This window comes from Megasphaera vaginalis (ex Srinivasan et al. 2021), assembly GCF_000478965.1.
Classification (GTDB): domain Bacteria; phylum Bacillota; class Negativicutes; order Veillonellales; family Megasphaeraceae; genus Megasphaera; species Megasphaera vaginalis.
In genome coordinates this window covers 115,344-158,042 of sequence record NZ_AWXA01000007.1, presented here as the reverse complement: position 1 = coordinate 158,042, position 42,699 = coordinate 115,344, and the positions used below count along the sequence as shown (strand labels likewise).

At 52.2% G+C, this 42,699-nt stretch carries 36 protein-coding genes, 1 pseudogene and 1 riboswitch; of the genes and pseudogenes, 2 read left to right on the top strand and 35 right to left on the bottom strand.

The genetic code is table 11. The features are described 5' to 3' along the window. The 16 genes and pseudogenes from HMPREF1250_RS01955 to trkA all read right to left on the bottom strand — a co-directional run. Positions 1-460, bottom strand: a 460-nt coding sequence (locus HMPREF1250_RS01955; RefSeq protein ID WP_023052908.1) for a 3-hydroxyacyl-CoA dehydrogenase NAD-binding domain-containing protein, incomplete at its 3' end; no start/stop codon positions are given. Positions 461-792: 332 nt separating this feature from the next. After that, positions 793-2,316: an FGGY-family carbohydrate kinase gene (locus HMPREF1250_RS01950; protein WP_231391264.1), complete on the bottom strand. Its 1,524-nt coding sequence runs from the start codon at positions 2,314-2,316 to the stop codon at positions 793-795. Positions 2,317-2,403: 87 nt separating this feature from the next. Then, positions 2,404-2,538, bottom strand: a riboswitch (FMN riboswitch). Between the two features lie 63 nt (positions 2,539-2,601). Further along, positions 2,602-3,159 carry a hypothetical protein gene (locus HMPREF1250_RS01945; protein WP_023052773.1) on the bottom strand — a complete coding sequence of 186 codons (558 nt, stop codon included), beginning with the start codon at positions 3,157-3,159 and terminating at the stop codon, positions 2,602-2,604. A gap of 14 nt (positions 3,160-3,173) precedes the next feature. Then, positions 3,174-3,611: a large conductance mechanosensitive channel protein MscL gene (gene mscL, locus HMPREF1250_RS01940; RefSeq protein WP_023052852.1), complete on the bottom strand. Its 438-nt coding sequence runs from the start codon at positions 3,609-3,611 to the stop codon at positions 3,174-3,176. 90 nt (positions 3,612-3,701) lie between these two features. Then, positions 3,702-4,013, bottom strand: a complete 312-nt coding sequence (locus HMPREF1250_RS01935) for a YerC/YecD family TrpR-related protein (protein WP_023052890.1) — start codon at positions 4,011-4,013, stop codon at positions 3,702-3,704. A gap of 98 nt (positions 4,014-4,111) precedes the next feature. Next, on the bottom strand, positions 4,112-7,717 hold the full coding sequence (locus HMPREF1250_RS01930; RefSeq protein ID WP_023052808.1) for a PolC-type DNA polymerase III: 3,606 nt from the start codon (positions 7,715-7,717) through the stop codon (positions 4,112-4,114). 28 nt (positions 7,718-7,745) lie between these two features. Continuing rightward, positions 7,746-9,230 (bottom strand): VanW family protein, encoded by a 1,485-nt coding sequence (locus tag HMPREF1250_RS01925; protein ID WP_023052913.1) that lies wholly within the window; start codon positions 9,228-9,230, stop codon positions 7,746-7,748. Next, the gene (holA, locus tag HMPREF1250_RS01920) at positions 9,230-10,255 is read right to left on the bottom strand and encodes a DNA polymerase III subunit delta (RefSeq protein ID WP_023052819.1); all 1,026 of its coding nucleotides are present in this window, start codon (positions 10,253-10,255) and stop codon (positions 9,230-9,232) included. The genes HMPREF1250_RS01925 and holA overlap by 1 nt, the downstream gene beginning before the upstream one ends. Continuing rightward, a pseudogene (locus HMPREF1250_RS11975) lies at positions 10,252-12,356 on the bottom strand (ComEC/Rec2 family competence protein). Before HMPREF1250_RS11975 ends, holA begins: the two are co-directional and overlap by 4 nt. Next, positions 12,353-12,757 (bottom strand): helix-hairpin-helix domain-containing protein, encoded by a 405-nt coding sequence (locus tag HMPREF1250_RS01905; protein WP_023052895.1) that lies wholly within the window; start codon positions 12,755-12,757, stop codon positions 12,353-12,355. The pseudogene HMPREF1250_RS11975 and the gene HMPREF1250_RS01905 overlap by 4 nt, the downstream one beginning before the upstream one ends. After that, entirely contained in the window at positions 12,699-12,893 is a 195-nt protein-coding gene (locus tag HMPREF1250_RS11510; protein WP_036242313.1) for a hypothetical protein, read from the bottom strand. The genes HMPREF1250_RS01905 and HMPREF1250_RS11510 overlap by 59 nt, the downstream gene beginning before the upstream one ends. A 115-nt stretch (positions 12,894-13,008) precedes the next feature. Next, positions 13,009-14,460, bottom strand: coding sequence for a TrkH family potassium uptake protein (locus HMPREF1250_RS01895; RefSeq protein WP_023052812.1), 1,452 nt, complete (start codon positions 14,458-14,460; stop codon positions 13,009-13,011). Between the two features lie 15 nt (positions 14,461-14,475). Beyond that, complete coding sequence (locus tag HMPREF1250_RS01890; protein ID WP_023052794.1) at positions 14,476-15,930, bottom strand: TrkH family potassium uptake protein; 1,455 nt, start codon at positions 15,928-15,930, stop codon at positions 14,476-14,478. Positions 15,931-15,942: 12 nt separating this feature from the next. Continuing rightward, a complete protein-coding gene (locus tag HMPREF1250_RS11970) occupies positions 15,943-16,176 on the bottom strand; it encodes a hypothetical protein (protein ID WP_023052868.1) in 234 nt (77 codons plus the stop codon). Then, positions 16,149-17,390 (bottom strand): TrkH family potassium uptake protein, encoded by a 1,242-nt coding sequence (locus HMPREF1250_RS01885; protein WP_023052911.1) that lies wholly within the window; start codon positions 17,388-17,390, stop codon positions 16,149-16,151. Before HMPREF1250_RS01885 ends, HMPREF1250_RS11970 begins: the two co-directional genes overlap by 28 nt. Continuing rightward, a complete protein-coding gene (trkA, locus tag HMPREF1250_RS01880; RefSeq protein WP_023052878.1) occupies positions 17,387-18,739 on the bottom strand; it encodes a Trk system potassium transporter TrkA in 1,353 nt (450 codons plus the stop codon). The genes HMPREF1250_RS01885 and trkA overlap by 4 nt, the downstream gene beginning before the upstream one ends. Positions 18,740-18,961: 222 nt before the next feature. Here trkA and HMPREF1250_RS01875 point away from each other — a divergent pair, with 222 nt between their 5' ends. Next, positions 18,962-20,512: a putative polysaccharide biosynthesis protein gene (locus tag HMPREF1250_RS01875; RefSeq protein ID WP_023052897.1), complete on the top strand. Its 1,551-nt coding sequence runs from the start codon at positions 18,962-18,964 to the stop codon at positions 20,510-20,512. 144 nt (positions 20,513-20,656) lie between these two features. On the opposite strand, the gene HMPREF1250_RS01870 is transcribed toward HMPREF1250_RS01875, so the two are convergent. From HMPREF1250_RS01870 to HMPREF1250_RS01830, 9 genes are all read right to left on the bottom strand, one after another. After that, a complete protein-coding gene (locus HMPREF1250_RS01870) occupies positions 20,657-21,505 on the bottom strand; it encodes a polysaccharide deacetylase family protein (RefSeq protein ID WP_023052804.1) in 849 nt (282 codons plus the stop codon). A 160-nt stretch (positions 21,506-21,665) separates the two neighbouring features. After that, entirely contained in the window at positions 21,666-22,067 is a 402-nt protein-coding gene (locus tag HMPREF1250_RS01865; protein WP_023052920.1) for a hypothetical protein, read from the bottom strand. 131 nt (positions 22,068-22,198) lie between these two features. Next, positions 22,199-23,869, bottom strand: a complete 1,671-nt coding sequence (locus HMPREF1250_RS01860) for a recombinase family protein (RefSeq protein WP_036242309.1) — start codon at positions 23,867-23,869, stop codon at positions 22,199-22,201. Between the two features lie 45 nt (positions 23,870-23,914). Continuing rightward, positions 23,915-24,118, bottom strand: coding sequence for a transposon-encoded TnpW family protein (locus tag HMPREF1250_RS01855; RefSeq protein WP_036242308.1), 204 nt, complete (start codon positions 24,116-24,118; stop codon positions 23,915-23,917). 75 nt (positions 24,119-24,193) lie between these two features. Next, positions 24,194-25,132 carry a phage major capsid protein gene (locus tag HMPREF1250_RS01850; RefSeq protein ID WP_023052827.1) on the bottom strand — a complete coding sequence of 313 codons (939 nt, stop codon included), beginning with the start codon at positions 25,130-25,132 and terminating at the stop codon, positions 24,194-24,196. Between the two features lie 14 nt (positions 25,133-25,146). Continuing rightward, positions 25,147-25,455 (bottom strand): hypothetical protein, encoded by a 309-nt coding sequence (locus HMPREF1250_RS01845; RefSeq protein ID WP_023052914.1) that lies wholly within the window; start codon positions 25,453-25,455, stop codon positions 25,147-25,149. 133 nt (positions 25,456-25,588) lie between these two features. Further along, positions 25,589-25,834 (bottom strand): hypothetical protein, encoded by a 246-nt coding sequence (locus tag HMPREF1250_RS01840; protein WP_036242307.1) that lies wholly within the window; start codon positions 25,832-25,834, stop codon positions 25,589-25,591. 333 nt (positions 25,835-26,167) lie between these two features. Further along, positions 26,168-28,462, bottom strand: coding sequence for a phage/plasmid primase, P4 family (locus tag HMPREF1250_RS01835; RefSeq protein WP_023052841.1), 2,295 nt, complete (start codon positions 28,460-28,462; stop codon positions 26,168-26,170). 39 nt (positions 28,463-28,501) lie between these two features. Next, the gene (locus tag HMPREF1250_RS01830; RefSeq protein WP_023052775.1) at positions 28,502-28,714 is read right to left on the bottom strand and encodes a DNA-binding domain protein, excisionase family; all 213 of its coding nucleotides are present in this window, start codon (positions 28,712-28,714) and stop codon (positions 28,502-28,504) included. Positions 28,715-28,939: 225 nt separating this feature from the next. Here HMPREF1250_RS01830 and HMPREF1250_RS10840 point away from each other — a divergent pair, with 225 nt between their 5' ends. Continuing rightward, positions 28,940-29,404, top strand: a complete 465-nt coding sequence (locus HMPREF1250_RS10840; RefSeq protein ID WP_023052876.1) for a helix-turn-helix domain-containing protein — start codon at positions 28,940-28,942, stop codon at positions 29,402-29,404. A gap of 261 nt (positions 29,405-29,665) precedes the next feature. On the opposite strand, the gene HMPREF1250_RS01820 is transcribed toward HMPREF1250_RS10840, so the two are convergent. The 10 genes from HMPREF1250_RS01820 to HMPREF1250_RS01775 form a co-directional block, all read right to left on the bottom strand. Further along, on the bottom strand, positions 29,666-32,914 hold the full coding sequence (locus HMPREF1250_RS01820) for a type I restriction endonuclease subunit R (RefSeq protein WP_023052888.1): 3,249 nt from the start codon (positions 32,912-32,914) through the stop codon (positions 29,666-29,668). Between the two features lie 16 nt (positions 32,915-32,930). Beyond that, a complete protein-coding gene (locus HMPREF1250_RS01815; RefSeq protein WP_023052856.1) occupies positions 32,931-33,494 on the bottom strand; it encodes a restriction endonuclease subunit S in 564 nt (187 codons plus the stop codon). Next, positions 33,491-35,059: a type I restriction-modification system subunit M gene (locus tag HMPREF1250_RS01810; RefSeq protein ID WP_023052770.1), complete on the bottom strand. Its 1,569-nt coding sequence runs from the start codon at positions 35,057-35,059 to the stop codon at positions 33,491-33,493. The genes HMPREF1250_RS01815 and HMPREF1250_RS01810 overlap by 4 nt, the downstream gene beginning before the upstream one ends. After that, positions 35,052-35,279, bottom strand: coding sequence for a helix-turn-helix domain-containing protein (locus HMPREF1250_RS01805; protein ID WP_023052829.1), 228 nt, complete (start codon positions 35,277-35,279; stop codon positions 35,052-35,054). Before HMPREF1250_RS01805 ends, HMPREF1250_RS01810 begins: the two co-directional genes overlap by 8 nt. A 239-nt stretch (positions 35,280-35,518) precedes the next feature. Continuing rightward, positions 35,519-36,025, bottom strand: a complete 507-nt coding sequence (locus tag HMPREF1250_RS01800) for a hypothetical protein (RefSeq protein WP_023052861.1) — start codon at positions 36,023-36,025, stop codon at positions 35,519-35,521. Further along, positions 36,022-36,276: a hypothetical protein gene (locus tag HMPREF1250_RS01795; protein WP_023052795.1), complete on the bottom strand. Its 255-nt coding sequence runs from the start codon at positions 36,274-36,276 to the stop codon at positions 36,022-36,024. The genes HMPREF1250_RS01800 and HMPREF1250_RS01795 overlap by 4 nt, the downstream gene beginning before the upstream one ends. Before the next feature lie 101 nt (positions 36,277-36,377). Continuing rightward, positions 36,378-37,619 (bottom strand): S-layer homology domain-containing protein, encoded by a 1,242-nt coding sequence (locus HMPREF1250_RS01790; protein ID WP_023052879.1) that lies wholly within the window; start codon positions 37,617-37,619, stop codon positions 36,378-36,380. A gap of 352 nt (positions 37,620-37,971) precedes the next feature. Further along, complete coding sequence (locus HMPREF1250_RS01785) at positions 37,972-39,282, bottom strand: S-layer homology domain-containing protein (RefSeq protein WP_036242306.1); 1,311 nt, start codon at positions 39,280-39,282, stop codon at positions 37,972-37,974. A 332-nt stretch (positions 39,283-39,614) separates the two neighbouring features. Beyond that, complete coding sequence (locus HMPREF1250_RS01780; protein ID WP_036242305.1) at positions 39,615-40,880, bottom strand: S-layer homology domain-containing protein; 1,266 nt, start codon at positions 40,878-40,880, stop codon at positions 39,615-39,617. 331 nt (positions 40,881-41,211) lie between these two features. Beyond that, positions 41,212-42,672, bottom strand: a complete 1,461-nt coding sequence (locus HMPREF1250_RS01775; RefSeq protein WP_023052822.1) for a [FeFe] hydrogenase, group A — start codon at positions 42,670-42,672, stop codon at positions 41,212-41,214. Positions 42,673-42,699: the final 27 nt, after the last annotated feature.

The following is a 42,699-nucleotide window of genomic DNA, read 5'->3' as shown; positions in this document are numbered from 1 at the left end:
CGATCAATTTCATTACCGGAGCGGGATTGAAGAAATGCATGCCGATAACTTTATCCGGACGGTTGGTAGCTGCGGCGATTTCCGTAATCGGCAAGGAAGACGTGTTGGAAGCCAGGATCGTATGCGCCGGGCATTTTTCGCCCAAGTTCCGGAAAATTTCCGCTTTGATCTTCATGTTTTCGATAGCCGCTTCAACAACGAGATCAACATCTTTCATGTTTTCTTCCGTAATTTCAACGATGCCCGTCAATTTGCCCATGCATGCGTCTTTATCGGCTTGCGTCATTTTTTCTTTGGAAACCAGTTTCGTTAAGCTTTTGTCGATTTTCTTAACGCCGCCGTCAATAAATTCCTGTTTGATATCGTTCAAGATAACGTCGCAGCCTTTTGTCAGGAAGACTTGAGCAATACCGGAACCCATTGTACCTGCACCAATTACCATTACTTTTTTACAAAACATGTCTAACTCCTCCTTTAAATTGTCGCGTGATTTTTTTCACTTAGCAGTTCCAAAAAAAAGCACGCAAATTAAAAATCAGATGCATTGCTTATACTCCTAGTATATCACTTCCTGTGAAAAAATCCACTACATATGGGGTGTATATTTCATTAAAACCCATATCCGCATATATATTTTTCGCTGCCCTGTATGAATTCCTATGACTTTCAATTATACGTTTCTGGAATTATTACTAACGCAAAGTCTTTTTTGAGACACTAAGAGCGAAAACATTACACCCTTTTTCACAATATGACAAATAAAAAAGGCCGGATAATCCGGCCTTTCCGCGCTTATATGCCGCTTTCCTGCAGCGCTTCCAACAGCTTTTTCCTCCGTCCATACTGTTGCTGATAATAGTCCGTTACAGACTGCTGAGGAGAGAAAGTATCTTTGACGATAAAATTCGTTTGCAAGGCTTCTTTCAAATCGGTCACATCGCCTTGGCTGTACGCCGCTACCAGGCAATTGGTCGGCACGGCGCCGCCGGCCACTTCCAGCGTAACGACTTCCGTCGCCAACATATCGGCCTTGATCTGATTCCAAAGCGCGTCACGGCTGCCGCCTTCCGTGACCGTAAGCTGCGACAAGTCGATGCCGGCGTTGCGGTAACGTTCGGTAATTTCCAGATAATTGTAGCCGATCCCTTCGAGGACACACCGCCACATGGCGCCTTGATCGGAATCGAGCGTCAAACCGGAAAAGACGCCGCGCACATCCGGGTAATCGCCGTTGCCGCCGGTCAAATAGGGGATAAAAAACGCGCCGTCGCAGCCGGCGGGATGACGGCGTGCCAATTCGTCGAGCGTACCGTAATACTCATCGCTCTGCTTTCGACAAACGCTGTCCTTGAACCAGCGAAGCGCCAGACCGCCGGTCCGGACGAAGCCCCAATAGAAATACGTGTTTTCCAGCGTTCCGGAATTGAAGATCAGTCCGCTGCCGGGAACGGAAAGAGCGGGAATGATGCCGTCTGTCGACACGCAGAACATGGCGCACGTGCCGGCTACGTCAACGCCGCGCCCGGCTTCGAGAATACCGCTGCCCATCATGGATTCCATCGTATCGCCGGCGCCGGCGCAGATGGGAATGCCGGCGGGAAAGCCCGTTTCTTCGGCATCCTTTTCGCACAAAGAGCCGATAATATCCCACGGTTTTACAATGCGCGGCAAATAGGCCGCGTCAATGCCGAGAATTTCCAACTGCCGCGGCGACCATTCCTTTTGCATTACATGATAGCCCAATCCCCAGCCCGAAAGCGTGCCCCAGTCGATAAAGGCGTCGTTCCCGCCGAGTCCGGCGAGGTGCAGCAGAACATACGGGCAATTATGAACGAATTTAACGCCTTTGGCGGCAAAAGCCGGCACATGTTTCAGAAACCAGCGCGCAAACATGGCCGGAAACATGACGCTCGGTTCGGCATTGCCCGTCTCTTCAGCCCAGATCCGCAGTCCCTGCGCCTTTAGCCGTTCGACATCATCTGCCGTACGGCTGTCAAGATAATTGACATACGGCGTAACGGGATTTCCGGCGGCGTCAATGCCGGCGATGCCGCAAATGATCCCGTCGCCCATGATGGCCCGTACCGACTTGACGGATAAATGCTTCTGCCGCATCTGATAACTGCACGAACGCATGCACTGCTTGATCAGCCGATAGTACTCGTCAATATCCATCTCCACCCAGCCGGGCTGCGGATAAGACAGCGTCGTCTTCGCCGTGTCCATGGCTACGCAATTCATCTGCCCGTCATAGACGGCAACTTTCACGCTTTGCGTGCCGGCATCAAAACCGAGATAATAATTTTTCTCCATCATTGCCTCCTTACGCCTTCGGCACAAAGAAAAAAAGACCGGAAAAACCAGTCTTTGCATGGGAAACAAGGCAAGGCAAACAGGCCCTGCAGCCGTCTTTTCCCATCCAGACTGTAACTGTCGGTATCGAAATTGCATCGATTCAACTCTTTTCAGAGCTTGCGGACTGTACCGCCGGTCAGGAATATGAAGGAAGCCCCTTCTCACCTTGCCCCAAAGACGATTTTATATTCGATTTGTTTTCTTCCCTTCATGATACAGGGAGAGCTAAAAAAATGCAAGAAGGATTTACTTGACACGATGGAAAAAAAAGCTGCTCAATTTGGAAACGAGCGTATCCGTCGACGCCTCACAAGCAGGAAAACGCTGCAAGCCGCTTTTTTGCTCGATACAAGACAGAAAAGCATCCATCGACTGCGCAATATCGAGGAGCGTCTCGCCCGTCAGCGCATCCAGCCAAGCGCCGTTATGCAGATCGTATCGCTCCAGGATCGCCCACAGATGCGCAAACTCCTGATCCTTACCGGCGTCGGGAAACACTTGCAGCAGGACGATTCGCGATTTTTCCGCCAACGGCTTGTCAATGAAAGCCTGCACGTCTACTTGTTCGGCAAAGTGCGGCAGCCAGCGGTGCAGCACCGTTTCATAAAAGGCGAAGAGAGACAAAGAAGCAACACGTTCATAACGGCGTGCTGCCTTCTCTGCATGGAATCGGTTCTTCTCTCTTCGTTTTGCCGCCAAGCGCGCGAAGGCCTGATAATCGGCCCAAAGCTCGCCTGTCAGCGAAGCCTTCATGATCGCCGCCTCGCCGTTATCGAATACGGTGATATCAATTTTAGACTTCATCAGCGCGGACCTGCTTATAATTGACTCGTGCAATGCGGACAGCGTGTCGCGTCATCGGCTACGGGCTGTTTGCAATAAGGGCAGAGACGCGGTTCCGGAGCATCTTCTTCTTCTTTCTTCGAGAGTCGGTTGATCTGGGAAATAACCACGAAAATCGCAAAGGCGATAATTAAAAATTCAACGACCGTATTGATGAATAACCCGTAAGCGATGACGGGAACGCCTTGTGCCTGCGCTTCCGCCAGCGTTTCGACATGTTTGCTGCCGAGAGAAATGAATAAGTTCGAAAAATCGACGCCGCCGAGAATCAGCCCCAAAGGCGGCATGATGATATTGGCAATCAGCGAAGCGACGATCTTGCCGAATGCCGCGCCGATGACGACGCCGACAGCCATGTCGATAACATTGCCGCGCAAAACAAACGCTTTGAATTCTTCCATAAGTTGTTTCATAAGTACCTCCTGTTGTTCAGCAAAATCAACTACGTGTATATACTATCGCCTGTCAGAGACAAGACGGAATTGTAAGCCCCAGGATCAGTTTCAGACGATCTTTGCCTCTTTCTCCGCCAACCTGTCGAGGATCTTGCCGTAACCGCCGCTGCCGTACATCAGGCAGCGTTTGATGCGGCTGATCGTCGCCGTACTGGCGCCGGTCTTCTTGACGATATCTTCATAAATTTCTCCGCCTTTCAACATGCGGGCCACTTCCAGTCGCGCCGAAATGGCTTTCATTTCCTGAATCGTGCAGATATCTTCAAAAAATTCGTAGCACTCCTCCAAATCCCGCAATTCGAGAATCGCTTCAAAAAGCTGGTCATGGAGATGATCTTTCAACCGTTCGTTACTGCTCATGGCGCATCACTGTTCCTCTTCATCAAATTAAAGTTTTTTTACATTATAAGACAAATCTCAGAGATTGTCGACAAAAAACAGCTATCCATACAAAAACATTACATGGCAAAAAGATCATACTGTTCATCTTCCGCCATATCGCCGAGGCAGCCGTATTCCGTCATCGTTTCGATCAGCGACTGCGAGACCTTGCCGCGCAGCTTCAGATCGGCCTTGGACGTGAACGGCGCTTCCCGGCGGGCCGTGACAATCTGTTCGGCGACATTTTCTCCCAACCCGTCTATTGCCGTAAACGGCGGCAATATTTTACCGTCGCAAATCGTAAATTTCGTCGCCGCCGATTTGCTGATATCGACGTTCAAAAAGGCGTAGCCGCGCAGACTCATTTCAACGGCAAGTTCCAACGCCGAATAGAGATCCTGATCAATCTTGGACGCGTCCTTCCCCTGCTGGGCAATGGTCTTCATCTTATGGCGCTGCGTTTCCAGGCCGCCGGTCATAACCGGCAAATTGAACGCCTTGGCGCGAATCGTGAAATACGCCGCGTAATACGCTAAGGGATAGTTGATCTTGTACCAGGCGATACGGAAGGCCATCATGACGTAAGCGACGGCATGGGCGCGGGGAAACAGATAGCCGATCTTCTGACACGACTCGATGAACCACTGCGGTATGCCGCCGGCTTTCAGTTCGCCTTCGTAGTCCGTATTCTTTTTGCCCAGCTTATCGAGTTTATCGATGCCCTTCCCTTTTCGGACATTTTCCATGACTTTGAAACTCGTCTTCGGCTTGATGCCGTGCTCGATCAGATAGTTCATGATATCGTCGCGCGTCGATACGGCTTCTTTCAATTCCACCGTTTTCGAGCGGATCAAATCCTGCGCGTTGTTCAACCAGACGTCGGTGCCGTGGGAAAAACCGGAGATTCGCACCAGGCCTGAAAAGGTCTGCGGTTTCGTGTCAACCAGCATTTGCCGTACGAAGGGCGTGCCGAATTCGGGAATGCCGAAGCTGCCGACTTCGGAACCCAACTCTTCCGGCGTCAGGCCCAGGGCCTTCGTCGAACTGAAAAGACTCATCGTCGCCGGATCATCAAAGGGAATCGTCGTCGCGTCGACTCCCGTCAGATCCTCGAGCATGCGGATAACGGTCGGATCATCGTGTCCGAGAATATCCAGCTTGACCAGACGTCCTTCGATGGAATGATAATCGAAATGCGTCGTAATGATGCCGCTGTCCTTTTTGTTGGCCGGATATTGAACCGGCGTAAAATGATGTATATCCATATCGCGCGGAATAACCATGACGCCGCCGGGATGCTGCCCCGTCGTATTCTTGATGCCCGTGCAGCCGTTGACCAGGCTGTTGACATAGGCCTCATTGACCTTGATGCCGCGCGCCTCAGCCCACTTCATGACATAGCCGTAAGCCGTCTTATCCTTAATGGCGCCAATCGTGCCGGCGCGGAAAACATTGTCCTTGCCGAACAGTTCTTCCGTATACTTATGCGCTTTCGGATGATATTCACCGGAGAAATTCAAATCGATATCGGGAACCTTGTCGCCGTCAAACCCGAGGAAAATGGCGAAAGGAATATTGTGGCCGTCTTTGTGCAGCGCTTCGCCGCAGACCGGGCACGCTTTATCAGGCAGGTCGAAACCGCCGCCGACGGACCCGTCGGTAAAAAATTCGCTGTACCGGCAATGGGGGCAAACATAGTGCGGCGGCAGCGGATTGACTTCCGTAATATCCGACATCGTCGCCACGAAAGAAGACCCGACGGATCCCCGCGAACCGACGAGATAGCCGTCGTCATTGGAATGCTTGACCAGCTTGTGGGCGATATAGTACAAAACGCCGAACCCGTGCCCCAAAATGGAGGTGAACTCTTCCGTCAGGCGATCGGCGACGATCTGCGGCAGCGGCTCACCGTAAATCTGATGGGCTTTGGCATAGCACATCGTCTTCAACGCTTCCGAAGATCCCGTAATTTGCGGAAAATACAACGTTTCCTTCGGCACCGGCTTGACATCGTCGATCATCTCGTTGATCCGGTTCGGATTCGTAATGACGACCTCCCGCGCCCGTTCCGCGCCCAAATAGGAAAATTCCGCCAACATTTCGTCTGTCGTCCGCAAGTACAGATCGGGCTGAAACTGCGCGTCCTTGAAGCCCTTGCCGGTCATCATGATCTCCCTGTAAATCTTATCTTCCGGGTTCAGGAAGTGAGCGTCGCACGTCGCGACCGTCAGCTTGCCGAGATCGTCGCCGAGACGAATAATGGTCCGGTTAATGTCGCGCAGCTCTTCATCGGTATCGACGAAGCCTTCACGAATCAGGAACTGGTTGTTCGTCAGCGGCTGGATCTCGAGATAATCATAATAGGCGGCGATCCGTTTCAGTTCCTCGTAGGGCAGCTTCTTCTGCACCAGTGAGCGAACCAGCTCACCGGCCTCACAGGCCGAACCGAAGATCAATCCTTCGCGGTATTCGTTGAGGACGGCCCGCGGAAGGCGCGGCCGGCCGCGATAGATGTATTTCAAGTGCGATATGCTTACCAATTTGTACAGATTGCGAATACCGATCTGGTTCTTCGCCAAAATGATGATATGGTAGGATTCATCAATTTTTTCATCAAAAAGATATCCTTCCATACCGTAAATGACCTTGACACCGTTCGTCTTGTCCCGTGAGATCTCCTGCAGCAGCGGAAAAGACTGCACGACGCCGTGATCGGTAACGGCAACAGCCGGATGACCCCATTTCTTTACGGTCTTGATCAGCTGCTTGACCGTAATCAGGGCATCCATGTCGCTCATGACCGTATGCAGGTGCAGCTCGACGCGCGGCGTCGGATTCTTGTCCTCCCGTTCCACGGCGCCGCCTTCGGCAGGCATGATGTCTTCCACATTGAGGACGTAATCGCTTTGATACGTATCATATTGGACATTGCCTCTGACCCGGACCTGAGAGCCCTTGCGGAAACGCTGCTGCAACAGCTCCATCTCCTCTGCCGTCAGACTCCCTTTACGGCGAAATTTACCGCCGCTGCCGACGTCAAGGAACTTTTTCGCCGAAATACCGTTCGTCTTATCGGCCATCTGGAAGGTCAATAAAATCCGCTTCGATTTCAATTCGCGAAACTCGACTTTAACGACCTGTCCTTCAAAGATGACGTTGTTCTGTTCCTCGCCGAGGACGTCGTTGATCTTCTGCACGGCGCCGTGGAAAGCTTTTCCCAACCAGACATTGCTCTCCGCCGGACTTGCGGCGCCGGTTTTCTTCTTTTTGCCGCCGTCGGAATGCTGCGCGGCGCGGCAGACTTTTTGATATTCTTCGTCTCGCAACAACTCGCCGGCGTCATCATACAGATCTTCATAGCAATCTTCGTGCGGAATGGCGTAACTTTCGAGAACGTCGTCGGAAGCTCCGCCGTTGCAGTTCAGCGCCGATTCGTTATCGAGTTCTTTAACCGTATCGAAATCGGGACGCCGCACATGTTCGACGGCGACCGTCCCGGGCAGGGAAAAATAATCGCCAAGATGCCGGGCCAGCCGCTCCGCGTCAGCATCGAAGGCGGCTGTCGTACGAACCTGCCAGGCCCGTTCCGCCGGCGAACCCTTGATTTCCGAAACGAATACGCTGCGGCCGTCGGGAATCTTTATCTTGACCTCTTGTTTGGGGATAATACGATAAACTTTCATTTTTCAGCCTTTCTCCGCTACGAGGAACTCACGCTCCCGGTATGACAGGATCGTGAGGGAAATTCATCATGGCATCCTGCAGCTGCTCGCCGCCGAGATTCGTCGTCTGCACCGTTTTTTCCGAAGCGGCGCCGGGCGTCAGAATGATTTCCGCATTGGCCTCGTACCGGGACGAGATCACATTGGAATAGGTCACGCCGTCGCTGTATTGCACGTACCGCGCAATACTGATTTCATGACCGTCGTAGCCTTCCTGCTGCCGCTGCTCCGCCGTTATGCCGTCTTGGTGCTTATAAATAACCTGATGCGGCAGCGTCTTCTGCGACAACGTCCGGAAGGAAACGCTGCACGTGTCGGCGTGATTGCCGAGAATATAGACGGTGATCGTGTCCGTTCCCATAACGGTATAGCAATAGATAGGATGATCAAAGGGATTGGAAAAAACGAGATCCGGCCCGTTGTCGGCGACTGTCGCGTCAAGGCCGACAGGCACGTAGCCGGCCGGCGCAAAATGGGGCGAACGGCCGTAAATCATCAAGCCTGCCCGCAACGCCGCGTTGAAAAGGGTCGTGCTGACCTGGCAGACCCCGCCGCCGGCATCCATGACCACTTGATTGTCCATATAGACGGGCGCGTCCTTATAGCCCTTCTCCTTCGTCCGCGTGCCGATGAAGTCGTTGAAAGAAAACTGGCTCTGCGGGCTGATGAGAGCGTGGTTCAGCAAGTTCTGCGCCAAGGCGATATTTGCCGTACGATTGGTATCGGCAGGATCGAAATGCGTCGTATAATACGTCAGGACCGTATCGATTTGCTGCAAATCGGCGGCCTTGACCCCGGCCTGGCTGCGTTCGGCGACGGGAACGGCGAGCGGTTTGAGATGACCTTGCGCCAACATGTCCGCAAGCTGCGCCTTCGTCTCCGACGTATCGATGACCACCCCTTCTTTTTCCGGATGGATCGCGACGCCCTCCGCAGTCGGTTCGGCAAAAGCGTTTTCCGGCTGCCGGTCATAACGCCGGTGAACATCGTCCAGATAGGCGTCGAGCTTATCGCCGTCAACAGTGAGCGACAAGGGCACGTCTTTGCCGTTTACCAGCACCGACGCGATGTCGCTTACCCGTTCGGCAAAAGACCCGCGGCGTCCGACCAGAAGCGCCTCGTCCAGAATCTTCTCCCTGTCGAGATGAACATCGAGATCGGCGAGCCCTTTCGTTTCGCCGCCGTCATTGATCTGCAAAGTCAGTTCCTCTCCCGCCGCGGACGCTTCCTGTTGATCGAGGAAACCGTTCAGCCCCTCTTCGTCGTGGCCGAAGCCGACACCGCCGACGGTAACGGCCGAAGCGGCAGCGTATTGGCCGCCAAAAAAAGCGCCGCAGCCGGCAAGCCCCAGAACGGCGACGGCAAGGAGGCCTTTTTTCCACGACCGTCCCTTCGTCTCTCTGCCGTGCATCTCGCGATAGCGGCGGCGGTATTCTTTCAATCGTTCTTTTCGTTCCCGTTCTTCATCAGTCACTATGATACCCTGCCTTTATTACTGCAATACAAACAAACCAGCGCCGCCACATCGTCGGCGGAAGCCGTACCGCGGCGCATGTGAAGCTGCAGGGTAAACAGCCGCTGCAGCAATTCTTTCAGTTCTTCCATTTTCCAATACTTTGCCACTTTCTTCAAGTGAAAAATGAGATATTTGCCGTTTCTGCCGTGATTTATCTGCGTCATGGCCGCCTCGCACTGCCTTGCGCTCAGCCCGGCAGCCGTCAGTTCCTTATACGCCAGAAGAAGGCGCAGGCGCGAAGCCATGTATCCGACAGTCTTGAGAAAAACGTCGCTTTTGGTAAACAGCGGCGGCAAAAAAGGCGTCGTCTTCACGCCGTCGCGGCGCAAAAAACAATCCGTAAAGGTAAACATGTTTTTTTCCAGCGAACCGGCAAAAAGACCGGTCAGGCAGGCGACGTCGATCTCTCTTTCCGCGGCCAGGGAAATGCAGAGCTTGTCCAGTTCCGTAAAGACATACAGCAACGGTATTTCTTCCCACGTCTGAAATATTTCCTGCAAATACGCGCGGCTGTTCCCGGTCAAGACCTTGCCTCTTTTTTTCAAGTATGCGTCGACATAGGGCATGACCGTTTTGTCCGTAACGCTTTCATAATAAGACGACGCCGTCAGCGCGCTGATCAGACGAAAAAAAGGCGCCTTTTCATTGACCTTGCCGGCCGTATAAAAAAGGAGCGCCTTCCTGCTCGGCAACTTGCCGAGGAAGTCGGCAAATTCACGTTCCTCCGCCGTCGCCTTAGTCCGCGTCCTGCCGCCGCGCTGCAACGGCAAAAAAGGACAATCCGTCCAGATGACGACAGCAGCGCCGCCGAACAGCGAGTCTTCCGCTAACGCGGCGATCACGTCGCCGACAGAGGCCGTACGGGAAAAGAGGCGCACGTCCGCAGCCGCGCCGAAGTCGCGGTTGCAGGCGTCCAGAAAACGGCGCCGTTCCCGTTCCATCAGATAGGATTCCGTCCCGTTGATCAATCGGATATAGTTCAAAATGTTTCACCGCCATATGTTCTGATCTTCCATATACCTGCCTTCTCTTCGGCGATAATCTCGCCGTCAACGGCAGGAGAAAAAAAAGGAATGCCCGCGCGCGCCGCTGCACGACGCCACGCCGCGCAGCGCCTTTCTTCTCCCGGCGCCGCCGAAACGATGAGCGCCGCAGCCGCCGGCAGTCCATCACCGCCGCCGCAGGAACGTATCTCCAGCAACGCCGCCGTCTCGGGCACGGCCGCCGCACTGGCGCAAAGATAGTACGGCGTTTTGCTCTCCGTCAGGCGCAACGGCGCCGTCAGTTCGGTCCGGATGTGAATCCGCTCCGCCTGACAGGCGAATGCACGGCCCAGCTGCGCCGCCGTCCGCTCCGCTTCAAAGCCGCCGACATGCAGCTCCCGAAGCTGAAAAACGCCGGCATGCCGAAGGGCCGGCACCAAAACGGCCTGGCTTCGAACGGGACTGCTCCACCGCCTTCTATTATACCACAGCGCGGCGTTTCCTTCAGCATCAACCCGACATGTGGCCCGATCACTGCCGACGTCAAAAACATATATCGTGCGCTCCCCTTGCGCCGCCCAGGCTGCCAGCGAAAAAGAGAACAACAGCACGCCGCCTGCCAGCAGCAGCCGTTTCCGATACGGCGCCGCAAGAAGAGCGGCAACGAAGAGGTAGTATGCAACGACGGCAAACCAGGGCAACGCGCCGTGCCACAGACGGCTGCCCGGCAGAGAAGCGATAACGTAATTCGCGCCGACAGCCGCGTTCAACAGGATCTTGATCAGCCATAAAAGCGGCGTCGCCGCGACAGGCAGGACATAGGCCGCTGCCGCCGCCAACAAACCGAGAACGATGACGGCGTCAAGCACGGTACCGACGGTTACGTTAGCCAAAAACGAATAGACCGGCAGTGACGAAAACTCGGCCAGCAGCAGCGGCACCAGCAGTATTTGCGCGCTCAGGCAGACGGCCAGCGCGGCTGCGGCGGCAGACGGCAGAAAACGACAGAACGGCAGAAGACGCGGCCGAAAAAGGATGATTCCCGCCGCCGCGCCGCAAGAAAGGCGGAAGGACAGGTCAAAAAGCAGGTACGGATCAGCCAGCGTCATGACGAAAACGGCCAGACTCAGGGAATGAAGCCCCCATACTCGCGCTTGACGACAGTACTCAAGGCGCAGAGACTCCCCATCAGCGCGGCCCGTACGACAGGTCCCGTAAATTCCGCCAGGGCGTTGTACACGAAAACGGCCAGCGCCGCCGCCGCAAATTGCGGCAGCGGCCTGAGCCCCGCGGCGCCGCCCAGAATCCGAATGACGGCGAAGAGCAAAACGACGTGAGAACCGGAAACGGAGAGAATATGAATCAGTCCCGTGACGGCAAAACTTTCGACCAGTTCCGGCGCCAATTCCTCATAATGGCCGCCGAACAGCAGACTGGCGAGGACGCAGGCCTCCTGCGCCGTCAAGAAGGCGGCGAACCGTTCCGTCAGCCCGTCGCGGATCCGGCGCAGCTGCGCCTGCCATCCCGCCGTCGCGGCAACGGCCGACACGTCCTTCCCTTCGCCGTAAGCGCTGCCGATAACGGCCAAACGCCGATCGCGATGGCGGCTGTCATAAAGCCCGAAATTCTTGTAATATTCCAAGGCCTTAACCTTCGTCTGCACGGTCAACGCCGTGCCGGCGGCGTAATCCGTCTCGCCGTGCAGCGTCAGCCACAGCGCTCCGTCAGCGTTCTCTTCCGCGCCGCCGGGCCTTCGGACGGTGTGAAGGCGGAAGAGATAACGCGTATTTTTGCCCCGGTCCGTGACGTACGACGCCTTCTTCTCTTCAACTACGCCTGTCGCCGCGATGCGCTCGCCGACCAGTCCGTGAGACAGCGCCGCATACTGCCCGTCACTATAATCCAGACGGACACTGCCGCAGACAAAGAGCAGCGCGCCCAAAAAGACCAATGCCGTCCGACGACGCCGCCTGCAGCCGATGGCGGCGAAAAGGAACAAGACGGCCGCAAAGGCGGCGGCTGTCCGGGACAAGAGAACATGGTCTCCGAAAAAGATGCCGCCGCACCAGGCAAGGACCAGGAAAACGGAAGGACCGGTCATAACTCGACCAGATCCTTCAACTGTTCCCACTTCGCCGCGCCGATCCCCTTGATCTCCTTCAACTCTTCCGTACTGGTAAAGGCGCCGCGGCGTCTGCGGTATTCCAGGATTTGCCCGGCCATGACCGGCCCAATGCCGGGCAGCGTCGCCAACTGCCGCTCGTCGGCCTGATTGAGATGAACCTTGCCGTCGTCGGGAGCCGCGCCGCCGGGAGCGCCGTCCAGATCATAAGGAATGTGAATGTGCGTGCCGTCGGCGGCGGGAGCCGCATAATTAACGGCGCCGTTATCGGCATACGGCAGTACGTCACCGGCGGCATGGACGACATCGCCGACGCGTACGTCACCGGGAAAAGAATAGACGCCGGGCCGCCTGACGGCGCCGCTGATATAGATAAACATCGCGATGCTGCGGCTCCTTCGGCTGCGCCACATCCGCCGTCAGCGCCGCCGGCGCGAAATCCTTATCCCATATGTCCCGGCCGGCAAGGAAAAAAAGAAAAATAAAAAGAAGAATGACAAGCAGTACTTTTTTCATCAGGGATCCTCCTCTCCTCTATGGAAGAGAACCTTTTCCGTTTCCCTGCGGCGTCCTGCCGGACATCTTCTTTCTCATCAAACGTTAATCTTCATTTCATTTGCTTTTAATAAACTTACCAGTTCCCCTTTTTCCGCCAAAAACCGGGCCGAAGCATGACGAGAACGGTGAAGATCTCCAACCTGCCGACGAGCATGGAAAGGCAGAGAATCATCTTGGAAAAAGAGGACAATTCCGCATACGTACACGTCGCGCCCGTAACGCCGAAAGCCGGGCCGATGCAGCCCATCGTCGTAATGCTGATGCCGATGGCGTCGAAACCGGCAATGCCGTCAAAAGTCAGAAGCGCGGCCCAAAAAGCGATAAAGACCATATACAGGAAAAAAAACTGCCCGACGCGGATAACGGTGCTGCCGTCTATTTCACAGCCATTCATCGTAACCGCCGCCAACCGCTTCGGAAAGGCGGCATGAACGGCCGCCGCCCACGCCGTGCGAACGAGGATGACGAGACGCGAAACCTTCAGCCCCGCCGCCGTCGAACCGGCGCAGCCGCCGCACAGCATGAGCAGCAGCAGGACACCCTTGGAAAAAGGCGGCCACAAGTCGTAGTCGGCGGAAACGAACCCCGTCGTGGCGATCGACGCGACCTGAAACGAAGCGAAACGCAGCGCCTCCGGCAAGGAAATCGCCAGCGACATCATCAAGTTGATGACGACCAGGCACGTACTGACTCCCAATATCGTCAAATACGCCTTGAACTCCGTATTGCGGCGCAGCACGGCAAAGCCCTTCTGGTAGACTCGGTAGTACAGGCCGAAATTGCCGCCTGCCAAGATCATAAAAAAGGTCATCCACCCTTCGATGGCCGGGCTTTCAAAATGGGCGGCGCTTTCGTTGTACGTCGAAAAGCCGCCGGCCGAAATCGTCGACAAGGCATGGTTGACGGCGCTGATAAGATCCATGCCGTAGCCGATAAATACGGCCAGCGCAATGACCGTAAACGCCATATACAGCTGAAAAAGGACCTGCGTCATCTCGCGCAGCCGCGGCAGCACCCGCTCCTTCGTCGGCCCCGCCGCTTCGGCGTTGTAGATATACGAAGAATCCTGCCCCGACTCGGGCAGTAAGGCGATGAAGATGACGACAATGCCGAGACCGCCGAGCCAGTGCGTCATGCTGCGCCAGAGGAGCAGACTCTGCGGCAGGACTTCCAAATCGTCGATAACCGTCGCCCCCGTACCGGTAAAGCCGGAAATGCTTTCAAAAACGCCGTCGAGCAGGACCAGATGCCCGCTCAGCACATAAGGCAGCATCCCCAGTCCCGTCGCCAGCAGCCAGCCCAGTCCGGTGATCGCAATGCCTTCGCGCATCGTCAGCAGCCGCTTTCGGACCTGCCCCCGGCGCAGCAGCACCAGAGCGGTGCCGAAACAACCGGCGGCGGCGCCGAAAAAGGCTACGGCCGCGTCTTCTCCCAATACCAGGGCCAAGGCCAACGGCAAGAGCATGACGGCAGACTCGGCCAGAGAAATTTTTCCCAAAAATTGACAGACAATACGAAAATTCACGGTTTCGACTCCTTCTTACCAACCCTTGCGGCGCCGCCAGAACGACGGCAGCAAAACCACCAGGACGGTAAAAGATTCCAACCGTCCCATAAGCATCGAAACGGCGACGACGACCTTGCTGAACGGATGCAGAGCGCTGTAGGTGCAGGTCGCGCCGAAGAGACCGAAGGCGGGGCCGCAGCTGCCCATCGTCGAAACGCTGACGCCGATGGCGTCAAAGGTGGGAACGCCGTCGCAGACGAGCAGCATCGTCCAAAGAACGTCGAGCAGAAAATAGACAAAGAAAAAGCGGCCGATACCGTACAAAACTTCATCAGAATAAGCTTCGCCGTTGGAACGGACGGAAAAAACCTGCCGCCGCCGCAGGACATGGCGCAGCAAGATCCCCGTCATTTTCAACAACAAGATCAGCCGCGTCACCTTCAGACCGCCTGCCGTCGAACCGGCGCAGCCGCCGACGAACATGAGCAGCAGCAGGATATATTTGCTGAACGCCGGCCACGTGTCAAAATCGGCGGAAACGAAGCCCGTCGATGAGGAAATCGAAGCGGCCTGAAAAAAAGACTGCCGCAACGCCGGCAGCAGCTCCGCCTGCCCGGCCGCCGCCAAATTGAGGGCCAACAGCAACGTCGCCGCCGCGACGATGGCCACGTACGCGCGAAACTCCGTATCGCGCCAGATCAGCGACGGGCCGCGGTGATAAGCCGCCACGTACATGCCGAAATTGGCGCTGGAAATAATCATGAAAAAGGCGATGGCCCCTTCGATGACAGGACTGTGGAAGTGCGCGACGCTGTCGTTAAAAGGCGAAAAACCGCCCGTCGCAATCGTCGACATGGCATGATCGACGGCAATCAGCGGCGTCATGCCGCAAAGCCAGAAAACGGCCGCCGCCGTCGCCGTAAACAGGACGTAGACCGCGAAAAGCTCCTTGGCCATTTCCTTGATACGCGGCACGATCCGTTCCGCCATCGGGCCGGTGCTTTCGGCGTTGAACATATGGACGGCGCCGCGGCCGAATTGAGGAAAGATGGCGATAAAAATGACGATGATCCCCAGCCCGCCGAACCAGTGGGTCATGCTGCGCCAAAGGAGCAGGCTCGGCGGCAGGCTTTCGACATCGTCGATAACCGTCGCCCCCGTCCCGGACAGCCCCGAAATCGTCTCGACCATGCCGTCGAGAACAGAAAGATGCCCGCCGGCGACGTACGGCACGAGCCCCAGAAAAGTGATCAGTATCCAGGCAAAGGCCGTGATGGCGATGCCTTCGCGAACGGTCAGAGAATCTTCAATTCGCCTGCCGGCGAGACGCAGCGCCAGTCCCGTCGCCGCCGCCACGCAGACGGCCGCCGCGAAGGCCGCCGCGCCGCCGTCTTGAAAGCCCAGAGCCAGCAGCAGCGGCAGTGCCAGACAGGCGGCGCAGGTACAGGCCACATTGCCCAGAACCCGGGCTACAATCCGACTATTCATCGACTCGCCCCCTCACCAGCGGTGACGTAGCTGATGCAAGCCCGTCTGTACCATGATAAAGAAGGAGAAGATCTCGATCCGCCCCAGAATCATCAAAAAGCTGCAATATATCTTCGTCCATACGGGCAGCGCCGAAAAATCGGCGACGCCGTACAAGTCGGCAGTCGAACCGACACTGGAAAGACAACCGGCGGCGATGCCCATCGCCTGCAGCGGCGTCAGTCCGGAAACGGAAATGACGAGCATCGAGACGAAGAAAACGACGATAAAAAGGAAAAAAAGCTGAGCACGTGACCGATGACCCTGGCGGGAACGGCGTTGCCGTCGATCTTGACGGTAACGACCATTTTCGGATGCAGCGTCCGCAGCATTTCCTGCGCCGCCATTCGGGCCAAAATCAGCAGCCTGACCACGCGCAGGCCGCCTGTGGCCGAGCCGATGCAGCCGCCGGCAAAAACGAGAAGAAAGAGGATAAGCCGGTCAAACTCCGGCCAACGCGGCAACTCAACGGCCATAAAGCCGCTCGTGCTGATAAAGGAAACGACGTGAAAAAAGCCGTAGCGCACGCTGTCGGCAAAGGAATAGACGCCGCCGTGCCAGAGGTGCAGCGACACGAGCGTACCGGCCGCGAACAACAGCGTCACGAAAGCGCGCAGCTCCGAATTGGCGAATACGGACTTCCACTCATGGCGCCGGACGCCTTTCCAATACAACAGAAAATTGCCGCTGGCCAAAGTCATGGCTGCCATAGCGGCGAGTTCCAGAAAGATATTGTCGTTATGCAAGAAATCAAAGGCGCTGTCGCCGCCGCTCGTCGAGACTGTCATCAAAGCCCGCGTCACCGCTTCGAAAGGCGCCAGACCGGCGACGGCGAAGAGCGCGACCGTCACGGCCGTAAGGCCCAAATAGATCTTCCCTGCCTGTACCGCCGACGAGTGCATCCGCCGCACGACGGGACTGAAATCCAAATACTGCTGCGCCGTGACGGCCATGCCGAAAGTACCGCTGACCTGGGGAATGACGGTGACGAAAAGAATGAGAAAATTCAAGCCCCCCATCCATTCCATCAGGCGATGCCAGAAAAGGAGCGAAAGGGGCTGTACCGTCCCGGCAGGCAGACAGCTCGTGCCGGTCGTCGTATAGGCGGCAATGCTCTCGAAAAAAGCGTCAACCCAAGGCAGCTCTTCCGCCATGCAGTACGGGAGCATACCGATATAGCCGAGCAGGATCCAGACGAGAACCATATAGCTGGCCCCCTCGCCGACGCCGATCTGCCGTTTATGGCGTCGGCCGGCATAGGAAAAAAGCAGCCCCAAAGCGACGGCGGAAAGAAAGGACGGTCCAAAATACAGGACCGCCGGTTCCCGCCACCACAGGGCCGCGGCGAAAGGAACGAGCAGGACGATGCCGTTCAGCAGCGCAATCCGGCCCAGCAAAAAAAGGACGACAGCCGTACTCATGGCTCTTCCCTGCCTTTAAAGAAAGAAATGACCTTCTTCGCGTGCTCCGTCTGGATGAAGAGAACGGCCCGGTCTCCCGGCAGGAGAACGGTGCTGCCGTTCGGTATATGCGCTTCGTCGTCGCGGACGTAGGCGCAGACCAGACCTTCCTGCGGCACCCGAACATCCATCAGCCGCCTGCCCGCCACCGGCGCGCCTTCCTGCACGATAACTTCCACCGCCTCCGCCTTATTGCCCTCGAGGAGAGAAACGGCGACGACGCCGCCGCGCCGGGCAAAGGCCAGGACCTCGCTGGCCGACAGCAGCCGTGAAGAGAGAACGATATCGACGCCGACCTTCTCCATGAGATCGATGTACTCGATGCGGGCCACGCGCACAATCGTCCGCTGCGCGCCCAAATGCTTGGACAAAAGCGCCAGCATCAGATTCAGCTTGTCATCATCGGTAAGGCAGATGACGACGTCGGCGTCGGCGATCCCTTCCTGTATGAGCAGGTCGATATCGGTGCCGTCGCCGCAGATGGCGAGACCGCTCCCCAACTTCTCCGCAGCCATGCGGCATCGTTCCGTGTCCTTGTCGATAACCTTGACCATGACGCCCTGTTCATCGATCATCGCCGCCAGCGAACGGCCTGTCCGGCCGACGCCGATGATCATTGCCCGCGACGGCTTCTTCGTATCGCTTTGGATAAAATTTTTGCTGAATTTTTCGATCTCCGCCGGATCACCGATGAAGTACGCGTTATCATGAGGCAGAAGACGGTCGTCGCCATGGGGGATGATCATGCGGTGATCGCGAAAAATCATGCCGGCGAGAACGCCCGGCGGCAGCTCCAGCTCCTTAAAAGGCGTATTGATCAGCGGCGAATGACGGCGCACCTTCGTTTCAAAAAGCCGCACCTTGCCGTACGCGAAATCTTCCACATTCAGCGCCGCCGGCGTCATCAGAATGCGGTTGATTTCACGAGCCGTAATCAACTCCGGATTCAGCATCAAGTCGATATCGAAATTCTCTTTCAGATAATCCTTCGCCTCCGACAAAAACTGCATGTCGCGAATCCGTGCCGCCGTATAGGTAATGCCGTGCTTCTTGGCCAGAATACAGGCGACCATATTGGTTTCGTCGCCGGCCGTAACGGCGACGAGGATATCGGCGCCGCGGATATCGGGATCATTCATCGTGATCGGGCTGGCGCCGTTGGCCAGAATCGTCAGGACGTCAAGGGTGTTCTTGACGGCCTCGAGCCGTTCTTCGTCATGATCGACGACGACGACGTCAAACTGTTCGTTCGACAACAATTCGGCAATGCTGTACCCCAACTTGCCGGCACCGATGATTACTATGCGCACTTTCTTTCCCTCCTGCTCCGTAAGAGACCGCTCTGTGAATATACCTATCATACACTGTTTGCCGTCTTTTTTCCAGTTTCTGCCGCCGCGCAGTTACGCGCCCGTTATCTTGTGATGCGTCCGTATATGTGATAAAATAAATTGTTTAAATTACGCAGCGCGTATCTGCGCATCTCGCCGCGCGGATACGACGCGAACATTCTCTGTCTAAAAGGGGTAATCATGGCTAATAAATTTGTTGCCGGCACGCTGATCCTGACTTTGTCCGGTTTCGTCGTCAAGGCGATCGGCAGTATCAACTGGATCATTTTATCGCGAATTCTCGGCGGTGAAGGCATCGGCATCTATCAGATGGCCTTTCCCATCTACCTGCTGGCCCTGGAAGTATCCAGCGCCGGCCTTCCCATTGCCATCTCCATCATCACGGCCGAGAAAGCCGCCAAAGAAGACTACGCCGGAGCGCAGCGCATCTTCAACGTCTCTTTGACGCTGCTCTGTTCGACGGCCCTCTTGCTCAGCATCGCCGTCTTTTTCGGCTCCCGCCTTCTCATCGATTACCAGATCATCCGCGAAAGCAGAGCCTATTACTCGCTCATCGCTCTTTCGCCGGCCATTTTCTTCACGACCATTATCGCCGGTTACCGCGGCTACCTGCAAGGCTGGCAGCAAATGACGCCGACGGCGTTGTCGCAGATCGTCGAACAACTCGTCCGCGTCGGCGTCATGCTCGGCTTCGCCTATCTGCTCCTGCCTTACGGCCTCGACTATGCCGCCGGCGGCGCCAGCCTCGGCGCCGGCGCCGGCGGAGTCGCGGCGCTGCTGATCCTCCTCTTCTTCTATTACCGCCTGAAGCGATCTCTGCCGAAAACGGCCCGGCTCTTTGCAAAAGAAAAGATCACGCACATTTTAAAACGTCTCGTCGTCTTATCCGTCCCCATTTCCCTGGCCAGCATCATGCTGCCCATCGTGTCCAATCTCGACCTGCTCATCGTGCCGCGCCGCCTTGAAGTCGCCGGCTACGCGACGGCGCAGGCGACGGAGCTCTTCGGCTACCTGACGGGCATGTCCGTGCCCCTCATCAACTTGGCGACGATCCTGACCGCCGCCATGGCCATGAGCCTCGTGCCGGCCATCAGCCACAGTTTCACCTTGGACGACAGCGCCGCCATTTACGACCGCACGGCAGGCGCCGTCCGCATCGCCCTCTTGGTGACGATTCCCTTCAGCGTCATGCTCTACGTCCTGGCCGAACCAGTCGTCACCTTCATCTACAACGCGCCGGCGGCGACGGACGCCACGCGCGCCATCGCCGTCGCCATCTGCTTTCTCGGCATGCACCAGATCACGACGGCCATTCTCCAGGGCCTGAAAAAGCCGAAGATTCCGGTCATCAACATGATCATCGCCTGCGTCGTCAAAGTACTCTGCAACTGGTTTCTCGTCGCCATTCCCGCCTTCGGCATCAGCGGCGCCTCATACGCGACGGTCGCCGACATCGGCGTTGCCGCAGGTCTCAATCTGATCTTCATCTACAAATACACGAACTATATTCCCGATCTGAAAAGCATCGTGCGCAACGTCGTCATCGCCGGCTTCATGGGCGCCGTCATGTACGGCCTCTACGCCCTGATCGCGCCGTATTTCGGCCTCTTCCTGCGCCTGACGGTCACGACGCTGACCGGCAGCGCCGTCTACATCGCCCTGATGGGTCTCAGCGGCGGCCTGACCAAAGAAGACGCCCGCAAGGTTCCCGGCGTCGGCCGATTCTTCTGACGCGAACGGCGTCCCCTTCCCTGCCGTACGGTTCCGCCGACGGCCCCTGCATAGCGAAAGATACGGCGTAAAAAACCGGCTTTACGAAGGCCGCGTCGAAACGGCGAAAAAGCTCCGCTCTCTACAGAGAGACGGAGCTTTTTCTTACGGCTGGGGAATGCATTCTCCCAAGGGCCGTGTAAATTCCATATGCGAAAAGTAGGCGTGCGCTTTCCAGAGGATAGAACTGAAGGCGCTGAAAATCAGCCGAAAACGGAAGTGCTCGAAGCTGATCGGCCCTTCAAAGAAAGCGACGCGGTCGAGATCATACGGCGAATCCCAGGGGAAATCGCGGCCCGTATCGACAGTAAAGGCGTACCGGTAACCGGCGTCCTTCGTTTCCTCCAACGTCATATCATTGAACTTTCCCTCCGGAAAGGCGATAAAGCGGCAAGGCTTGCCGAGACGCCACTCGATGACCTTTTTCGAATCGACGAGCTCATGCCGCGCCCCGTCCCGGTCAAACCCGGTCAGCGGCCGGTGGCTGAGCGTATGGGAGCCGAATTCCATGTGATCGGCGCTCATTTCCCCGACTTGCTGCCACGTCAGGTACCCGGGCCTGCCGACGAAATCGGTGATCAGAAAAATCGTGCCGAACATGTCGTATTTGCGCAGAATCGGATAGGCGTATTCATAGTTGTCGGCATAGCCGTCGTCAAAAGTAATCAGCACCGGCTTGTCGGGCAAATCGCCGCCGTTCATGTAATCTTCGAACTGCTGCAGCGTAATGGCGTGGTAGCCGTTGTCGTGAAGGTACTTGATTTGCCGTTCAAAATTATCGGGACGCATCGTCAGCACCGTTTGAAATTTATAATTGACTTGGTGATAATTCAGTACGGGCACGCCGGTCAGCCGGTAATTCGCGGCGGCGAAGTACCAGTAAGCAAAGATGCTCACCGTCACGACCGTCAGCGTCAGCACGATCCCCAAGAACCAGGTACAGAGTTTTTTCATGCAGATCTCCTCAACATAGCAGAAACAACCATGAATTAGGATACCACATTTGATAAAATGATGCAAGAAAGAACAGCTCTCGACAGCGCTTCCCCGTTGAAGACTTACCGCTTTTTTACAAAATGGCAACAAAAAAGCGGCCTGCCGGCCGCCTTTCGTCTTACGTCATCAGTTTTTTCAAGGTCTTCGGGAAACGGTTCTCCGTCAGCCACGCCGCGTCTTTCGCCGTCAGGGCCGCCTGCAGTTCCTTCAGACTGATGTTTTCCATGTCAATCGTCTCCGCCGCCGACGTGCAGTACATCGTATCTTCATAGATGTAGTCGTCCAGCTCCGCCGCATCGACGACGGGATGAATGGCAAAGCGGATATCTTCCGATTCCTGGAGTTTTGCCAGCCGCTTTTCCCAGACCGCAAACTCCGCCGCCGTCAAGGAAAATTCGCCGTACTCCGTCGTCGTCAGCCGCTCTTCCGCGCAGAGGACGTGGCGGGCGTAATCGACGTTGCCGGCGACGCGGTCATAGACGTGCAGCTCCCGCTCTTCTTCGTCAACATAAATCTTCATTACGGACCTCCTGAAAGATGATGCCTTATTATACCATATCCCTGCCGGCAGGACAAAAAAAGACCGCTCTTTGGTGGTGCGTCTTAGGGATTTATAATCCCTGAAAATTTCGGCATAGTCGTGAGTATCGGCTATGCCGTTTTTTCATGCTTGCTCGGAATTTCTACTGCTCCGATGCAGTTGTAAATGATTTGAATACGCTGCATCCTGTGACCGTCTACCTTTTCAGCCTTGAACACGATGATTTTCTCCACAAACTCCCGAATGATTTCGGCATCCAATTCCTTGATGTCCGTGTACTTCTGCACCAGTTGCAGGAAGTATTCGGCATTGAGGGATTTTTCTTTTGCTGTGGTAATGAACTCATCCAGTTCAGCAATCCGGCTTTCCAAGGCTTTCTGCTCTGCCTCATAGGTAGCGGACATCTTGGCAAACCGCTCATCGCTGATTTTTCCAACCACATTGTCCTCGTAAAGTCGTTGGATGATTGTATCAAGGGCGGTGATGCGGGCTTTCGCCTGTTCGTATTCCTTCTGACTGCTGCGGAGTTCTCGGTTCAGTGCCTTTTCCGATGTGTTGGTCACAAGCTGAATGAACTCGGCTTCATGCTCTCTGGCATAAGCGGTCACTCTGCGCAGGTCATCCAAGAGAAGCTGTTCTATGACCACATTGCGAATCTGGTGGGACGTACAGTTGCTCTTGCCACGCTTACGGTAGGTAGAACAGACCAGATGCTCTTTCTCATGTTCCCAGCCCCTTGCACGGACTTGGTACATCTTGCTGCCACAATCGGCACAATACACCATGCCGGAGAGTGTGGGCATTTCACCCATCGGAGTAAATCTGCGCCTGCCATCACGGATACGCTGAACAATATCAAATGTTTCCTTATCTATGATGGCTTCGTGCGTACCTTCGAAAATCTGCCATTCGTCCTTGTCATTCTTGATTTGCTTTTTCAGCTTATAGGACTTGCGGTGAGTCTTGAAGTTTACCGTATTGCCAAGGTACTCCTGTCGCTCTAAAATATGAACCACTGTGGAAGTTGTCCATTTGTAAAGGTCATCCGTCTGTTTGACCGCAGGAGCATTTCTGCCGTTGCTTTTTGCATAATCCACAGGGGTCAGCACCTTGCGCTTTTTGAGTTCCTTGGCAATCTGTGTCGGGCCGTAGCCGGAAATACACAGGTGGAAGATTTCCTTTACCACCGCAGCAGCATCTTCGTCTACAATCCAGTGGTTCTTGTCCTCCGGGTCTTTCTTGTATCCGTAGGGTGTATTGGTGCGGAGCGGCTTGCCAGCCTGTCCCTTTGCCTTGAACACCGCACGAATTTTCTTGCTCGTGTCCTTGGCATACCATTCATTGATGATATTGAGGAATGGCGTAAAATCGCTGTCCTGCTGACTGGCACTGTCGACCCCGTTGTTGATGGCAATAAAGCGGATGTCCGATTCCGGGAACACCATCTCGGTATAGTAACCGACCTTCAGATAATCTCGTCCGAGTCGGCTCATATCCTTGACAATGATGATGCCCACAGCACCTTCGTCCACCAATGCCATCAAGCGTTGGAAGTCGGGGCGTTCAAAGTTCGTGCCGCTGTACCCATCGTCTACGAAAAACTGTGTGTTCGTAAAACCATTGTCATCAGCGTATTTCTTGAGTATTGCTTTCTGATTGATAATACTGTTGCTGTCACCTTGAAGTTCGTCATCACGGGATAATCTGCAATAGAGTGCTGTGATTTTCTCCCCAAGGGCTGCATCTATGTAAGGCTGTCTTTTGTTTTCCATTTTTACCATCCTTTCCGACAGCCTCCCCATCGGTATGTCGATATTACCGTACTATCAGGCAGAAGTCGAGTTGTATTTTGCAAGTATTTGTGAACTTTCTGATACTTTGAGCGGAGTGCCGACATTGCTCAAAATCAGCCGTTTCACCTTGGAATATGCGGTTTCTCTGGCGTTTTCGCTGACCATTGATTCCACGATATACATCGTTCCACCGATAGAAGTATGGGTGATATGAGTGTTGTTTACTGCTGTGTTCATAATCCCACCTCTTTCTATCAGATAAGGCATCCGCCTGTGGCAGAAAGACTATCCACCACAGGCAGTGCCAATTGTTTATTCGGTCATCGCAATGACCTTGATTGCTTCGGAGCGTACCAGCTTGCCATCGATGAACTCAAAGGCAAGGTAGCCGATCTGATCTAACACCACAAATTTTTCTTTAATGGTGCGGACGCTGACCGGGCTGCGGCTAACCACCCAGTAGTAACTGAAATCACCAAAGACAACAGGCTTTTTGCCCGGTTCTGCGTTTGGCATGAATTCAGAAATGATGACCTTTTTACCAAAGATAGTATCATCGGTACTGCGCCACAGGTAATTGCCATCGGCATCTTTCAGTTTGCGGAGTGCCATAGCGGTTTCATCGTTCATAAGCCACACTGCGTTGGCACGATACTCCGGCTTAACGGAGAAGTACAGGCTGATGATATTATCGTAAGTAAAGGCATCCGTGGTCAGAGCCACATCTGCGCCCTTGCTTTCATGGAGAATACCTGTAGGCATCTGTTCGCCAGTGCCATTGATAAATGCGTTAGTTTCAGCCTTGCCGAAATTCTTTGCAAAACGCTCCACCAGATAGTTCTCAATATCGAAGGTGGCATCATGGATGAAATCCTCATCGAACTTTACAAAGGCTGCGAGTTTCCAGCTTTCCACTACGGTGGTAGTGAAATCATTCATGCCCTCGTAAATCGGAATCATGCCACCTTCCGGCACAAAGGCTGCAAGGTCATCGCAGTCCTTGGCAAAGATGCGATATCCGGCTTCATAGGCATTGAAGGCTGTGCCGATTTGACGGAACAGGCTCTTGCCCTCGATTGCCTTCCCGAATTTATTGTTGGCATGAGCAGGAACGGCATAGGTGTCGGTCTGGGAATTACGTCCCTTGGCGATTTTATCGATGCAGTGTTCCTTGCCACGCATTACATCCCAGAAGTTTTTGTCATACTCCGGCTCTCCGGCATAGACCTGTGTTTTCATTGTTGTATTCATAATCGTGTTCCTCCTTATTTCTTGTCACAAAACGGACATCTGTACAGTCCGAGGTCATTGTAGTTCAGTACCCTGCCAATCTGCTTGAGCTTTCCTCTGTTTGCACATTCCGGGCATAAGATGTCATAAGCAAGAGCATCCTCGATGCTGTGAGGTTCTTTGGCATGGAGACGATAATACTTGTGCAGCTTTCCTTCGTCATCTCTGTGGATTTCATCGGAAAGATACAGGTTACACATTCTCTGTGCATATTCATCCGAGTAGGACGAATGATGGGTGCGTAAGATGTTGTTCTTTTTGTTTGCAATAATTGGATAAATCATAGTATTTTCCTCCTTAAAATGTGGTTTTGTGTGATAGGGTTTTAATACCCCTTTTGAATTTGCGATTTTGTGCGTGAGAGCCTTGCCCCGTTTTCCGCTATAACAGCGGTGGAGATGTTGACCGCCCCTACGGTCAGTTACGGGAGCGGATGTATCTCATACGCTTGCAGTAGTCCACTGCATCTGCATATCGCAGATAGTACATCTGCTTGTACATTCCATCCATGACCATATAGTGTGGTGGGTTGCTGGACTTGCTCATCATGATAAGTACAGGGGCATCATCCTTGCGGTTGATTACACTCATGCCAACATAGCGGTCAGTGTCAAAATCAATCGGACGAAACTTGGTGTTCTCATCAATATCCATAATTCTCATGCCATTTGCCTCCTTTCTGACTGCACATATCTGCGCCGTCTGTATTTTGGTGACAGTTCTTTTTGCAACTGTCACTAAGGAAAGCCCTTACAGAATGGGCATTTGCGCAGTTTTAGTGACAGTAGTGACAGAACTTTTGATTTGCTCACACGCTCAATAATCTTTGTACCTTGTACCCATACCTGCCTACTGCATACAAAGATTTTTTTCTTGGCTCTTGAGTTGAAAGAACTGTCACTACTGTCACCAAAGTGCCTTAAACCCTTGTGGAATGGGTGCTTATTGCAGTGACAGTTGTGCACATGAACTGTCACTGTACTGTCACTACTGTCACTAAACGAGAAAGTCATCATAGCCACACCCCCTAAACTGTTCTACGGCATCCTCGGAGAGTGTGTAATCTCTGTAGAAGGTACCGCCTGTTCCACGTCTGACAACCATAGCCTGAAAGGTCGTGCCGAGGTGGTCAGCCAATTCATCACGGAACTCCCGCGCTGTCTTGGCATACCCGTTGTTGTTATCCTTGCACCAAGCCTTGTATGCTTTGAAGATGCGACCCGTTGTCCAAGTGTCGGATATCTTGCTGTCACTGCGTTCTGCCATGCATTCTTCAAAGAAGGAAATGATGGTGCTGTTAGTATTGCGGTAATTCTGCCTTGCCTGTGCGATGCTGTCCGGCTCTGTAAAACGGTAGCCGTTGCCGATAACATTGCGAAATGCCATCACCGCCTTGTAGAAGATGCCTTCCCGTTCCGCATACATCTTTTCAAGCAGATGCTTGTCCTGCTGTTTTGGTGGTATCACATTAAGGCATTCCACCTGCATGATACGGTTGTATACCCACTCGCCATCATCACCGCCAAACTTCGGCAGACGGTTCATGCAAAACCACAGTAGACCGTTGTATATGAATTCAAAAGCGTTCTGCCCCTTGAACTCTGCAAACAGACTGTCACCGCCTGTACACTTCTTGAAGGTCTTTAATTCACTGACGGTTACAAAACTCATGTCAGAACTGCCAGCCAAACGCTTGCCATAGAGATTGGCAGTACCAAACCGTGCTTCGATTTCGGCAAGGTCGATGCCGATGAAGTATCCTTTGCCAAGCATCATCTCCACCAGACTTTTTAGCTGCGATTTACCTGTATCGCCTTTACCGTACAGGAACAGGGACTTCTTCATTCGCCAGCCTTTTACATTGGAGAATACTGCCCCGATGAATTCGAGCAGCAGATTTTCCACCGCCTTATCATGATTAGTCAGTGTGGAAATATAGCCGTCAAAGGTAGGTGTCGCGCTTGGAGTTCCATGCCATTTACAGGGAATCTGTATGGTGCTGAGTACCTCCGGGGAGTGTGGCAAGAGCGTTAAATCTGACAGCCGGAGCAGACCGTTTGCCACATTGATAAGGTCTTCATCTGCATTGAGGTCATCGTTGGTCAGTGTATTAAGGTCGGTGGTCAAATGCTCGATACAGGCAGCCACATCACCCATACGGAGAAGTTCCTCATCATAATCGGTAATGTAACCTTTAATGATGCCCTTGAAGTTATCCTTACCACACAGTCTGTAACAGCCATTTTCATACACATAGATGATGGTGCCACCATTGGTATTGTCACGGACTATAAGGTATTGGAGATGCTCTCGTACATATTTTGCAAGCAGAGGCACACTCACCGTTGCAATGCCGGAACGGTTGAATTTGATGAATTCCGGGGCTGGCATTACAGAACGATGAAACACACCATGACAGGCTTCAAGTGCTGCATTGATGGTCAGTTCCCGGTAATCGTCCCGATTCCACTTTTCACGCATCAGAGCGGACAGACGGAATATGGCATCGATCAGTTCTGGGTCGTCCCCGGTGCGAAATGCGATAAGAGAACAGAGCGCACAATCCGCAGCAGAATCGTCATTGCCATATCCGCTGATGTCACCATCATCAAACAGCATGGCGAATTTCTCACCATTCTTCTGTTTGTGCAGTGCTTCGATAATGCGGTATACATCCTCATCACCGTCACGTTTGGCACTGTATTTCTTTTTCTGCTTTCTGCGCATATCCTTATCCAAGGTGGTAAGGACAGCCTGTGTGCAGTCATTCAGTGCCGTATCCAATATCACACTGCCTGTATAACAGACGAATCGGTTGGTAAGTCCTCCGAAATACTGCTCGGTATCGTTGTGGGGATTTTTCATATAGAATTGTCTGTCCAGCTTTTCCTTGCCTTTATCATCGATATAGGTAGGGATGCTGGCAATATCGACTTTTCCATAGATGTGGATGCCGTTGCCACTTTGGGAATATTCCGTATAGCTGTTAAAGCGTTTCAACATCATCTGCACAAAAGGGTCGTTCAGTTCCTTATGGTCAATGTCCAGAAAGAAGTATCCTTTGGGGATTTTGAAACCGACTCCGGCAGAGCCACGTTCACGCATTGCAGTTACCGCTTCATCATAGGTCACCCATGTGCCACTATGGGCATCGTCTGTACCCGTTGCACCACCATTCGCTGCGATTGGCTTTTTGGTGGGATTGCCATTTTTATCCTTGCTCCATATCCACAGGAACCATATCTTCCTATCCATCAGTTCCTGCATGGGATTTTTCGTTTCTTCCGGCATTCGGCTTGCCTCCTTTCCTTATAAGTAATGGCGTACAGATTAGTACCATATCGAATCAGACTGGTTTTCCGCATCTTCTCCCAAAGCGGATAACTGCTCGCACAGCTTGTCATAATTGATGAGTGCTTTCTTTCCGATATATATTGCCGGAAGTTTCCCGGCTTTCAGCATAATGCGAAGAGCGTGTTCCGAGAGCAATCCTGTTTTCGCAACTTCTCTCACGGTCATCATATTAGGTTGTTTCATATCCATCTTTCTTCCTCCTTCCTATACGCAAGTACATCATACTGTCGTACTTTTGATATAATAATACTACAACAAGATGTACTTGTCAATGCTTTAAGTAAGACAAAATGATGAATAAATTGTAAAAAGTACATCATAGTGTATTGACAAGTGCAACATTGCGTGATACTATTAGGAAGGAAGCAAACGAGATACAACGATATGCGAAAATATATAACGAGGTGACAAGCTATGACGATTGGTGAAAGAATTAAAGAAATCAGAAAAAAGAATGGATTCACGCAGGGAACACTTGCGGAAGAACTGAAAGTAGCAAAGGGAACGGTATCTGCATGGGAAATCGGCAGTCGCAGACCCAGCTTTGAGATGCTCGATACCATGTGCGAATTGTTTCATGTACGCATGGACTATCTGATTGCACAGTCAGACGATGCTACTCCAATGCAAGATGCTACAGAAGCAGATATCAACGGCATGGCAGAAGCAAGCCTTGCAATGGATAGGGAACAGGATGCAGACTGGCTAAACAGCACACTGCAGCAGTTCTGCTCTGACTTCGCCCGGATGGACAGCTTTGCAAGAAAGTCCCTGCTTGCTCTTTATAAGGAAGAGAAGAATCGCTGCATTCAGCAGGGAGTAATGGCAGACGATGACAGCTTTGTGTGTGCGGTCAATATAAAGGCGGTCACAAAATAAGCATTTTACCTGAGAATCTGACCTGTTTTTATATAATAATGCGGACAAATACGCAAAAGAAAATGGCTGAAAGCACTGTAAATACACGGTGTTTTCAGCCATTTCTATATATTAGGGTATCCCCCCTGTTTAATTCTGCGAAAATTCACGTTTGAGGGGGCGTCGGTCTTTGGTAGATACGGTACTGGAGATTTGACCACCCCCACAGGGCAAAAGAAAACCACGCAGAACATTGTCCTTCTGCGTGGTTATACTCATCACTTATTTGTGTTCATCACTACCATATGGTGTCTTCGGTTCTGCCACCATAGACAGGTTGTCCTGTGGATTCAGTTCATATATGGTCGCTGGGTGTTCCGGCTCAGTAAAGGTTGCCGAGCCACCGATGCCAAAATACTTCTCAAAGAATGTCTTCAGTTTATCAATGACACCTTGCTTTTTCTTGGCTCTGCCACCACCGCCAAAGCGAGAAACAGGAGGCATGATTTTATCGATGTCTGTACCGGAGGTTTTGATTTCACCATCACGGAAAGCATTCTCCAAGAATTTACGGGTGTCCTCCGGCTTTAACTTTTCCTCTGTAATGATGGTCTGCAATTCAGCCTCACGCTGTTTGACCACATAATCATGCCACTCGCTCATGATGTCATCTGCATCGTTGACCCCTGCGATAAAGGTTTCAATCAACTGTTTCTTGCTGCGTAGTTCCGGGCTGGCATCAATGGCTTTATTGATGGTAATCAGAACTTCTTTATCCTCACAATGGGTATCGTGGTATTTCTTTACAAGCATCAGAATATAATCAATGTTGATTTCAATCTGCTTTATCAATTCCACCTCAAACACAATATCGTCTGTGATATCTGTGCTTTCTCCGGCTTCACGTCTGCGTTTCCATTCATCACGCAGGTCTTGGTATCTGCCAAGGTAGTCCTGTAGGTCACGCTCGGTAATAAGTTCATTACCCTTAAATTCATCAAAGGATACGAGCAGGTTACGCATACGCAGAATTGCACCAAACAAAGAAATAAAATCCTTCTGATTCTGCTCGCCAATAATCTGTGGTTCTTCCAGAGGGAACTTCTCGTTCAATTCCTCCATCATATCCACATAGCCGGGCATTGGCTTTCCGTCTACGGACTCATAACCATAGTAGTAATCCTTAAAACTGTTCAAAAGCACAATACCGCCAGCGTTCTTGTCTCCAAACAGAGAAATTGCGCTATCTACACGCTTTTGCAGATTGCGAAAACAAACAATGTTACCGAAAGTCTTGATAGAATTGAGGATACGGTTGGTACGTGAAAACGCCTGTATCAAACCGTGCATCTTCAGGTTCTTATCCACCCACAACGTGTTCATAGTAGTGGCATCAAAACCAGTAAGGAACATATTAACTACGATGAGCAAGTCCAGTTCCTTGTTTTTCATGCGTAGGGATACATCCTTATAGTAGTTCTGGAACTTATCGCTGGAAGTATCATAAGTTGTATGGAACATTTCATTATAATCACGGATAGCAGATTCCAGAAAATCACGGGAGTTCTGGTCAAGGGCAGAAGTGTCCTCAGAGTTCTCCTCATCCAGAATACCGTCAGCTTCTTCCTCATTTGCGCCGTAACTGAAAATCGTTGCTACACGCAGCTTCTTGGTTGGGTCTGCTGCCATCTGCTTCTGAAATTCTTGATAATACAGTTTTGCCATTGGCACAGATGCCACAGCAAAAATAGAGTTAAATCCGCTAAGACGTTGTTGCTGCTTGATTTCTTCAACCGTGCCACGCTGGTTGGATGCCACTTCTTCAATATTCGTGAGGGTATTGAAAATATAGGTTTTATCCCCACGGTAGGTTTTCTGGTCGAAATGTTCCAAAATATACCGTGTCACCAATTCAATACGCTTAGGCGCCATCATTGCTTTTTCACGATTGATGTCCCATACCATTTCATCAGTAATCTCTTCGTCCGTATCCATCGTTTTGATATAGTCCACACGGAACGGCAGGACATTTTTATCGTTGATGGCATCCACGATGGTGTAGGTATGTAACTGGTCACCAAAGGTCTGTCCTGTTGTAAAGAACTCCGGGTTCTTGGATGCGCCAGAGTTGGCTGCGAATATCGGGGTTCCTGTAAAACCAAACAGGTGATATTTCTTGAAGTTTTTTATAATAGCCGTGTGCATATCACCAAATTGACTACGGTGGCATTCGTCAAAGATAATAACGATATGCTTATTGTAAACCTCATGATTAGGATTCTTCTTTATGAAAGTAGCCAGTTTTTGAATCGTAGTAATAATAATACGACATTCTTTGGGACGTCCTTTTGAATCTTTGTCACTCAACTGCAGTTCTAAAATTCTGGTAGAAGTATTGCTATTGGCAGCACCTTTTTCAAAGCGGTCATATTCCTTCATGGTCTGATAGTCCAAATCCTTACGGTCAACCACAAACAGCACCTTATCAATGTAAGGCAATTGTGATGCCAGCCGTGCTGTCTTGAAAGAGGTGAGCGTTTTGCCGGAGCCTGTGGTGTGCCAGATGTATCCGCCACCTGCCACGCTGCCGTATTTTTTATAGTTGTTGGCAATCTCTATACGATTCAAGATACGCTCGGTTGCCGTGATCTGGTATGGACGCATAACCATAAGCATATTTTCCGATGTAAAAATACAATACTTAGTCAGTACATTCAGCAGAGAATGCTTTGCAAAGAAGGTCTTTGTGAAGTCAATCAAATCCGAGATAACACGGTTATTGGCATCTGCCCAGAAGCAGGTAAATTCAAAGCTGTTGCTTGTTTTTCCCTTTTTCGTCTTGCCAGAAACCGCATCCTTGATAGCATTAAAGCGAGTGCTGTTGGAATAGTATTTCGTATTTGTACCATTGGAAATGACAAAAATCTGTACATATTCAAACAGCCCACAGCCTGCCCAAAAAGAATCACGCTGATAACGGTTTATCTGATTGAATGCCTCACGAATAGGAACCCCTCTGCGTTTCAGTTCAATATGAACCAAGGGCAGACCATTTACCAGTACCGTCACATCGTAGCGATTATCGTACTTTGCGCCGTCCTCTTTACCAAGCACATACTGGTTGATAACCTGTAAACTGTTATTATGGATGTTTTTCTTATCCATGAGTGTGATGTTCTTCGTAGAGCCATCGTCCCGTTTCAACACTTGGACAAAGTCCTCCTGTATCTTGCGGGTCTTTTCCACGATATGCTCGTTGGGGTTCGCAACGGAATCCGCAAAAAACTGTTGCCACTCTGTATCAGAGAACCGATAGTGGTTCAGTGACTCCAAGCGGTTGCGGAGATTGCTGATTAAATCCTTCTCTGTATGGATTTGCAGATATTCATAGCCTTGCTCACAAAGTAGGCGAACAAACTCTTTTTCTAACGCCTCTTCACTCTGGTAACTATCAGAGCGTGCCTTTTCTGGTGTATATTCTGTAACAACGGTGTTTTCAGATGTCTCGGCCACAATGTTAAAAAACGGCATATGATTCGCCTCCTTTTTATGAAAGTTCTTCAAAGGTCAAAAGTTTATCTCGATAGTATTCATACTGTTTTTTCCTCGCTGTAAGCTCCGCTGTAAGCTCCGCTGTAAGCTCCGCTGTAAGCTCCGTGAAATTGTCCAGTATACGGACAATTTCACTCTGCACCCCCAATGGTGGTACAGGAATTTTGATTTTGTTCAATACCTTTTGCGTTAAACTCGGTACACCACCAGCCGTATTATATTGCTCCAAATGTTCTCGTAATAGACAATGATAAACATATCGTGGTAGCGCATAATCCAAATTAATCACAGTGTAAAAAATTGTATCAACATTCCAGAATGGAGTGTCTACATAGTATAACTTGTCGATAGAGCCCTTTCTTGGTATTAATACCGAAGGCTTATCATATGCAGCCCTATCAATATACGTCATAACTCCACCGGAGCCATAAACGGGAATATCTCCTGTGCCAAAGCTTTTATAATCGCTGCCGTTTTTAATTGTAAGGATTTCACTGAGTTCCTTGTATTCGACCCCATCCGGGCATAACTCTGCAACCAATTCCTCTAACTTGCTCATACGCCCACCTCGATTTCTTCGATGATGTTTCGAATAGCCTCACGCAGTTCATTCTCACGCATGACGATTTCTTCGATTTCTGCATTCAGCTTTACAATATCAATCTTTTCACGGGTATCCTCTGCCTCAACATAAGTAGAAACGGAAAGATTGTAATCTGCCCCTGTAATTTCATCATAATCAGCAACGTGGGAGAAGTGTGCCACTTCTTCACGCTTTGAGAACACATCTACAATTCGGTCAATATTTTCAGGTGTTAGTTTATTGTTGTTTGTGACCTTGATGCACTCGTTAGACGCATCAATAAACAAGGTCTTGTTGTCGTTCTTATTCTTCTTCATTACCATAATGCAAGTGGCAATGGATGTACCGAAGAATAGATTGCTTGGTAACTGAATGATGCAATCTACATAGTTATTGTCTACCAGATATTTACGGATTTTCTGTTCCGCACCGCCACGATACATAATACCCGGAAAGCATACGATAGCAGCAGTACCATTGGATGCCAGCCATGAAAGACTGTGCATAATAAATGCCATATCTGCCTTGCTCTTAGGTGCCAGAACCCCTGCGGGAGAAAAGCGAGGGTCATTGATTAACAGTGGATTTTCGTCACCCGCCCATTTAATAGAGTAGGGAGGATTAGACACGATAAGTTCAAATGGTTCATCATCCCAGTGCTGTGGGCTGATAAGCGTATCCTCACAGGCTACATTAAATTTATCAAACCCCACATCGTGCAGGAACATATTGATTCGGCACAGGTTGTAAGTGGTGATATTGATTTCCTGTCCATAGAATCCATTGCGGATGGCATCCTTACCAAGAACTTTTTCAGCCTTGAGCAATAGACTTCCGGACCCACACGCAGGGTCATATACCTTATTGATTTCAGTTTTTCCTACTGTACCAAGCCTTGTCAGCAGTTCCGATACATCGGCAGGCGTATAGAACTCACCGCCGGATTTACCTGCATTAGAGGCATACATGGACATAAGGTATTCGTAGGCATCGCCAAAAGCATCAAAGGTGTGGTCTTTCACAGCACCGAGGTTCATTTCACCCACGCCATTTAACAGCTTGACCAGTTTCTCATTGCGCTTGGCAACCGTAGACCCCAGCTTATTGCTGTTAACATCATAATCATCAAACAGTCCGGCAAAGTCGCTTTCTGCCTCGCTACCTTTAGCAGATTCCTCGATATGACGAAATACGCTTTCCAGTGTCTCATTCAAATTTTCATCGTTTGCCGCCTTTGCTCTGACGTTGCAGAACAGTTCACTTGGCAATATGAAAAAGCCTTTTTCTTCCACCAGACCGTCCCGTGCTTCTTCGGCTTCGTCATCTGGCATTGTTGCAAAATTAAAATCGGTATTTCCGGCTTTGATTTCACCGTCATTGATGTAGCTGCACAGGTTCTCGGAAATATAGCGATAAAACATTGTGCCGAGGACATAGTTCTTAAAATCCCATCCGTCTACTGCACCACGCAGTTCATCCGCTATTGCCCAGATTGCACGATGGAGTTCATCACGCTCTTGTTCCTTTTTAGTATCAACCATTTTCTTTTCCTCCGTCTTCGTCTGGAATAAATTCCAAAATATCATCTACGCCACAGTGCAGCACACGGCAAATACTCTCCACACTGTCAAGGGAGATATATCCGCCTCGTTTTAGCCGTGTGATGATGTTGGCAGAGAACCCTGCCTCCTGCATCAACTGGGCATTTGTCATATCTTTTTCAATCAATAAATGAAACAGTTTTTTATAACTGACTGCCATATCACACCTCCATTAATCCTATTAGCCGATATGCTTAAAGTATATCACGCAAAAGTGAATTTTTCAATTTTTATATAAATCTATTTACAAAAAGAAAGCGACCACACAGGAGCATTTCTGCTCTTGCGTAGTCGCTATTCTCTTTGCACCGTTTGGGGAGGCGTACTTAAAAACTTGATTTTTTCAAATCCCTAAGTTGCACTCCCTTTGCGAGCGGTCTTTTATCTCTGCGAAAGAGATTAGAATACGAACATGAACTGAGCGCGTGTTTCTTCTTCCGGATCTGCATCGCCTTTCTTAGCGCTGGAAGCGAAGGACTGCATTACCTGGAACTGCGCGTTCTTGGCAAAGGTGTAGTCAACGCCTACGCCCCAAGATTTGACGTTGTTGAGGAGACTACCTTTTCTCCAGCTGTTCGTCGAACCATAGAGAGCGTTCGGGTCGGCATTGATATATTCAACCCATGCGTCCCACGTCTTCGGTGCTGCGAAGTTGGCGTTGCCATATTTGAGGACAGCAGCCCAGACGTCAGCATCATCGATGGCGCCGTTGTTCTGAATCTTCGTATAGTCGACGAGGAGATTCGTCTTCTGGCCCAGTTTCAAGCTGGCATAAGCACCCCAGAGGTTATCCGGTGCATATGCAGCAGCGGAATCAGCCAAATTGAAACTGTTATAGTAAACGCCGATGGCGCCTCTGTCAAAGAAGCCTTCCAATTCGCCGTAGCCCGTCTTTACGTCGTTCAAATTAGCTTCTTTAAATTTACCGTCGCATCGACGACGGGATGAATGGCAAAGCGGATATCTTCCGATTCCTGGAGTTTTGCCAGCCGCTTTTCCCAGACCGCAAACTCCGCCGCCGTCAAGGAAAATTCGCCGTACTCCGTCGTCGTCAGCCGCTCTTCCGCGCAGAGGACGTGGCGGGCGTAATCGACGTTGCCGGCGACGCGGTCATAGACGTGCAGCTCCCGCTCTTCTTCGTCAACATAAATCTTCATTACGGACCTCCTGAAAGATGATGCCTTATTATACCATATCCCTGCCGGCAGGACAAAAAAAGACCGCTCTTGCGAGCGGTCTTTTATCTCTGCGAAAGAGATTAGAATACGAACACGAACTGAGCGCGTGTTTCTTCTTCCGGATCTGCATCGCCTTTCTTAGCGCTGGAAGCGAAGGACTGCATTACCTGGAACTGCGCGTTCTTGGCAAAGGTGTAGTCAACGCCTACGCCCCAAGATTTGACGTTGTTGAGGAGACTACCTGTTCTCCAGCTGTTCGTCGAACCATAGAAAGCGTTCGGGTCGGCATTGATATATTCAACCCATGCGTCCCACGTCTTCGGTGCTGCGAAGTTGGCGTTGCCATATTTGAGGACAGCAGCCCAGACGTCAGCATCATCGATAGCGCCGTTGTTCTGAATCTTCGTATAGTCGACGAGGAGATTCGTCTTCTGGCCCAGTTTCAAGCTGGCATAAGCACCCCAGAGGTTATCCGGTGCATATGCAGCAGCGGAATCAGCCAAATTGAAACTGTTATAGTAAACGCCGATGGCGCCTCTGTCAAAGAAGCCTTCCAATTCGCCGTAGCCCGTCTTTACGTCGTTCAAATTAGCTTCTTTAAATTTACCGTAACCGGCAGTGGCGGCAAACTTGCCGTTGTTGTATTTGAGCTGAGCGCCGTCGAAGGTATCGCCGTATTCATAGCCGTAGGCATTGCCTAATACATACTGATAACGGCCGACCATCAGATCCCAGTTGCTGCCGAAATTGTGGTCAACATAGGCTTTGTCGAAATAAAGCTCATTATCTTCAGAAGAAGCATTTTTGGTATCAGCAAAGCTGATATTGTTCGTGCTTACGCGCAAAACGGCTTTCGTGCTGTCGTTGATCATGGCATTGCCTTGGAGACGAACACGAGCGGACCATGATGCATCATTTTCAACACTATCTTTCTGATGGATGAAGCGGACGCGAGCGTCACCGTTCAATTTTACGTTACCGACACGTTTTTCCAAGTTGGAAACGCGAACGCCGAGGCTGTTCAGTTCGTCAGAGAATTCGTCAGCCAATTTGTTGATGAGGGCGCGCTGTTCAACAGTGGCGCGGTCCTGGTGAGCCATCGCTTTGGCAACGATTTCAGCAGCTTCATAACGGGTGATGTTGCGGTCGCCTTCGAAATGCGTGCCGTCAACGCCCTGGATGATGCCGGATTCTGCCAACGTAACGACGGACTGGTAAGCCCAGCTGTCTGACGGTACGTCAACGAAGGGATTAGCTGCGAATGCGCAGGTAGCGCCGACAGCCATCGTTGCTACTAAGGATGCAATGATTTTCTTTTTCATGCAAAACAACTCCTTTTTGAGAAAAATATAATTATTCGGTACGAATAGACATACTGGAGCTGAACGTACCTCGGGAGTTGTCCACGTTTCCTCGCCGCTCCGTTCTTCTCGTTCTGCCTTTCACGTACCCTTGCAGCCCCATATGGATGCTGCATCACTGAAATGAGTATAGCAGATGTGTTTTGCCGATGTCAAGGCCCCTTCTGTATTTTAATTTTCCCAGTCTCCATACCTTCGTTTTGAAAGTCTCCTGCCGCCATTTTGTAAACGGCGTCTGCAAAACGAAAAAAGCAGCTCTACAGAGCTGCTTTTTCCGTATTCTTATTTCTCGTTTCTCATTTCGCCTGTTCGATCAGAAGGAGAAGACGAATTGCGCCCGCGTCTGTTCATCGGGATCGGCGGCGCTGCCGTCCTTCGTCTTCGAAGCGAAGGACTGCATGACCTGGAGCTGCGTGTTCTTGGCGACGGTGTAATCGACGCCGGCTCCCCAGGACTGTACGTTTTCCAGCAGATCCGCGCGTCTCCAACTGTTCGTCGAGCCGTAGTACGCGCCGTCTCCCGCATCGAGGTATTCAACCCACGCATCCCACGATTTCGGCGCCGCAAAGTCGGCTTTGCCGTAGGTCAGCTTGCCGAGCCAGACGTCGGCGTCTTTCGTGTTGACCGTGTTGGAATCCTGGTTGTTGACGCGCTGGTATTCACCGAAGAGGTTCCATTTCTGTCCGAGATTGACCGTGCCGTAAGCGCCCCAGATATCGTCCGGCGTATCCTTGCTGGCGATGGTGTCGCCGACGGTTTCGTCGTATACCGACGCGTTCGGCGTGCCGTTGAAGGTGTTGTAGTAGACGCCGACGGAGCCCTTATCAAAGAAGCCTTCCAGTTCGCCGTAACCGGTCTTGACGTTGTTCAGCGCGCCTTCCTTGAATTTGCCGTACCCTGCCGTGGCGGCGAATTTGCCGTTGTCATACTTGAGCTGCGCGCCGTCAAAGGTGTCGCCGTACTGGTAGCCGGAAGCGTTGCCCAAGATGTAGTTGTAGCGGCCGGCAGTCAGGTCCGTATTGCCGCCCAGGCGGTAGCGGACGTTGGCGCGGTCTACGTAGAGGGACGAGTCCGTATCGGCGGAAGCGGCCGTGTCGCTGCCGAAACTCTGGTTGTTCGTGCTGACGCCGAGTTCGACATTGGTCCGGTCGTTGACATTGGCATTCGCGCGGAGGCGGATGCGGTAGTCCCAGGAATTGTCATCATTCAATCCGGTGGAACGGGCGCTGTCCCCCTGGTACTGATAGCGGAGACGGGCGTCGCCTGTCAGCTTCACGTTGCCGACACGGTTTTCCAGATTGGAAACGCGAACGCCGAGGCTGTTCAGTTCGTCGGCGAATTCGTCGGCCAGTTTGTTGATCATGGCCCGTTGTTCGACAGTGGCCCGGTCCTGGTGCGCCATGGCTTTGGCCACGATTTCGGCGGCTTCATAACGGGTGATGTTGCGGTCGCCTTCAAAGTGCGTACCGTCAACACCCTGGATGATGCCCGATTCCGCCAAGGTAACGACGGATTGGTAAGCCCAACTGTCTGCCGGCACGTCGCTAAAGGGATTGGCGGCGAAAGCGCACGTTGCGCCGACTGCCATCGTTGCTGCTAAAACTGCGAGTATTTTCTTTTTCATCATACTTCACTCCTTTTAAGATCTTCGCGTGTCCTGCGTATTTGCAGGCGAGGGCTTCACGAAGGATCTGCAAGGTTTCAGCGGCGAGTTGTCCTGGTTTCCTCTCGTTTACGCACCTTGCGTTTCTTCCTGTCTGCTCCCGACAGCGGCAGTACGCTTTTTCCTGCTGCTGTGACGTCAGTATACTGCCGGAATTCCGCCTTGTCAAAAGCGGGATAATCCGCATAACCATGCGAATTATCCCGCTTTTTAACCAAACTGTAACCGAACTGTACCGGCCTTGTCAGCTAACTGTATCCGGCCTGTCAGTCCGCTGTATTCGTATTGCCGATTTAGAAGAAGAAATCGAGTTCCACACTGGTATATTCCTTCGGATCGGTATCGCCTTTTTTCGTTTTGGAACCGAAGGTCTGCCCTGCGGCGAGCATGACGTTCTTCGCCAAGGTGTAGTCAAACCCTACGCCCCATGATCTGACGCCGCCGTCCCAGCCGAGGAAATCATCGTCGCGCCAATTGCCCGTCGAGCCGCCGAAACCGTTCTGATCGACATTCACATAGTCGACCCAGGCGTCCCACGTGCCTTTTTCCGCCGCATCGGCTTCCCCGTACTGGAGCTTGGCGCCCCAGAGGTTGGCGTCCGCCGTATCATCCTTAAAGGAAACGCGCTGGTAATCGCCGATGAGGTTCAGCTTTTGGCCGAGACGGAAGGAAAGATACCCGCCGTAGAGCTTGTCGGCATTGACCGCTTCATGGGTCCCGTCTTCATCGACACTTTCGCCGTGGAACTGATTGTAATAGAGGCCGGCGCCGAATTTCTCAAAAGCGCCGTCGAGAGAAACATAGCCGGTTTTGACGTTATTGATGCCGCCTTCCTTGAACTTGCCGTAGCCGCCGGTCAAGGTGAAGCGATTGCCGACATACTGCGCCTGGGCGCCGTCAAAGGTGTCGCTGTACTGGAGCCCCAAGCCGTTGCCGATCTGATAATCATAGCGGCCGACGAGGAAGTTCATGTTGCCGGCGCGGTATTCGACATTGGCGTGGTCGGCGTACACATGGTGATCTTTGTTGCCCGAAGCGGAGCCTTCGTCGGCAAAGCTCATGTCATCTGTGCTCAGTCCGAAATTGACCGTCGTCTTGTCGTTGACATCGGCCGTCGCCAGGAGGTGCACGGCGTATTCCCAGGACGCGTCGTTTTTGAACGCCTTGTCCCAATGCTGATAATGCACGTTCGCGTCGCCTGTCAGCCGGACGTTACCGACCTTTTTTTCCAAGTCGGAAACGCGAACGCCGAGACTGTTCAACTCAGCGGAAAATTCATCGGCCAACTTGTTGATCATGGCCCGCTGTTCGACGGTGGCCCGGTCCTGGTGCGCCATAGCTTTGGCGACGATTTCAGCCGCTTCATAGCGGGTAATGTTGCGGCCCCCTTCAAAGTGCGTGCCGTCAACGCCCTGGATGATGCCCGCTTCGGCCAAGGTAACGACGGAATGATAAGCCCAGCTGTCTGCCGGCACATCGACGAAGGGATTGGCCGCAAAGGCGCAGGCCGCTCCTGTTACCATCGTCATGACCAATGATGTAACGATTTTCTTTTTCATTTGATCCTCTCCTTTTCTATCCTTTGCCATGGAACAACGGTAAAAAAGCAGGATGCCAATGTCCGATTTCACCGATGAGTTGTCCTTATTTCCTCAAGATTACTTCCGTACCGGCTGCCGCCTTCTTCTCCACTGTCCCCGACTTGTACCGTTAAGGTATATATATACTATACTAAATGTGATAATGCATGTCAATTGCATAATGATATTTACCGCTGTTTCCGTGGAAAAAGTCTTGTCATTGCCTCTGTCTACGCAAAAAACGCTGCCCATTATCTGAATTTTTCAGAATAAGGAGCAGCGTTATCCCATATGCTTATATGTTCATTTTTTATACTAAGTTGTTCGTATGGGCCTTAAAGCGATTGGACATGGGATTCGTCTCCGGTTCGACGTTCTTCATTCTGCCCAAGAGATCCGATTTGTCGTCGAAATAGGTATGCAAATAGGTTTCCGCCATTTCCGACAGCGGTTCTTCGAGAAAGGCTTCGTAAAGGGCTTTGATTTCCGGATTTTCCCAGCTCGATTTGATCTGCGCTTCGGCGTCGTATTGATAGAGCCGGTCCATGCGGGCCTGGTTCACTTTCTTGACCTGCGGCGCCTTGACTTTGGGCTGGCCGCCGCCGCCGATACAGCCGCCGGGACAGGCCATGATTTCGATAAAGGAATAGTTTTCGAAGAGGTCGTTTTTGATCAGATCGTCGATGAAGACGCGGGCGTTGCCGAGACCGCTGATGGCGGCAACGTGCAGGACGAAATGGCCGAAGGCGACGCTGGCCTTCTTCACGCCTTCAAGGCCGCGTACGTCTTCAAAGGGGATGAAATCTTTCGGCGCCGTACGGCCGGTAAAGAAGTAATACGCCGTACGAATGGCCGCTTCCATGACGCCGCCGGTGTTGCCGAAAATGATGCCGCCGCCGGAAGCCTGGCCGAAGACGCGGTCAAAAGCGCCTTCCTGCAACTGTTCGAAATCCAGTCCCGCTTCCTTGATCCAGCCTGCCAATTCGCGCGTCGTAATGCAGATGTCCGTATCGCGCAGTTCGGGAATGTCCCAGAAATTGGCCGACACGTTGAATTCGGGACGGCGAATCTCCGCTTTTTTAGCCGTACACGGCGTCACGCAGACGTTAACGATCTTTTTCGGATCAATATTCTTCGTTTCGGCGAACCACGTCTTTTCGACGGCGCTCAAGATGCTGATCGGGCTCTTCGTCGAAGAAAGATGGGGAATCAGGTCGGGATAGAAGATTTCGGCAAACTCGACCCACGCCGGGCAGCAGCTCGTAAACTGCGGGATAGGAATTTCTTCGGCTTGCAGTCGGTGGAGCAGTTCCATCGCTTCTTCCATGATCGTCAGATCGGCGCCGAAATTCGTATCGAATACGTAGTCGGCGCCGAGGGCGCGGAGCGCGCCGACCATCTTCCCTTCGACGAAGCTTCCCGGCTCCAGGCCGAAGGCTTCGCCGAGACCGACGCGCACGGCCGGCGCCGTCTGGAACATGACGATCTTATCGGGATCGGCAATGGCCGCCTTGACCCGTTCGACGTCGTTCACTTCCGTGATCGCATCGAAGGGGCAAGCCGAGGCGCATTGGCCGCAATGGACGCAAATGGGCATATCGCCTGTGCTGGGTAAATAATAGTAATCCATCACGGTCTGCGTATTGGCGCAGACGCGACGGCACAACGTACAATTTTTGCACTTACTTTCTTCAAATTGGACGGAGCAGTTGTGCTCATCGATAGGTACGCGACGCGCGAGTTCTTTAAAACGTGACTGGAAATTAAGCATTAGACGGCTCCTTCTATATGAACGTAA

Bases quoted from the DNA above. Each gene is read 5' to 3' on its own strand.
- HMPREF1250_RS01950 (WP_231391264.1), bottom strand. From the start codon at position 2,316: ATGATGGAGAAAAATTATTATCTCGGTTTTGATGCCGGCACGCAAAGC.
- HMPREF1250_RS01945 (WP_023052773.1), bottom strand. From the start codon at position 3,159: ATGAAGTCTAAAATTGATATCACCGTATTCGATAACGGCGAGGCGGCG.
- mscL (WP_023052852.1), bottom strand. From the start codon at position 3,611: ATGAAACAACTTATGGAAGAATTCAAAGCGTTTGTTTTGCGCGGCAAT.
- HMPREF1250_RS01935 (WP_023052890.1), bottom strand. From the start codon at position 4,013: ATGAGCAGTAACGAACGGTTGAAAGATCATCTCCATGACCAGCTTTTT.
- HMPREF1250_RS01930 (WP_023052808.1), bottom strand. From the start codon at position 7,717: ATGAAAGTTTATCGTATTATCCCCAAACAAGAGGTCAAGATAAAGATT.
- HMPREF1250_RS01905 (WP_023052895.1), bottom strand. From the start codon at position 12,757: ATGTTTATCTATATCAGCGGCGCCGTCAGGCGGCCCGGCGTCTATTCT.
- HMPREF1250_RS11510 (WP_036242313.1), bottom strand. From the start codon at position 12,893: ATGAAAAAAGTACTGCTTGTCATTCTTCTTTTTATTTTTCTTTTTTTC.
- HMPREF1250_RS01890 (WP_023052794.1), bottom strand. From the start codon at position 15,930: ATGAATAGTCGGATTGTAGCCCGGGTTCTGGGCAATGTGGCCTGTACC.
- HMPREF1250_RS11970 (WP_023052868.1), bottom strand. From the start codon at position 16,176: ATGCTCGTCATTTCCGTTTCCGGACTGACGCCGCTGCAGGCGATGGGC.
- HMPREF1250_RS01885 (WP_023052911.1), bottom strand. From the start codon at position 17,390: ATGAGTACGGCTGTCGTCCTTTTTTTGCTGGGCCGGATTGCGCTGCTG.
- HMPREF1250_RS01875 (WP_023052897.1), top strand. From the start codon at position 18,962: ATGGCTAATAAATTTGTTGCCGGCACGCTGATCCTGACTTTGTCCGGT.
- HMPREF1250_RS01870 (WP_023052804.1), bottom strand. From the start codon at position 21,505: ATGAAAAAACTCTGTACCTGGTTCTTGGGGATCGTGCTGACGCTGACG.
- HMPREF1250_RS01865 (WP_023052920.1), bottom strand. From the start codon at position 22,067: ATGAAGATTTATGTTGACGAAGAAGAGCGGGAGCTGCACGTCTATGAC.
- HMPREF1250_RS01860 (WP_036242309.1), bottom strand. From the start codon at position 23,869: ATGGTAAAAATGGAAAACAAAAGACAGCCTTACATAGATGCAGCCCTT.
- HMPREF1250_RS01855 (WP_036242308.1), bottom strand. From the start codon at position 24,118: ATGAACACAGCAGTAAACAACACTCATATCACCCATACTTCTATCGGT.
- HMPREF1250_RS01850 (WP_023052827.1), bottom strand. From the start codon at position 25,132: ATGAATACAACAATGAAAACACAGGTCTATGCCGGAGAGCCGGAGTAT.
- HMPREF1250_RS01845 (WP_023052914.1), bottom strand. From the start codon at position 25,455: ATGATTTATCCAATTATTGCAAACAAAAAGAACAACATCTTACGCACC.
- HMPREF1250_RS01840 (WP_036242307.1), bottom strand. From the start codon at position 25,834: ATGAGAATTATGGATATTGATGAGAACACCAAGTTTCGTCCGATTGAT.
- HMPREF1250_RS01835 (WP_023052841.1), bottom strand. From the start codon at position 28,462: ATGCCGGAAGAAACGAAAAATCCCATGCAGGAACTGATGGATAGGAAG.
- HMPREF1250_RS01830 (WP_023052775.1), bottom strand. From the start codon at position 28,714: ATGGATATGAAACAACCTAATATGATGACCGTGAGAGAAGTTGCGAAA.
- HMPREF1250_RS10840 (WP_023052876.1), top strand. From the start codon at position 28,940: ATGACGATTGGTGAAAGAATTAAAGAAATCAGAAAAAAGAATGGATTC.
- HMPREF1250_RS01820 (WP_023052888.1), bottom strand. From the start codon at position 32,914: ATGCCGTTTTTTAACATTGTGGCCGAGACATCTGAAAACACCGTTGTT.
- HMPREF1250_RS01815 (WP_023052856.1), bottom strand. From the start codon at position 33,494: ATGAGCAAGTTAGAGGAATTGGTTGCAGAGTTATGCCCGGATGGGGTC.
- HMPREF1250_RS01810 (WP_023052770.1), bottom strand. From the start codon at position 35,059: ATGGTTGATACTAAAAAGGAACAAGAGCGTGATGAACTCCATCGTGCA.
- HMPREF1250_RS01805 (WP_023052829.1), bottom strand. From the start codon at position 35,279: ATGGCAGTCAGTTATAAAAAACTGTTTCATTTATTGATTGAAAAAGAT.
- HMPREF1250_RS01795 (WP_023052795.1), bottom strand. From the start codon at position 36,276: ATGAAGATTTATGTTGACGAAGAAGAGCGGGAGCTGCACGTCTATGAC.
- HMPREF1250_RS01790 (WP_023052879.1), bottom strand. From the start codon at position 37,619: ATGAAAAAGAAAATCATTGCATCCTTAGTAGCAACGATGGCTGTCGGC.
- HMPREF1250_RS01785 (WP_036242306.1), bottom strand. From the start codon at position 39,282: ATGAAAAAGAAAATACTCGCAGTTTTAGCAGCAACGATGGCAGTCGGC.
- HMPREF1250_RS01780 (WP_036242305.1), bottom strand. From the start codon at position 40,880: ATGAAAAAGAAAATCGTTACATCATTGGTCATGACGATGGTAACAGGA.
- HMPREF1250_RS01775 (WP_023052822.1), bottom strand. From the start codon at position 42,672: ATGCTTAATTTCCAGTCACGTTTTAAAGAACTCGCGCGTCGCGTACCT.